Source organism: Hyphomicrobium sp., assembly GCF_003987855.1.
In the GTDB taxonomy this organism is placed as follows: Bacteria; Pseudomonadota; Alphaproteobacteria; order Rhizobiales; family Hyphomicrobiaceae; genus Hyphomicrobium_B.
Genome location: NZ_RXIZ01000004.1, coordinates 261,759 through 318,060 on the forward strand (window position 1 = coordinate 261,759; position 56,302 = coordinate 318,060).

The following is a 56,302-nucleotide window of genomic DNA, read 5'->3' on the forward strand; positions in this document are numbered from 1 at the left end:
CTTTCGCGATCCCAAGCGCATTACGCGTTTTTCCGATTGCGCCTTTTGGCTGCATCTCGTCGCCGCCGCGTTGATCGTTTCGCCGATGATCACGTTCATCAAGGAAACGACGAACGGCCCGATGGCATCCATGGCCATTCTCCTGACCGTTCTCGGCCTGGGGCTCTTCGCGCTCGCGATTGACCGGCGTGCCCTGCTGGTCTCGTCACTGACCTACTTCTGCGCGGCCGTATACAGCCTTCTGAGCGGAAGCGTGGAACTGCCCCATAGCGGCAATCTTCCATCGTCCTTTACGTTGACGCTCGCTCTCGTCGGCGGCTTCGTCCTGATCCTTGGTGTCTTCTGGCACCCGCTGCGCAACCGGCTTTTGCCGGTTCTCAATGCGACACCCCTCGGTCCCTACCTTCCCCAAGCGAGACAATGACCAACTTCTCCCCGCGTGAAATCGTATCCGAACTCGATCGCTATATTGTCGGCCAGGGCGACGCCAAACGCGCCGTCGCCATCGCCTTGCGCAACCGTTGGCGCCGCCAGCAATTGACCGGTGAACTGCGTGACGAAGTCCTGCCGAAAAACATTCTGATGATCGGCCCGACCGGCGTCGGCAAAACCGAAATCTCGCGCCGCCTCGCAAAACTTGCAGGCGCGCCGTTCCTCAAAGTCGAAGCAACGAAGTTTACCGAGGTCGGCTACGTCGGCCGCGACGTCGAAAGCATTATCCGCGATCTCGTTGAGGTCGGCATGGGCCTTGTCAAAGAGTCAAAACGTCAAGGCGTGCGCGCGAAAGCCGAAAAAGCCGCCGAAGAGCGCGTGCTTGATGCACTTGTCGGCTCCAACGCATCTCCATCCACGCGCGACAGTTTCCGCAAGAAGTTGCGCAACAACGAATTGAACGACAAGGAAATCGAGATCCTCGTCGCCGATACGGGCTCCCCCATCCCGACATTCGACATGCCCGGCGGCTCGATGGCAACGATCAACATCGGCGAGATGCTGGGTAAGGCGCTTGGCCAGCGGACGAAGTCGCGGCGCGTCAACGTCAAGGACAGCTTTGAAATTCTCATCGCCGAGGAAAGCGACAAGCTGATTGATAGCGATCAGATCTCCGGCGAAGCGATTGCTGCCGTCGAAAACAATGGCATCGTCTTCCTCGATGAGATCGACAAGATTTCATCACGCGGCGACGGCACGCGCGGCGGCGCCGATGTGTCTCGCGAAGGCGTGCAGCGGGACCTCCTGCCGTTGATCGAAGGCACGACCGTCGCGACGAAATACGGGCCGGTGAAAACCGACCACATTCTCTTCATCGCTTCGGGCGCGTTCCACGTTTCAAAACCCTCCGACTTGCTGCCCGAGCTGCAAGGCCGCTTGCCGATCCGCGTCGAACTCAACGCTTTGACGCGAGATGACATGAAGCGCATTCTGACCGAGCCGCAGGCGAGCCTCATCAAACAATACATCGCGCTGATGGAAACCGAGGGCCTGACGCTCGAATTTCGTCCCGATGCCATCGACGCGCTGGCCGACGCCGCGGTCGAGGTGAACTCGACCGTCGAGAACATCGGCGCGCGGCGCCTACAGACGGTACTGGAGCGCGTGCTCGACGAAGTGTCGTTCGAGGCCTCCGACAAAAGCGGCGCGACCGTCGTGGTCGACGGTTCCTACGTCACCTCCCGGGTCGGCCAGCTCTCCAAGAACGCCGATCTGAGCCGATTTATTCTATAGTTCGCCATTCCGGCATTAGCTGCCGCGACCGGCGCGACGATGCCAGGACAATGGGCCCGCTATCCACGAACCGCGAACGCCTGTAAAAGAGGCCGCTTCCGAAGCTCAAAGCCATTTTTTGATTATGACCGCCGCGCCCTTAGTTAAGATCGACACCGACGCATCCGCCGCGAAGCCCTCGCTCGCGGGACTGACGCGCGACGGCTTGAAGCTTGCGCTCGCTGCCGCCGGCGTCCCCGAAAAGCAATTGCGCATGCGCGTCGGCCAGCTGTGGAGCTGGCTGTACGTTCGCGGCGTCACGAGCTTCGAAGACATGACGGACGTTTCGAAGGATCTGCGCCGTCAGCTAAGCGAGCTCTATTCGCTCGATCGTCCCGAAATCGTGTCCGAGCAGATCTCTATCGATGGCACGCGCAAGTGGCTCCTGCGCTTGCCCAAGCGCAGTCATGAAGCCCGCCCGCCCGAGATCGAGACGGTCTACATTCCCGAAAGCGATCGCGGGACGCTCTGCATTTCGAGTCAGGTCGGCTGCACGCTGAATTGCTCGTTCTGCCACACCGGCACCCAGCGCCTGGTCCGCAACCTCGAAGCCCAAGAGATCGTCGGCCAGATCATGCTGGCGCGCGACCGCATCGGCGACTGGCCCGGAGCCAAGGGACCGGAGGATGGCCGCCTGCTTCCCAACGCCGAGCGCAAGATCACCAACGTCGTCCTCATGGGCATGGGCGAGCCGCTCTACAATTTCGACAACGTCAAAGCCGCGATGGAGGTCGCTTCCGACGGCGACGGCCTGTCGTTATCCAAGCGCCGCATTACGCTTTCGACTTCGGGCGTCGTCCCTGAGATCCCGCGATGGGGCGAGGAAGCCGACACCATGCTTGCGATCTCGCTGCACGCCACGAACGACGCGCTGCGCGACGAGCTGGTGCCGATCAACAAGAAGTACCCGATCGCCGAGCTGATGGAGGCCTGCCGCAACTATCCCGGCCTCTCGAATGCCCGCCGCATCACCTTCGAATACGTGATGCTGAAAGGCGTGAACGACAGCCTTGCCGAGGCACGCGCGCTCGTTCGGCTGCTCGCTGGAATTCCTGCGAAAATCAATCTGATACCATTCAATCCCTGGCCCGGCACACGCTATGAGTGCTCCGATTGGGAAACGATCGAGCGCTTCGCCGACGTCGTGAACCGCGCCGGTTATGCGAGCCCGGTGCGCACCCCGCGCGGCCGGGACATTCTCGCGGCCTGCGGTCAGCTCAGGTCGGAAAGCCAGCGGCTCTCCGCGAAAGAACGCACTACGACGGCAGCCAACTAGCGCTGCCGCCATTGGACCGGTTCGTTATTCCTGTTGAGCCCCAACCCCAGCCCTATATAGACTTCGCGCCGAAGGGTGGACTTGGGGCGTAGATCTCGTGCTTGGCTTCGTTCGCACATTGGCGCGTATCGTCTTTGGCTGGGCAGTTGCGAGCCTCGCTGCCGGACTGGTCACCGTGCTGTTCGTCGACATCGACGTGCTCGCCGGACCCTTGGACCGGCTTCCCAAGACACTCAGCGAAACGTTCGACCTTGCGCTTCTGGCTGCCACGCACATCGCCATCTTCGCCTCGGTGTTCGTTTTGATCACGGCGGTGATCAGCGAATGGTTTTCCATCCGCACGCTGGCGTTCTACCTTCTGGTCGGCATCGCGATCGCTTTCCTGGGCTTTAGCGTGCAGTACGCGAGCGAGGTCGCCGGCCAGCCAACCATTCTCAACAACTACGCCGTCAAGGCCTTCATGACCGTCGGCTTTGCAGGCGGCTTCGTTTACTGGCTCTCCGCCGGACAGTTCGCGGGGCGGGCTCCCCAACCCGAGAATCATTTGCTCGCTGCGTCGGCCTCGGGAACGGCGCGCGAGAATGACGAGGAATCGAGCGAGGTCGTCATCACTCGGCCGCCAAATCCGGATGAGCGTCCGCGGTGGCGGATGCCAGCACTCGAACGGCTGAGATTTGCCAACCGCACCTCCCGCGCCGATCCCGACGCTGCTGATGGCGATGACCCGAGCACCCGGGCCGATTGAACCCGAATACCTTCGCAACCTCTCGATATCGTGATTAACCAAAAAGCCCCGGATGAATGTCCGCTGTTGCTGCGTCGCAACAAACGCGCTATATAATGTCGCAGGACCCCCGAGGGATATCACCGTTGTTCGATTGTGCCCTGCATTTCCGCTTTCTGCAGAAAGCGACGGAAGCGATGTTCGAGATGGGCCAGGCCTCCGTGGCCGCCGCTCTTGCCTGCCAGAAGCGGGCCTTGGAAGACCTCTCGACGCCAACGCCTGAACCCGAGCCGCAGCCAAATCCGATGATGTGGTTCAGCGAATGGTTCGCCCCGGCGCCGCCGAAAGTGGCGCCCCAGCAGCCCGACTTGATGCAGTCGTGGATGGCCATGGCGAGCGCGTGTTCGCAGGCATATTGGCCAAATCCTCAAGCGCGATCGGTGCCGGCTCTGCCGATGAACCCGATGTTTGCCGGCGCCGCGATTCCCTCCTTCTGGGGAATGTCGCCCTGGACGATGTATCAGGGCCCGATGGTGGCGATGATGCTGTCCTACGGCGTGCCCTACGCCGTCGCTGCCCCGACCGCCCGCGCCAGCACATCGGCGATGGACGCGGCGGACGCCGCCTGCTCCCAGTGGCGATTGGTGTTCGGAAGTCCCGAAGGCCAGCGCAGCCTCGCGCGCAACGTAACGGCGCCTGACTACTGGCCGAAATACCTTCACTGAAAACAAGAAAGCCGCCGCTCTCGCGACGGCTTCTGAAAATCAGTCAGCGCCCGACGCGCCTGAGGTGTCAGCTGGCGGTGCTGCGTCGCCCCCGGCCGGAGCAGCCGCAGCTGCTGCTGCCGGAGCTTCTTCAGCCGGAGCAGCCGCCGGTTTCGGTTTCGCCTTCTTCGCTGCAGTCTTGGCTTTCTTGGCTGGCTTTGCGGTTTCCGTGCCGGTCGTCGTGGCTGCAGCCGTGGTTGTGGTACCGGTCGTAGCACCGGCCGCAGGTTTCGCGGCCGCCCCATTGGCTGCCCAAGGCAAAACTTCAGCCCCACCGGCACCCGTGGCACCCTTCGCGTCAGCAGCCTTATTGGCCTTCTGCGCCTTCTCTTCTTCTTTCTTCAGAATAGCGAGAGACCGGCACCGCGCCTTCGTTTCTTTGCCGGCGTCGTTCGTACCGGCCGAAACCCAGATGCAGGCGGTGTTCGTTCCGCATGCCTCTTCCGTCAGATTGAGACAGGATGCCTTGGCCGTTTTCGCTTTCTTCGCTGCAGGCTTGGCTGCCGGAGCACCGGAAGCGGCAGCACCATCTGCAGGCGGCGCCTCCGCAACGGCATTGGCGGGCACGGCAGCCTTCGCTGCCTTCTTCGTTTTCTCGTGCTTCTTGACGGGAGCTGGCGGAGCTTCGGCTGTGGCTGGCGCCGGAGCCGCAGCTTCAGGAGCAGCCGGCGCGGCCGAATCCGTCGGATGCGATGTCGGATCTTCTGACTGCGCCTGCGCTGGCGAATCATCCGGAGGAACGGTGACGGTTAATTCTTCGGCAGCGAGTGGAACCGCCAAAATCCCGCTCAAAAGCCCGAGCCATAAGAACTTTCCGGCAATGCGAATCGATCTGCTCACGACCGTCCCCCCTGCGTTAGCTTCGAAACCCATTAGCAGCTTCCAATTGGCCGAAACACCGCAAACACCGATGTCATGCCTTTTTTATGTTCACGAATCGAGTGCAATGCAGAATTGCGCGTGAAAGACATCCTGCATGTCGGCAAAGCGCCGTAACGCCTTGATCGCGGTCAGTAACAGAACGAAACGAATCTCACGACTTTGATGCTTTGTGCGCGACGGCCCACGCCAGCGCCTGATCCAGTCGATCGTCACCCCAGAAGAGCTCGCCGTCTTCCGTCGTGAAGCTCGGCGCACCGAAAATCCCGCGCGCGATCGCTTCGTCCGTGTTGTCCCGCAGAGCCGTCTTTGTCTCAACGTCAGCAGCGCGTTCGCGCATCGCATCGGGATCGAGCCCGGCGGAAACCAAGCAGTCCGTCAACACGGCGTCATCAAAGACGTCCAAGCCCCTGCCGAAAGCGGCGGCGTAAACAGCGCGCGTGAATGCTGCCGTGCCGCCTTCCGCCTTGGCCGCGATCGCAAGTCGCGCCGCCTTGAGTCCATTGGCCGGAAAAGTTTCCGGCATCTTGAAAGAAAGTCCGCGGCTCTCCGCGATGCGCGCGATATCGCGCTGCATGTAGCGTCCCTTCGCCGGGTAGAGATTGAAGGGCGATGTTGTCCAGCCATGCGCCTTGAAGATCGGGCCAAGCAGAAACGGCCGCCATTCGATATCGACGCCGGCGCGCGCCGCGTCTTCCTCGATGCGCATGGCGCTGAGGTAGGAATAGGTCGAGGCGAACTCGTACCAGAAGTCGATGCGGGGTTTCATGCCCTCTCTCATATTCACCAAACGTCAGCTGTACTTGCGACAAGTCGTGTTCTTGTGTCCACCGCCCTTGCGGCAAACGCCGCCGACCCTATAGTGCCGCGCGTTTTCTCACCTTCGCACAATCCTCAAGAGCCGAAAGAGCCAGACCGCCCATGAGCGCCGCGCCCAAGTCCGTGAAGAAAGTTGTCCTCGCCTATTCGGGCGGCCTCGACACCTCCATCATCCTGAAGTGGCTGCAGGAGACCTATGGCGCCGAGGTTGTGACGTTCACGGCCGATCTCGGCCAGGGCGAAGAGCTCGAGCCCGCCCGCCAGAAGGCGCTGATGCTCGGGATCAAGCCCGAAAACATCTTCGTCGAAGATCTGCGCGAGAAATTCGTCCGCGACTTCGTCTTTCCGATGTTTCGCGCGAACACGGTCTACGAGGGCGTCTATCTTCTCGGCACTTCGATCGCGCGCCCACTGATCGCTCAAAAGCAGATCGAGATCGCCAAGAAAGTCGGTGCCGACGCCGTCTGCCACGGCGCCACGGGCAAGGGCAACGATCAGGTGCGCTTCGAACTCGGCTATTACGCGCTTGAACCCGGAATAAAGATCATCGCGCCTTGGCGTGAGTGGTCCTTCAAAGGCCGCGAGGAACTTTTGAAGTTCGCCCGCGACCATCAGATCCCAGTCGCCAAGGACAAGGAAGGCGAATCGCCGTTCTCGGTCGACGCCAACCTTTTGCATTCTTCTTCAGAAGGCAAAGTGCTGGAAGACCCCGCCAAGAAGCCGCCGGAGGTCGTCTATCAGCGCACCATCTCGCCGATGGCTGCGCCCGATAAGGTCACGACCATCAAGATCGGCTTCAAAAAAGGTGATGCCGTATCGATCGACGGCAAGGCGCTTTCCCCCGCGACCCTTCTAAAGGCTCTGAACGATCTCGGCCGCGACAACGGCATCGGCCGCATCGATCTCGTCGAGAACCGCTTTGTCGGCATGAAATCACGCGGCGTCTACGAAACGCCCGGTGGCACGATCCTGCTCGCCGCCCACCGCGCCATCGAAAGCCTGACGCTCGACCGTGGCGCCGCGCATCTGAAAGATGAGATCATGCCGCGCTACGCCGAGCTGATCTATAATGGCTTCTGGTTCTCGCCCGAGCGTGAGATGCTGCAGGCTCTGATCGACAAGAGCCAGGAAAGCGTCGAAGGCGAAGTGACGCTCGAGCTCTACAAGGGCAACGTCATCCCGGTCGGCCGCGAAAGCGCCAAGTCGCTCTATTCGTCGACCCTCGTGACCTTCGAAGACGACAAGGGCGCCTACGACCAGAAGGATGCGCAAGGCTTCATCAAGCTCAACGCGCTCCGCCTGCGAACACTTGGGCGGCGCAACCAGAGTTGATCAGGATCGGCACCGCGCCGGAATGTGGAGGCCAACATGATCGTCATCACGAGAAACGGCGAGACGACGGTACTCACCGGCTGGCGCGAGTGGCTTTTCAAGATCGTCGTCTTCATGGCGGCGATCTTGCTGTTCGGCGTGATCGCCTTCGTCATGTTCGGTCTTGCCATCACGATCGGCGCGGTTGCGCTGGTCGTCATTCCCGCCGTCATCATCGTGGCATTGATCGGCTCGCTCTTCGGCCGGCGCGTCTGACGCGTCACGATGGTAAATTTCACGCCGGCCGAAGCCCATTTTTCACCCGCGTGGCTGCTTCGGTCTTGACGCAAGGGTCGCCATCCCCGACATCGCGGCTCTTGGCACTGCTCGCTTCACCATTCGATTGACGAGGATTTGAATTATGACAGTTGCGGCGAACGCCTCGCCGGTGGTGACACCTGCCGAATGGGCGCCTCAGAAGGCGATTTGGACCGCATGGCCCGCCGATCCCAACGAATGGAACGGCGATCTCGAAACGCCGCGCCGCGACGTCGCGGCTCTCATCCGCGCTTTGTGCATCGCCGGCAACAACGTCCGCCTGCTCGTCAACGGTGATGAGGCGAAAGCCTCCGCCGCCGCTGCCCTCAGCGACATCGCCGAACTCATTCCGGCAAAATATGGTGACATCTGGTTGCGCGATACTGGGCCGATCTTCGCGTATACCGGCGATGACAAGATCGCGCTGAGGTTCAAGACGAACAGCTGGGGCGGCAAGTACGATCTTCCCGACGATGCCACGGTGGGCGACGAAGTCGCGCGCCTGTCGGATGCGACGGTGCGCCGTTTCGATTTCGTGCTCGAAGGCGGCGCAGTCGACCATGACGGCGAAGGGACGATCCTCGCCACACAGCAGACGCTGCTCAATCCCAACCGCAACGGCTGGAGCAAGGAGGCAGCCGAGGCCGCACTTGCTGAGGCATTCGGCGCCAAGAAGGTCATCTGGATCGACGAAGGCCTCAAGAATGACCACACCGATGGCCACATCGACAACATCGCGCGCTTCGTTGCGCCGGGCCGCGTTGTTTGTCAGGCGCCAGCCGGGGCTGATGACCCCAACGCCGAGATCCTTGATGCCATTGCCGCGTCTCTCGCGAAAGCGACGGATGCCGCCGGCCGCACCATCGAGGTCATCCGTATTCCCGGCGTCGGTCTTTATCGCAACGCCCTTGGGGAAATCTCTCCCGCATCCCACATGAATTTCATCATCGCGAACGATGTTGTCGTCGTTCCGATTTATGGCACTGCTACCGAGGCCGACGCGCTTTCAGCGCTGCAAGCTGTTTTCCCCACCCGCGCAGTTGTCGGCGTCTCTTCCCGAGGCCTGCTGGGCTGCGGTGAAGCCGGCGGCGGATCGTTTCACTGCATCACGCAACAGGAGCCTCTCTAAATGGCGCGACGTTCGATCACCGTCGGGAGCATTCAGACCTCCTACGGTCCCGACCTCGAAACCAATATCGCCAAGACGGAAACTTTCATCCGCGAGGCGGCGGGCCGGGGCGCGGAAGTCATTCTGCCCTCGGAATTGTTCGAAGGCATTTACTTCTGCACCAGGCAGGATCCGAAATGGTTCGAGACCGCGCGCCCCGTGATGGAGCATCCATGCGTCCTCCGCCTGCGTGAACTTGCAAAATCGCTCGGCGTCGTCATCCCCATTTCCTTCTTCGAGAAGGATGGACCGCGCTACTACAACAGCATCGCCATTGCCGACGCTGACGGCGAAATCCTCGGCGTCTACCGCAAGAGCCATATTCCGGATGGCCCGGGCTATCAGGAGAAATATTATTTCCGCCCTGGCGACACGGGCTTCAGAACCTGGAGCACGAAGCACGGCAAGATTGGCGTCGGTATCTGCTGGGATCAATGGTATCCGGAAACCGCCCGCGCCATGGTGCTCCAGGGTGCGGAAGTTCTCTTCTATCCGACCGCCATTGGCTCCGAACCCTACGACGCGAGCCTCGACACGCATCTTCAATGGCAGCGCGCAATGCAGGGCCACGCTGTCTCCAACGCCGTCCCGATCGTCGCTGCCAACCGCATCGGCCTCGAGGACAACGCCGGCGTGAAGCAGAAGTTTTACGGCCACTCCTTTATCAGCGACCATCGCGGCGAGCTGGTGCAAAAATTCGATGCTGAAGACGAGGGCGTGCTCGTCCACACCTTCGATCTCGACCTTATCGAGAGCTATCGCGCCGATTGGGGCTTCTTCCGCGATCGCCGCACCGACCTCTACGCCAAGAGCATCATTTAATTCGTCACGATTGACGCGACGTCTGTGCAGCGCCGGCCTCAGCCGGCGCTACGCATTCGTGCAATGCTCACGTGGTCCAAAATCAACACACCCAGCGATTATCAATAAATCGTAATATTTCCGCTTGTTCTTCGTTATAGCCCAACGAATATATCGCCACAAAAGGCACCGGGGGGTGCCGGAGTGTGGGGGTAAGAAAAGTGCGTAAGCGTTCCGTCGCTGCGATTGCGGTCGTGTGTCTATCGTTCACGGGTTCCAAGTTTTTGCGGGCACAGGAGGCGCCGACGCCAGGAGGCAACGTGACGGCCGACGAGGCGAGCGTTCTGCCGCCAGTGGTCGTGAACTCTCCAAATCAGCCGGTGTCGGCCACGAAGCGAAAGCCTCAAGCACAGACCGTATCTCAACCGACCGGCGGCAATGGACAAGCCGGATCGAGCAAAGCAGCAGGCTCCGGAGGCGCGCCTGCGATCGCGACGGGCGTCTTCACGCTCGGCCAGCTCGACATGATTGGCGGATCGACCATCACCAGCGAGGCTATGTGGACGTTCAATAAGCAGTCGCTCGGCCAAGCCGCAAACTTGCTGCCCGGCGTTTCGTGGTCAAGCACAGGCTCACCACAAGCCAACTCCAGCGGCTCGCGCAATGAAGGCGATATCTTCGTTCGCGGATTCAATCGCTTTCAGGTTCCGCTCTCGATCGACGGCGTCAGGGTTTACCTTCCCGCCGACAACCGGATCGACATGAATCGCGCCGAAGTTCAGGTCGCGAAAGGCTACGTATCCGTCCTGAATGGGCCGGGCGGCGAAGGCGGCGCAATCAATCTTGTCTCGCGCAAGCCGACGAAGGAAATAGAAATCGAGGGTCGTGCCGGCGTTATCGTCAATGGCGACGTCGACGATCTGAATTCCTGGAACGCATATGCGTTCGCCGGCACGCGCCAGAAGGGCTATTACGCACAAATTTCAGGTACGATCGTCGACCAGGACCATTTCAATCTGTCGCACGATTTCACGCCTGCAGGCCCCGGCACCCTCGGCTACAGCAACGGCGTGGCCCAGGGCTTTCCCTACGAAAACGGCGGCGATCGCGACCACTCGGACTTTAGGGATTGGCGCATAAACACCAAGGTCGGCATCACGCCGAACGCCACTGACGAATATAGCATCAACTATACAAATCAGCAGAGCGAGAAGGATGCGCCGCTCCACGTCGACCGCCAGATCGTTCAAGGATACTTCAACGGCAATCAGGTTCGATATTGGCAATGGCCCGATTGGAATACCTCGAGCCTCTCGTGGTTATCGAAAACGAAGCTCGGCGACGCCTCATATATCAAGACAAACATCTATTATAATACGTTCGACAACACGATCTCATTCTATCCCAACGCGACGTACACCAACCAGACCGCCGACAGTCCATATGAAGATTATTCATACGGCGGCTTTGTCGAGATGGGCACCGACTTGATCCCGATGAACACGCTGAAGGGATCAATTCATTACCGCAAGGACGTGCACGCCGAACACAGCGTCAACTACAGCTACGCAACCTCGCCCCCGGCCGTAACGGAGAATGGCTACAAGCGTCAGGCTGAGGACGTATGGTCGTTCGCCGTCGAAAATACCTTTCACGCCACCAGCAGCCTCGACCTCGTTGCCGGCGTCAGCTTCGATACGAACCAAGTCTTGGAAAACGTTGCGAACGGTGTCGAGGCCGGCACGTCAAAGCCCAACGCCAACGCATGGAACTGGCAGACCGCAGCGATCTATCGCTACAGCCCGACAGGATCTGTCCACGCCGACGTCTCAAGCCGAACGCGCTTCCCGACATTGTTCGAGCGTTACAGCACCCGCTTCGACGCCAAGGATCCCGATCCAAACGTCGCCCCCGAGCGTGCCACCAACTACGAAATTGGCATCGGAGATACGGTGTTTCGTAATGTCCGCATGTCCTCTGCCGTCTTCTATTCCGACGTCGAACACAGCATCCAAAACGCTTTCACGGCGGCCAATGCAAAGACCTCTATCGTTGGCGTCAGCCCGGACGGCCACTACTACGGCGTCGAGTTTTCGGCCGATTGGGACGTCACGCGGACGCTGCGATTCGGAGGAAATTATACCTACACCGAGCGAGATCTGGATTTTGTGGGCGCAGCAGCTGATCTGCCCGCTGGAACGTCGGCATCAGTACGAAATGCCGTCGCCGCAACTCAGCTCGAAGGCGTGCCGCGTCACAAAGGGTTTATCTACTTGGCGTGGAAAGTGACCGACAAACTGACGTTCACGCCAAACGTCGAGCTTGCATCCGACCGCGTATCGCTGGTCACGAGCTGCGCCTCGACGCTAGTCCCAAGCGGCGGCGCCAGTGCAACGCCAATCAGCTCATCAAACGGCAACTGCGGCAAAGCGCCGAACCCCGGCGCCAAGCAACTCCCGAGCTACGTTAATCTCGGCGCCTACGCGCTTGTCAATTTTCAGGCCGAATACGCATTCAATGATAATGCATCCATTGCAATTGGAGGCAGCAATCTGCTTGATGAAAATTATTCACTGGCAGACGGCTTTCCCGAGCCAGGGCGCCAATTCTTTGCTAACTTGCGAGCTCGCTTCTGAGAGGAAGGACTAGGAATGAAGATTAGCGCGAGAAACGTGCTCAAAGGAAAAATTGTCGACGTCGTGAAAGGCGCGACGACGGCTCACGTGCGCATCGACGTCGGCGGCACCATCGTGACGGCTTCGATCACCAACGAAGCCGTCGCCGACCTAGGTCTTGAAAAAGGCATGTCGGCGTCCGCCGTCATCAAGGCCTCTGATGTCATGGTTGCGGTGGACTGACATGAATAACGCACGTTGGATTTCCGCGCTGGCATGCGCCGCAGCGCTCGCGATCTCCTCGCAGGCCTTCGCTGCAGAAACGGGCGGCTGCCAGAGTTTCTCTTGGTCGATCGCGACCGAGTTGAAATGGATGAAAGCGGCGGACAGCCAGGCGGCTGCCTCCGGGGCCAAGCTTCCTCAGCCACCTGAAAAGGCCATCACCCTGGCGCTTGAACCCATGAGCGCCGTTTCCTTTCCTGTCGCGCCGACCGGCAAGCGCAAGCTGGAAGGCGAAGCGCATGGCGGCATCGTGACCTTCGACAGCCCGAGCAGCGCGCCGGGCTCCTATCAGGTTTCGATGGATGTTCCGGGCTGGGTCGACGTCGTTCAGGATGGCAAGGCGCTGAAGCCGACAGCCCACAGCGGCAAGTCCGACTGCGACGGCGTCCGCAAGAGCGTTCGCTTCACGCTGGATCCCGGCCCGTTTACGCTTGAATTCAGCAATATCAAAAACGACAAGATGAAGTTCACGGTCAAACAGGCGGACTAGCGCTTGACAGCCTCAGCCCTCGGCCTATTGGCACCCCATGAACTTTTTCGCTGATACGCCGAGGCTGGAGCTGTTCCGGCTCGCCGGCATTCCGATCAAGATCGACATCACCTTTATTCTGGTGCCGATCTTTCTTTTCGACGTCCTGCAGCAATCGCCTAACACCTTCGCCATCCTGACCGCCGGCATTTTTCTTTCGGTTTTGCTGCATGAGATCGGCCATGCAACGCTCGCGCGGCTCTTTCGGGTGCCGGTCGGCGAAATCCTCGTCGGCGGATTTTACGGCTATGCGCGCATGCTCCGGGCCGCGCCCTCCGCCTTCGCCAGCATCGTAATCCTCTTCGCCGGGCCGCTGACGAATGGCCTGATTTTTCTGCTCTGTTGGTACGTGCTTGGCTGGCCGGAAGTCGGCTGGACCGGCCGCTTTGGACCGATCGATCCCTTGCCCGCGATCGCCGGCAGCCCGTGGGGCATCTATGCCATCTTCACGCTCGCCCGCATCAATCTCGCGATGCTGGTTTTCAATTTACTTCCCGCGTTTCCGCTCGACGGTGGCCGCATCTATCGCGACATGCTGGGCGCGATCATCCCGCGCCCCACCGCCGTTCGCGCCATCGCCATACTGGGCGTCGTCATTGGCCTGTGGAGTGCCTACGTCGGGTTCAGGGGCAGCATTGTTCTGCTCCTCATCGGCGCGCAGATCGCGATCATGAACTGGGCGATCTTCAAACAACCCGCTGAAGCCGAAGATCGCTAGCCCGACGATTGCAAATTTGCCGCTTCTCCGTGCATATCTGGCGCCGCCTTACCGACCTTGCCGGGAGCCCCGATGACCCGCGTCTCCGTCAATCGCACGCTTGCGCGCCTTTATTGGCTGCTGTCGCTCGTGCTGCTTCTGTTGCTGGCGTCGAAGTTTGCCAATGACATTCCCGGCATCCCGCCGTTCGTCATCTCCGCCGCCAACAACTTCTATGATTTCATGCGCGACATGTCCCTGCTGATCGCCACCGGCGGCGTCGCCTACATCTCCAACATCTATCAGAAGCGGTCGAACTTCGTCGAAAGCCTGGAAGAGGAATGGCGCAACATCGTGCGCACGAAATCGGTGCTGCTGTCGACCTGCGAGAAACCGTATCTCGCCACCGACGACTATCTTGCCGCCTATTACAGGGTGAGTGAGACGATCGACACCATGCGCATCGTCTATCGCAACGCCGGCGAGACCGATGGCCTCGTCGGGCTCTACCCCTACGCGCCGCTGCATGACATGCGCCGCGCCATCCAGACCTTGGATCCGCGCGTGGCATCCGACGTTACGAAGGAGAAGAAGGCGCTCGTCCGGGACGCCATACTGCAATCGTTCTACGCGCTCCGCGAAACGTTCCTCGAAGAACTGGATCTCGAAGAGCCGCAGCATCCCCTGCTTATTGCTGGCAGCCGCCGTCTAAAAACGCCGGGCGCGGCCGTCTCCGCGCGCGTCATGGAGGAATACCAGCGCAAGAAGCTCGATCGCGACGCTTCTCCACGCCCCGATATCGACGTCTTTCTGACGAAGCTTCGTTCGGCGGAGGAAGGTGAGGCAGGGAAAGCGCCCGTCCCCGGCCGGTAATCGGCACCGCCATGCTGTTTTGAAACAATTTCCGTGCCAGTCTGTGGCTCCAAGGCCTTTTTGACGGTTAAGCCGCACCTTATATGACGCGAGCCGCCTAGCGGGCCGCCGTGCCGTCATGCTACGTGCGAGCCAATATTGCGCCGCGCTGGCCAAGCCCGCGGCGCTTCCCATAACTTTCAGGTTGCAAATGGCACTTCGCAATATCGCGATCATCGCGCACGTCGACCATGGCAAGACGACACTCGTCGACGAGCTTCTGAAGCAGTCCGGCTCCTTCCGCGACAATCAGAAGGTGGCCGAGCGCGCCATGGATTCCAATGATCTCGAGCGCGAACGCGGCATCACCATTCTGGCGAAGTGCACGAGCGTCGAGTGGAAGGGCACCCGCATCAATATCGTCGATACGCCAGGCCACGCCGACTTCGGTGGCGAGGTCGAGCGCATCCTGAACATGGTCGACGGCGTCATCGTCTTGGTCGACGCCTCGGAAGGCCCGCTGCCGCAGACCAAATTCGTCGTATCGAAAGCCTTGAAGCGCGGCCTCCGGCCAATCGTCGCCATCAACAAGATCGATCGCCCCGACGAGCGCCACACCGACGTCTTGAACGAAGTCTTCGATCTCTTCGCCAATCTCGACGCCACCGATGAGCAGCTCGACTTTCCGATCCTATACGGCTCAGGCCGCAATGGTTGGATGGCGCGCGATCCGTCAGGTCCGCAGGAAAATCTCGGACCGATGTTCGATCTGATCCTTGAACACGTACCGCCGCCGGCCGTCGACGATGGTCCGTTCCGCATGCTGGCGACGACGCTCGACGCCGATCCGTTCCTTGGGCGCATTCTGACCGGCCGCGTGACCGCGGGCACCGTCAAGCCGAACCAAGCACTGAAGGCGCTCGATCGCGACGGCAAAGTTCTGGAGAACTTCCGCGTCCAGAAGGTTCTGGCCTTCCACGGCCTCGAACGCGTTCCCGTCGAATCCGCTGGCGCCGGCGACATCATCGCGCTCGCCGGCATGAGCGAAGCCAACGTTGCCGATACGCTCGCAGACCCCTCTGTCGAGGAGCCGCTTCCCGCCCAGCCTGTCGATCCGCCGACCCTGTCGATGACGTTCCGCATCAACGATGGCCCCTTCGCCGGCCAAGAAGGCGACAAGGTTCAAAGCCGCGTCATTCGCGATCGTCTCTTGAAGGAAGCCGAGCGCAACATCGCCATCCGCGTCAGCGAAAACGAGGATCGCGACAGCTTTTCCGTTTCAGGTCGCGGCGAACTTCAGCTCGCGATCCTGATCGAAAATATGCGCCGCGAAGGCTTCGAATTGACGGTTTCACGCCCCAAGGTCGTGTTCGAAACGGACGCGGAAACCGGCCAGCGCATGGAGCCGATCGAAGAAGTCATCATCGACGTCGATGACGGCTACACCGGCGTCGTCGTGCAGAAGCTTTCAGAACGCAAGGGTGATCTCCTCGAGATGCGCCCCTCGGGCGGCGGGCGCACGCGCATGGTGTTCCACGTGCCGACGCGCGGGCTGCTGGGCTACCAGTCGGAGCTTCTCTCCGACACGCGCGGCACCGGCATCATGAACAAGCTGTTCCATTCGTATAAGCCGTTCAAGGGTGAGATCGCGGGCCGCCGCACCGGCGTTCTGATTTCAAACAGCCCAGGCGAAGCCGTTGCCTACGCGATCTTCAATTTGCAGGATCGCGGGCCCTTCATGATCAACCCGCAGGATCGGGTCTACGAAGGCATGATCGTGGGCGAGCATTCGCGCGACAACGATCTTGAGGTCAATGTCATCAAGGGCAAGAAGCTCACCAACGTCCGCGCGTCCGGCAAGGACGACGCCGTGCTGCTGACGCCGCCGATGCGCCTCACGCTAGAAAAAGCCATGAGCTACATAACCGACGAAGAGTTGGTCGAGGTGACGCCGAAATCGATCCGCCTTCGCAAGCGCTATCTCGATCCCAACGAGCGCAAGCGCCAGAGCCGCAAGAGCGAGGCTGAACGCGCCGGCTGAGTAACAACGTTTCATCTCCTTGTGAATTCGGCCCGTCGGGAAAAAATCCCGGGTTGAACCTGACGTTTTCCGTTCACAAATGGTGTGGGTCAAGAACACGTCATAGGAGAGACCTGATGAAACGTTTTGCCGTTGCCGCCTGCGCCGTCTTTGCGATGTCGCTTCCAGCCTTTGCTGATGCGCCATTGAGCGAGGAAGAAATGAAGAGCGCGACGTCTGCAGCATCGGCACTCGGGTGCGAAGGCGGCAAGTGGGAAAAGGAAACCGAAGGCACCGGCGTCTTCGAGCTTGACGATGCAAAATGCAAGAACGGCTCGTATGACCTGAAGTTCGACAAGGACTTCAAGCTGCTCAACATGAGCGCGGACTGACAATCGCGGATTTGACCGATGCGGATGAGCCTTTTGGCTCGTCCGCTTTTTGCTCACTATCCTTCCCTCACTCTCCGGTTTGACTTACGCTCTGGGCTTTGGTTTCTCTTGGCCGGGCCAAATCCATTGCACGTGTATGGCCGCTGGTAGGCCGTCACTGAATGCTCCGACTCTCCCGATCTGTTGCTGAAGACCATAAGTCACGGGGATGCCCGTGATCGCGTGGCCCGACAACATCAAGCCAACGCCCGCGTTCGAGCGCGCGGCAGCCTTCATGAAAGAAGAGTCGGGCAATCTCTTCGTGACCGGCCGGGCCGGAACCGGCAAGTCGACGCTTCTTAAAGCCCTGCGCGATGCCTATGAGGATCGCATGGTGGTCCTCGCCCCCACAGGGCTTGCGGCAATCAACATCGGCGGCCAGACGATCCACTCGTTTTTCGGCTTCCCCCCAAGGCTCATTCAGAGGGACGACATCCGCCGCAGCCGCAATGGCCGCGTGATGCGCAAGCTTGAATTCGTTGTCATTGATGAAGCCTCGATGGTGCGTTCGGATATGATGTGGGCGATCGATCAGTCGCTTCGCGTCAATCGCGGACGCCCGCGCGAACCCTTCGGTGGCGCCCGCCTGCTGCTGTTCGCGGATCTGCATCAACTGCCGCCGGTCATTCAGGAACCGGAGGTCCTGGCCCATCTTACTGAAGAGCACGGCAGCCCCTTCTTTTTCTCGATCGGCGCGCTGCGCGAAGGCTCAGGCACCGCGCTGCTCGAGCTTGAGCAGATATTCCGGCAAACCGACAATGAGCTCATCAACGTGCTCAATGCGGTTCGCGACGGCAACGTCACCGAGGACGACCTCGCGTTCATCAACAAACGCGTCAGTCCCATTCGTACGCTGTCCGAAGGCGAGCCGTACGTCATCCTGACGACGACCAACGCGGCCGCCAAGCGCATCAACACGGCTTATCTCGAAGCGCTTCCTGGCAAAGGCTCTCGCTTTGACGCCAACATAACAGGTGAGTTCACGGCGAACGTCCAACCGGCGGAAAGCGCGCTGGAACTGAAGGCCGGCGCCAAAGTCATGATGCTCAGGAACGACCCGGACCGCCGCTGGGTCAATGGCACCATCGCCCGCGTTTCCCGGCTGACCGAGAAGCAGGTCTTCGTCGAAGTCTCCGGCAAAGAGTACGAGGTTGAGCAGGTCGCCTGGGAACATCGCCGCTACGCCTTCGATCAAGCCCAAGAGAAGATCGTCGAGACCGTCGCGGGCACGTTCAAGCAGTTCCCTCTGCGGCTCGCTTGGGCGCTCACGATCCATAAGGCCCAGGGCCTCACCCTCGACAAGGTGTATATCGACCTGGGTTCCGGCACATTCGCCCACGGGCAAACCTATGTGGCCCTCTCCCGGTGCCGGACCCTGGAGGGATTGGCGCTCGCGCGGCCGCTGACCCGCCGCGACATAATGTTCGATCCGAATGCGGTCGGTTATCGCGATGTTTTCTCAAAACTTTGAGTACTGACGCGTGCAGTGCACACCAAGTCTATTTCGCAAGTGCGAACAATTGGATAGCGAAAGGCCTACCCACCCTAGACCTTGGCCTGTCACATTCGGGGCATAAGGACGCGATGAAAAAACCAATTGTCGCGATCTTGCGCGTGCGCAGCAAAAACTTATTGCAACGCACCATTCAATTGCTTATATTTCACGCACTGGCATTGCCCCATCGGGCACCAGACGCACCATTCGAAATTTCATTTAAGCAGACACTGATAATCCAGGAGTGACCCCCATGACCGACGCCTTTACGCGACAAGTCCAAGACTTCACCAAGCAGGCTCAAGAGATGTTCACGGCCGGCAAGGACGCTAAGGTTCCGGAGAACCTCTCGGCATTCGCAGAAGACGCGATCGCGAAGTCGCGCGACGCTTACCACAAGCTGACGTCCTTCGCGAAGGACAATGCTAAGGTCGCCGAGGAAGTGTTGCTGACGACCCAGGCTGGCGCCAAGTCGATCGGCGAGAAGATCGTTGCCAATACGCTTGCGAACACCGAAGCGGCATTCGAAGCTGCTCAGGCGATGGCTCGCGCCCGCACCTTCCCCGAGATCGCACGCCTCCAGGCGAACTACTGGCAGCAGCAGTTCGCTGTCGCCGGCTCGCAGTCTAAGGAGCTGTTCGAGCTTTCCAGCAAAGTGACGAAGCAGGCTCTTGAAACGGTCGGCTCGGCAACGACCAAGTCGTTCGAGCAGCTGAAGACCGTCGGCTAATATCCAATGACGAATGCAGCGTGTGCATACTGCATGCGTCGAGTGGGGCACGTCACTTGAAGTTCTAGGCGCGGAACGTGTGTTCCGCGCCTTTTTTTATTTTCTCCCGCCGCACCGACTCTGATGCGTTTTCTTCCGCTTCGGGTTAGAGTGAAGTTATGTTGAACCAGAGCCTCAAGGTTTCTGTCCGCAACGCTCGTCCTGCAGACGCCTCCGTCCTCGCCGAGATTTTCCGCGATTCCTGGCGGCAGGCCTACACCGGCATCCTCCCTTCACTCTATCTGGAACGTGAGATCCTGCGTCGCGACGCGAGCTGGTGGCGCCGTGCCGTAGCGGCAGAGCGCAACCTGTTGGTCGTCCTCCATGGCGAGACCATCGCCGGTTACGCCACGTGCGGTCGTGCCCGGGGCGGCGGTCGCGATAGCGGCGAAATTTACGAAATCTATCTCGCGCCGCCCTACCAGGGTCTCGGCATGGGCGAGCATTTGTTCGAGGCGTGCCGTGCGACCTTGGACGCGCTCGACCTTGAGCGTCTGATCGTCTGGGCCCTCGAGGAGAACGAGAAGGCGCACGCCTTCTACCGGCAGTGCGGAGGCCGGGCCACCCGCCGCTCCTGCGTGCGCCTCGGCAAGGGTATGAACTCGCGGATCGCCTTCGAGTGGTGAACTGGGCCGGGGCCCGCCACAGCCCTTGACGGTCCAAATCGTTAACTCTGGATGTGCGACCTAAGATCGGTTGTGCGCTCCCGTCTTTCGCGGCAAGGGTGGCGCCCAAAGCAAAACGATATGACTTGAGGTTGCTCTCCAATGCGTCTCGACGCCATTCTGCCCGGCAAGAACCCGCCTGAAGACATCAATGTCGTGATTGAAGTCCCGGTCGGCGGCGAGCCGATCAAATACGAAATGGATAAGGCTTCGGGCGCTCTCTACGTCGACCGCTTCCTCTACACGCCGATGCGCTATCCGGGGAATTACGGCTTTGTTCCCCATACGCTCTCGACGGACGGCGATCCGATCGACGTTCTCGTCTGCAATACGCGCGCGATCTTTCCCGGCGCGGTTATCAACTGCCGCCCGGTCGGGGTCCTGGTGATGGAAGACGACGGCGGCGGCGACGAAAAGATCATCGCCGTTCCATCGAGCAAGCTCACCAAGCGCTACGAGTCGGTCAAGACCTACACCGACCTGCCCAAGATTTCGGTTGAGCAGATCGAGCACTTTTTTGCCCACTACAAGGATCTCGAGCCGGGCAAGTGGGTGAAGATCGACCACTGGGGCCATGCCGACGAAGCACGCGACTTGATCGTGAAGGCCTTGGCGCGTGCGAAAGCGCCCGCCTGATCGTTGATAGGCATCAGCAAACAGGATCTTTGTCCCGCGCAGCGGCGATTTTCGCCGGCATCCTCTTTACGCTCGTGTGACGGCGTTGCTATATCGGCCCGCCGACTGGCAACGTCGATCCGACCGGAGATGTCATGAAGATCGCCATTATGGGCGCGGCTGGCCGAATGGGCCGCGAACTGATTTGCGCGATCGCGGCCGACCCCGATTGCAGCATCAGTGGCGCGACCGAAACCGCAGGCTCCCCCGTGCTCGGCAAAGACATCGGCACGCTCGCCGGCCTCGACCCGATCGGCATCGCGGTTTCCGATGATGCACCTGCTGTTATCGCTGCCGCCGACGCCATCGTCGATTTCACGGTCCCCAAAGCCAGTATCGAATTCGCCCGGCTGGCGGCGAAATCGGGAACTGCTGCGATCATCGGCACGACCGGTTTTGAGGCTGGCACCGAGGCTGCGATCGCCGAAGCCGCGAAATCAACCGCCATCGTCAAGGCCGGAAACATGAGCCTCGGCGTCAACCTCCTGTTGGCTCTGACGCGCCAGGCTGCGGCCGCATTGGGGAACGACTTCGATATCGAAATCGTTGAAATGCATCACCGCATGAAGGTCGACGCGCCCTCCGGCACGGCTTTGATGCTGGGCGAGGCTGCCGCATCGGGCCGAGGCCTTGCCCTGAAGGATCACGCCGTCCGCGTTCGTGATGGCGTTACCGGGCCCCGCAATCGGGGCGATATCGGTTTCGCAACGTTGCGCGGTGGGACGGTTGTAGGCGACCACACAGTCATTTTTGCGGGAGAGGGCGAACGCATCGAACTGACCCATCGCGCGACCGACCGTGGAATTTTCGCTCGAGGTGCGGTGAAAGCCGCGCTTTGGACAAAAGGCCGTGCACCAGGTCTTTACGATATGACGGATGTATTAGGCATTAGGGTTTAAAGAAGAGCCGCAAAACGGCTGGTGACGTCTAGACGGGAAACATGACCGACGCTCTGACGGACAATATCCTGGTGCTCGTGCGGCACGGCGAGAGTGAGTGGAACAAGCTCAATCTCTTCACCGGTTGGCGCAATCCCGATCTGACCGAAAAAGGCGTCATCGAAGCCCGCGTGGCTGGGCGGATGATACGCGATCATCGCGTGAAATTCGACATCGCCTTCACCAGCGCATTAAAGCGCGCCCAGCGCACGCTGGACATCATCCTATCCGAGCTCGGTCAGCCCGACGTGCCAATCATTCGCGACGCCGCACTCAATGAGCGCGATTACGGCGCGTTGTCGGGCCTGAACAAGGACGAGGCCCGCAAGAAGTGGGGCGAGTCGCAAGTTCAGAAGTGGCGCCGCTCTTACGACATCGCGCCTCCTGAAGGCGAAAGTCTGAAAGATACGCTGGCCCGCGTTCGCCCCTATTACGACAAGGCGATCTGGCCCCAGATTACCGCCAGCAAAAACGTGATCATTGCCGCGCACGGCAATTCCCTTCGCGCGCTCGTCATGATCCTTGAAAACCTCGACAAGGACGAAATCCTCGAGAGAGAGCTTGCCACCGGCGCCCCCATTCTGTACCGCCTCGGCGCGGATGGACGCGCGATCGATCGCAAGGATCTTCTGCCCGCCCGATCGCTCGCCGCGCCGCCCGAAGACCATATCATGTGAACAGCCGCATACGTTCAGTCGGGGGATCATCGCATGGCGCTGGAAGAACTCGCTGCCGATCGCGAGAATATGAAATCGCGCGATAAGCTCATCGGCATTTATGTAGGCATCCTCGCAGTCATCCTGGCGATCTGCAGTTTGGGCGGCAGCAATGCCCAACAGGATGCCCTTCAGCAGAACATCGCGGCATCCAACGACTGGTCGTTCTTCCAGGCCAAGAACGCGCGCCGTCAGTCCTTGCGCCTGCATGCCGAAAACTTCGAAACGATGCTTTTGGCGCAGCCGTCCATGCCGGACGATGTGAAAAAGTCCATCCAGGAAAAAATTGCCGCCTACAAAGCGCAGGACAAGCAGCTGACGAGCGATCCCAAGAGTGGCGAAGGTCTCGACGAGCTTTTCGCGAAGGGCAAGGCGCTCGAAGCCTCACGCGACCAGGCATTGGCGAAAAACCCGTATTTCGATTACGGCCAGGCGCTTTTGCAGATCGCAATCGTTCTCGCTTCGGTTGCCCTGATTTCCGGCGGCAACATGCTGCTCTACGTCAGCTTCGTCTTGGGCGGTCTTGGCACGCTCTCGACCTTCGGCGGTTTTACGCTCGCTTTTCCGCTGCCGGGATTCCTGTCCTAACTTACTTCACATCGGCACTGACGACGTTCGTCGCGATGATCCCACCGTCACGAACGAGCGCGACGCGCCCGTCGTAATGTCCTGTCGGCCAAGGATCGTGGCTGCGTTTCTTGCCGACGAAAGCCACGAACGTTGCCTTGTCCCGATCGACGGGATCGCTCGTTTCGTCGAACAGCTCGCCGCCCGGGCCAAGGGCGGTGAAATTGATGCGGTCGCCCTTCTTGAGATTGATGAACCGACCGTAGAGCACGAAGCCTTCAGACGTCGCGTTGAGAGCGACGATGTCCTGATCATCAGCTTCGAGCGCATTGACGTCCGGCGGCCCGCCCGCGAAGCCCGCACCAATCACCTCTCCATTGCGGTAGGGAAAAGCGGCGGCGACTTCTGGCTCCCAAAGCCCCGGGCCTTTCGCATTCGGGTCGCACGAACCCTGAGGCGCGTCGGGCAGAAACGGATCGACGATCTTGCCATTGTGGCGGACGCTCAGATGCACTTGCGCAAAATCCGCGGTGCCGGAATAGCCTGCTTCACCGAGCTGCGCGCCACGCTTGACCGATTGCCCCTTGCTGACGCGAACGCTGCCTTTACGCAAATGGCAGTATTGCGTTTCCCACCCATCCGCATGCTCCAGGATTACGCCATTGCCGCACTCGCGGCCGGAGACATCCTGCGGCTTCGCCGCCTTGAAGAAAACGTCGGTCACGCCATCACGTACCGCCTTCACCGTTCCATCGGCGGATGCGATGACCGCAAACGGCGTCTTCGTGGCGGCAGCGGCCGACAGCAGACGGAAGTCGACGCCGCTGTGCTTGTCGTAGGTCGCCGTCCCGCACATGTAGTCTTTGGCGCCCCGGCCCGGATCGTCATCGACATAGGTCTGGATGAAGCAGGTCTTGTGCGGCTGGCAGACGAGCGGCATCGAAAGCTGCGGACGCTCTTGCGCAAGCGCATGGGGCGACAGCCATACGCCAAGGCCCAGCACTGAAAGCAAAATTGCCGGCGATGGCCCCCTTGGTTGCATAGAACGCCTCTGCGCTATAGTGCCGTTTTCAGGCGCGGGGTGCTTGCCCGCCGCCGAGCCAAACGCTAGCACTCCCACCGACCGAATTCCCGAACAGTTGAGCAAGGATTGTTAACCGATGACGACGCACACCCTCCTCCTTCTTCCAGGCGATGGCATCGGCGTCGAAACCATCGCGGAGGTCGAGCGGCTTATCGCGTTCTTCAATGCCAAGAGCAACGCGGTCCAGTTCACGACTGAGCGCGATCTCGTCGGCGGCGCTGCCTACGACGCGCATGGCGTCTCCATCACCGAAGAGGCGATGGCGAAGGCTCAGAACGCCGACGCCGTGATCTTCGGCGCGGTCGGCGGACCGAAGTGGGCGGAAGTCCCCTATCAACATCGCCCCGAAGCGGGTCTGCTACGCTTGCGCAAGGATCTTGGCCTCTTTGCCAATCTTCGCCCCGCGATCTGCTATCCGGCCCTTGCCGATGCATCGAGCTTGAAGCGCGAACTTGTCGAGGGCCTCGACATCATGATCGTGCGCGAGCTGACGGGCGGCGTCTACTTCGGCGAACCGAAGGAAATCGTCACGCTCGAAAACGGTGAACGTCGCGCCGTCGATACGCAGGTCTACACCACCCACGAAGTCGAACGGATCACCAAGGTGGCTTTCGACCTCGCGCGCAAGCGTCGAAACCTCGTCCACTCGGCCGAGAAGCACAACGTCATGCGTACCGGCGTGCTCTGGAAGCAGGTGACGACGGAAGTCCACAAAACCTACGCGCCCGACGTAAAGCTCGAGCATATCCTCGCCGACAACTGCGCCATGCAGCTGATCCGCAATCCCAAGCAGTTCGACGTGATCGTCACCGATAACCTGTTCGGCGATGTCCTGTCGGACGAAGCTGCGATGATGACGGGGTCGCTCGGCATGTTGCCGTCCGCCTCTTTGGGTGCTCCTGATCCCAAGACAGGCCGCCGCAAGGCGCTCTACGAGCCGGTGCACGGCTCCGCGCCGGATATTGCCGGCCAGGGCCTTGCCAATCCGATCGCGACGATCGCGTCGTTCGCTATGGCCCTGCGCTATTCCTTCGATCTTGGGAAGGAAGCAGATTTCGTCGAACAGGCGATCGCCAAGGTGCTCGATAAAGGTCTGCGCACCGGCGACATCATGCAACCGGGCATGACGAAGGTCGGCACCGGCGAGATGGGCAAAGCCATCGAAACCGAGCTCAAAACCCTCGCAGCTTAGGGATCGGCATCCTCGAACGAGAACGGCAGCCGCGCTGGCGGCCGGCTCCCCGCAGGGAAGTCGCCAGCGCCATCAGACAGACGGCTCGTCCTTGCAGGCGCTCGGCTGTCCTTGGATGGCGCCGCGCGCCGTCCATCGCGGCTTGCCGCCTTCGGGCCCTGGAACCGCCTGCTCGGTACGTGAGACGAAGTAGAATTCATAGCAGTTCGTATCGACGCGCATGACACGGTAACAGCCGCCGGTTTCGTCGAAGTCATAGATGGTGCACAGGGAGCCCTGCGTGATCGACCAGTGGCCGCCAAGCGTCATTCCCCGCTCGACGTAGCTCAGGCGACCGTTGCTGCCGTAATGCTCGCTAAACGCCTTCCCGCTCGCATAACGCCCTTCGATGGTGGCATTTGAGAAGCGCTGCAACTCCGCATCGTTCAGCCACGCCGATATGGCGGCCGATCGCGGCATAGGGCCCGCCAGGCTGAAAGCGGTCACTGCGGCTGCGAGGATCAGAAGCTTTTGCAAGAAACGCACGTCACCTCAGCCCTTCGCGGCGGTTTCGATCATCGGATTATGCTTCCAATAGTGGGGCGCCTTCGCGGCCGTCTCCAGAACCTTCTGTAACGGGCTGACGCTTAAGATCGGGGTAAGAGCGCGGATCCCTCCAACTCTCGGCACCAGCGGCCTTGACGCGCCTTGAAACTCGCGCCCGAGCCGCGTATGTGAACGCCCAGCGAACAGACGCTGCGTCCAGGCGTGATTCTGGCGCAAAACCCGCAATTTCAAGGACCTGAAAACTCATGGGCTACAAGGTCGCCATTGTCGGCGCCACCGGCAACGTTGGCCGCGAGATGCTGAACGTGCTCGCCGAGCGGAAATTTCCGATCAGCGAGCTTTACGCCCTTGCTTCGCGCCGCTCGATTGGAACCGAAGTTTCGTTCGGTGACTCGGTCATCAAATGCCGCGACCTTGAGAACTTCGACTTCGCGGGCGTCGACTTCTGCTTGATGTCGGCAGGCTCCACCGTTTCGAAAGAGTGGTCGCCGCGGATCGGCGCACAGGGCGCGATCGTGATCGATAACTCGTCCTGCTGGCGCTACGACCAGGACGTGCCGCTCATCGTGCCGGAAGTGAACAGCCACGCAATCCGCGGTTTCACGAAAAAGAACATCATCGCCAACCCGAACTGCTCCACCGCTCAGCTTGTGGTGGCGCTAAAACCTCTGCATGACGCGGCGACGATCACCCGTGTCGTGGTCTCGACCTATCAATCCGTCTCGGGCGCCGGCAAGGACGCCATGGACGAGCTCTGGCAGCAGACCAAAGGTAAGTACGTTCCGGGCCAGGAACTCGAACCGAGGAAGTTCCCGAAGCAGATCGCCTTCAACTGCATTCCTCACATCGACGTCTTCATGGAAGACGGCTACACCAAAGAGGAATGGAAGATGCTGGCCGAGACGAAGAAGATCTTGGATCCCAAGATCAAGCTGACGGCGACGTGCGTCCGCGTGCCCGTCTTCGTCGGTCACTCGGAGGCCGTCAACATCGAGTTCGCCAAGCCGATTACGCCGGAGGAAGCACGCGACATCCTGCGCGCCTCACCAGGCATCATGGTAATCGATAAGCGCGAGCCTGGCGGCTACATCACGCCGGTTGAAGCGGCCGGCGAATACGCGACGTTCGTCTCCCGTATCCGCGAGGACGCGACCGTCGAAAATGGCCTGACGATGTGGATCGTCTCCGACAATCTTCTGAAAGGCGCCGCGCTCAACGCCGTGCAGATCGCCGAGACGATCGTCAATCAGCGGTTGCTGCCGCAAAAGGCGGCGTGATCCGCCCTTTATCGCAAGCTTGAAAAAAAGAAGCGCCGGCAAGTCACTTGCCGGCGTTTTCTTTTTCCCTGATCTTGTTGAGTGTTTGCACGATCGAGCTGAGGTCCTGCAGAAAGCGGTCGCGCTGCTGCGCCGGCAGGCTCGACAGGATGCGCTCATCGACGCGGCGCGCCATCGGATCGTGTGTCTTGAGCACCCTCGCGCCTTCTTCCGTCAACTTGACGGCGTAGGCCCGCGCGTCATCGCGCGTGCGGCGGCGCTGAAGCAAGCCCTTCTTGAGCATCCGCCGGACGACGTCGGCAAGCGTCGACCGATCGATGCCGGTCATCTCGACGAGCTGCGTCTGATTGAGCCCTTCGTTCTGCGCGACGGTCAGGAGAATCGCAAACTGCCGCGGCGTGAGATCGTCAGAACCTAACTCGACCTGGAAGATTTCCGCTGCACATTGCCCCGCCCTGTGCAGCAAATGCAAAGGCGACCGTTCGAGACGGTTGCCTGCAGTTTCTCGTGCCATTCAATGCCCCACCGGTCTTGTCGCGCGGAACGCCAGAGTTGCTCGGCGCGTGAACAAAACCACTCATCTTTCGAATACTGAACAAGAAACACTACGCGTGGCCGCGCGTCCAGCAAAATTGCAGAAGCCATTGCAAATTAGAACGATTCCTAGCGTGCGCCGCAAAAGCCTGCACGCTGCGCGCAGTGTCGATCAGTCGACCCGCGGACCGCTGTCAGCTGCACCGGACGCATCGTATTTTTTTAAAATGCCGATTTGCGCCATCGCAAACACGAACGTCAGCGGCATGATGCCGAAGACTTTGAAAGTTACCCAGGTGTCGGTCGAGAAGGCGCGCCACACCACTTCGTTCAACACGGCCAGCACGAAGAAAAATAGCGCCCAGCGGATCGTCAGCACGCGCCAGCCGTCTTCTGTCAAATGCATGACGTCGCCGAACACGATCTTCAGGAAAAGTTTCCCGAACATCAGACCGGCAAGCAATATCGCTCCGAACAGACCGTTTACGATCGTCGGCTTCAATTTGATGAAATGATCGTCCTGCAGATAGATCGTGAGACCGCCGAACACTAAAACGAATATTCCCGTGACGAGGGGCATGGTCGCGACCCGCCCAAGCAAGAAATGCGACGCGATCAGCGACACCACCGTCGCCGCCATGAACGCCGCCGTACCGGCAAAAATTCCATAGTGGCTGTTGGTGATGAAAAACACGAGCAGCGGTCCAAGCTCGATCATCAACTTTATGATCTGCTTGCGATCGAGGTGCGGACCTTCGCTGGCGTTCGACAGCTTGTTCTGCTCGGACATGGCTTTGGTCCTTATTCGTGCGCAGGATCGGGCAGCCGATACTTTTGCATCAATCGCGTGAGCACCCAGGCATAAAGCCCCGACACCGGAAGCACAATCGCGACCTTGAACAGGATCCAGACATTAACGCCGCTCATTTCATGACCGAAGATCTGATAGAGGTGATCCTCGACGTAAACTCTGCGCACGTATTCGTTGGCAGCAGCCGTCAGAAAGAAGAAAAGCGCAAAGCTCCAGGTGAACTTGTTCCAGCCTTCATCCGTGTAGCGGAAGGTCTTCTCGAAGACGTACTGGAAGAAGTTGTGCTTCACGAACAATCCGCCGATCAGAAAGATGCCGAACAGCGCATTGAAGATCGTCACCTTGATCTGCACCCACATCGGATCGCCGGTGATGATCGTGAGCGTGGCGAATGCCACCGTCACGCTCGATGCGATAAGCGGAAAGATCGGCGGCCGGTGGAACATGTAGAACATCACCCCGATCGCCATCATGGTCGTGATGATCAGCGCCCACGTGCCGGCGTTGATGCCGAGTACGGCATTGACGATGAACATCGTGACGAGCGGTCCGAACTCGCTCAGAATATTGATCGTCTGCTCGGCATTGAAGGGAAACCAGCTCTTTCGGGCTGGCGCGGCAGAAGCATTGCGAATGTTCACGTCTTGCGTCATTAGGCGATTCCGTTCCCCCAAGGCTTATTTTCCGGCGATGGCATGCGCGAACTCTGCGGCCGAAAAAGGCTGCAAGTCGTCCGCGCTTTCACCAACGCCGACGGCGTGAACCGGCAAACCGAATTTGGCTGCGATCGCGACAAGGATGCCGCCACGCGCCGTTCCGTCGAGTTTCGTCATGACCAACCCTGTTACGCCTGCACGGTCGCGAAAGACCTCGACTTGCTGAAGTGCGTTTTGACCCGTCGTCGCATCGAGCACAAGGACAACGTCGTGCGGCGCACTCGGATCGAGTTTCTTTAGAACGCGCGTAACTTTCTCGAGTTCTTCCATCAACACTTGCTTATTTTGAAGACGGCCCGCCGTGTCGAGCAAAAGCACATCCGCGCCCGATGCTTGCGCCTGTTTCAAGGCGTCAAACGCAAGGCCTGCCGAATCGCCTCCGACATCACGCGCGATAACCGGACACCCCGTTCGTTCGCCCCAAACCTTCAACTGGTCGATGGCGGCCGCGCGAAACGTATCGCCGGCGGCCAGCAAAACCGATTTGCCTTCGGATCTGAATTTTGTCGCCAGCTTGCCGATTGTGGTCGTCTTGCCGGTACCGTTGACGCCCACCATCATGATGACGTGCGGCTTATGCGACGCCTTTATGACAAGCGGCTTGGCGACAGGTGTAAGAACCCGCTCCACCTCGGTTGCGAGAACGTCGCGCACCTCGTCACCGGAGATGCCCTTTTCGAAGCGACCTTTGCCGATTGCCGCAGTGATGCGGCTCGTCGTTTCCAAGCCGAGGTCGGATTGGATCAGAAGATCCTCAAGATCATCGATCGTCTCGGCGTCGAGTTTTCGCTTCGAGAAAAGATCGGTAATTCCCGTTGTCAGCTTGGATGAGGTTTTGCCAAGCCCCGATTTCAGCCGCTGAAACCAGTTCGCCTTCGCTGGAATGGGTTCGGCCACGGCCTTCGGGTTTTCATCGGGCAGCAGGACTTCAACCTTGGCCTCTGGCTGCGCCTCGGTTGCAACCTCTTCCGGCTGCGGCTGCGATCCACCCTTGAAGAACCGGCCGAACAGTCCCTTGCCTTTGTCTTTCTGCTCGCTCACGCCGAGGCCTCACCGACGAGATGCTGCTGATCGGCGCCGGTGATCCGGGTCCGGATGATGGCTCCGGCCGCACCGGGCTTGTCGCCTTGGAAGACCACTTCGGCAAAATGCGGCGTGCGTCCTTTGCCGGCGCCTTCGATGAGCACGTCGACGACGCGGCCCGGCTGAGACTGAAGGTAAGAAGAGAGCACTGAACTTCCTTTTTCACGCAGCCTTGCCGCGCGTTCCTTGATGGTCGTGCCGGAGAGTTGCGGCATCCGCGCAGCCGGTGTCCCGCGCCGCGCCGAAAATGGAAAAACGTGCAGATACGTCAGGCCGCACTCATCGACGATACGATAAGAATTCTCGAACATCGCCTCGGTTTCCGTCGGAAATCCTGCGATGAGGTCAGCGCCGAAGACGACATCCGGGCGGATCTTTCGGGTTTGCTCGCAAAAGGAGATGGCGTCGGCGCGCAAGTGACGGCGTTTCATGCGCTTCAACGTCAAGTCGTCGCCCGCCTGCAACGACAGATGCAGATGCGGCATCAGGCGTTCCTCGTCACGAAGCGCAACCATCAGATCCTGGTCGGCTTCAACCTGATCGATCGACGAAAGACGCAGGCGTTTGAGCTCTGGCACGTGCTTCAGCACTTGGCGGACGAGCTTCCCAAGCGTTGCGGCTCCTGGAAGATCGCGGCCATACGACGTTATGTCGACGCCGGTCAAAACGATCTCGGCATAACCTTTTTCGACGAGCGCTCTGACTTGCGTGACGATCTCGCCGGCAGCAACCGATCGCGAAGGGCCACGCCCGAAGGGGATGATGCAAAACGTGCAACGATGATCGCAGCCATTCTGAATTTGCACATAAGCGCGGGTGCGCGATCCGAAACCGTCGATCAAATGCAGCGCCGATTCCCGCACGCTCATGATGTCGTTGACCTGAACGCGCGCGCCGGTTTCGAGAGACAATCCCGCGAACGTTTCCGCCTTGGTCTTTTCATCGTTTCCTACGACGTGATCGACTTCCGGCATCTCGGCGAAGCGCTCGGGCTCGATCTGCGCCGCGCATCCCGTCACGATGATCCTCGCTTCGGGCTGCTCGCGACGAAGCCGGCGAACGGTTTGCGCGGCCTGCCGCACGGCTTCGTTTGTTACGGCGCACGTGTTGACGATGATCGCATTGTCGAGCCCAGCCGCGCGCGCGTGACGGCGCATGACCTCGGACTCATACGTATTGAGCCGGCAGCCGAGCGTGATCACTTGGGGTTCGGACATGAAACGCAATCGTCTCTTTTCTGAAAACGTCCGGATGGCCGCACGTCGTGTTCGGCCTGCGCGACTAGACGGACACCTTGGTCAACTTGGAAAAATCGATGGCCCCTTCGTACTCGAACTCCACAGGGCCCGTCATGAGGATGCGATTGTTCTCCGCCCATTGGATATCGAGAGCGCCGCCGGGCAGCGTGACCGCCACTTGGCGACCGGTGAGCTTCTTGCGTGCCGCGCAAACGGCTGCCGCGCACGCTGCCGAGCCGCAGGCGAGCGTCAGGCCTGCGCCGCGCTCCCAGGTACGAAGCAGGATCGATGCGTCCGACGTCACCTGCGCCAGCGAGATGTTCGCGCGCTCCGGAAAGATCGGATGATTTTCAAGCAACGGCCCGAATCGGCCAAGGTCGTAGGCCTCCACGTCGTCGACCCAAAACACGGCATGGGGATTGCCGACATTGACGACGGATGGCGAATGCAAGACGGGATTATCGATCGGTCCGACTTGCAGCTCGATCGCACGAGTGTCGCGGAATTCCTCCGCCAGCGGAATTTCCTGCCAGCCGAACTTTGGTTCGCCCATGTCGACCGTGATCGAAGCCTGATCCCGGACGATGGTTCCGAGAACACCAGCACGCGTTTCAACGAGGAACCGGTCTTTGGCGCCGCCCTCCGACAGGAACCACCCGACGCACCGCATACCGTTGCCGCACGCGCCGGCTTCCGATCCGTCCGCGTTGTAAATGCGCACATAGGACAGGGTCCCGCTCGTGCGCGGCGCGTGAAGAACCATCATCTGATCGAACCGCGAAATCCGGTCCGCGGCGACAGCTGCAACCTCCTCCGGGGTGAACGTCTTGGCGCTGTTACGCAAATCGACGACAACGATCTCGTTGCCGAGGCCGTTCATCTTAAGAAAAGGGAGGGTCGCCGCCGTGTTCATGGTGGCCTATATGGCGAGATCCGGTGCAAATGACAATTCCGAACGCTAATACTGGGGCGGACCTCGCGGCACAGGGGGCAGAAACATTTCACCCCTTGTCCTCCCGCGGGAACAAACTTTCTTTCCCGGCCGTTAGGAAGCTTCGAAAACCACCAAGTTGTTCTCTCCCCGCGTCGTTTTCTTTCCCGAGATCCCGATGACGCACTCCGACTACAACGCCCTCCTCTTCCGCATTGCTCTCGCCCGTGCCCGCCCCTGCTATTGCTATGGGTGCATCTGCCTGACCCCAGATGAGCGCGCCTATGAACGCCGCGTCTTCCGATTGGCGAGGGCCTGGAGCAAGGCTCTGAAGCGCGCGGAGAAAAAAGCGAACCATCCGACCGCCCGCTAGCCCGGCCTCGGGTGTGTGTCGGCCGAGCACTGCCCGTCCAAATTCCCGCGCCCGATCTTGCGACGCCGGCGAAATCGGCGCACAGGTTGCTCGTGGTTAGGGTGTTGGGGGCATCTTTCCGAATGATGAGGATCCTGCGCGGCGCTGCAGCGGCTTGCCTTGGCGGCCTGATCGCGCTTGCCGCCGCAAGCTCCGGCGCCGCCGCCGGGGATATGCTCTACGCCTTGAAGATCGGCGCCCTCGCGCATGACGTTCCCGGACTTTGGAGCGGCTTCCAAGTCGAGAAGAACGCCGTCGACATCAATATCGAAGCTCAATTCAACGCCGCGCTCGCTTTGCCGTGGGGCGCGATCCGGCCCGTGATCGGCGGCTCGATCAATACGCGCGGCCAAACGAGCGACGGTTATATCGACGCGCGTTGGCAGGGCGATTGCCCATCGGGGCTGTTCTTCGGCATCGGTCTCGGCGCCGCCATTCACGATGGCGAAATCGGCGGCCCCGGATCCGATCCCGATCGCAAATGGCTGGGCTCCCGCGTGCTCTTCCACATCCCGATGGAAGTGGGCTACCACCTCGATGCCCACAACGACATCTCGGTCTATTTCGAGCACATGTCGAACGCCTACACCCAGACGTACAACGAGGGAATGGACCGCATCGGCGTCAGATACGGCTACCGGTTCTGAGAGCGGCGGTCCGCGGCGCCCACGCTCTACTCGGCCGCGATCGGTTCCTCGTCGTCCACCCGCTGATCTTCGATACCTGGTAGATCGAAGCCATCGATCTCTTTCAGCGCTTTGCCGGCGATGCCCTGAAGGTCGCCGATCATCCCTGCGGTTGCGTCGAGTACGATCGTGATCTGCGCCTCACGCTTGGCCCAGATCTTCATCATGGCTTTGCGTTCTTTGTCGAGGTCCGCGCGCATTTCGGTGAATTTTTCGACGATCGCGCCGACGCGCCGGCGAAAATGCGGACCCGTCAGATACTCGTAGACGAGCTCCATTTTGGTCTGTTGACCTTCGCCCGCGACGCGTACAGTCGCGACTTCGATGAGGAACTGACGCAAGGCCAGCGCGACCGGGATGGCGCAACGAAATTCCGAAACCCAAACGCCATCGACACTATCGAATGTGTGGACGCCTTTCGGTAGCGCGGTCGAGACGATGATCGACACGTCGGCCTTCGCACGTCTCTGGTCTTCCTTGAGTTTCGCGATCCAATCTCCGCCCCAGGCTTTCGTTCTTTTGCTCTCCCACAGGATCGTTCCGCACGACGCCCCCGACGGGCCGACGACCCGTTGAATGAGATCGCCACCGAATTCGCCTTTCCCGACGGGCTCGAACGCGTCGAACGGGAACTTGGCCCGCAGCATGTTCTCAAGCTCCAGTTCCAGCACCTCACCCTGGAGCTGTTGCGAACCCTGCTCGGCCTTGCGCTTCAACTCCTCGATTTGCCGCTGCATGCCGGCGATCTGCTCTTCCTTCTCCTTGACGCGCAGACCCAGCGCTTCCTCGGCTTCCTGCTTGGCCTTGACACGTTCGCCATCGAGGCCCGCGGTAATGCGCGTTTGAATCGTCAATTCCATCGCGCGCCGCTCGTCGTCGAGCTTTCTCTCTTTCTCCACGAACTCGGCTTGCGCCTTCTGCGCGTCTGCGAGCTTCTGATTGCGCTCTTGCAGAATCTCCTGAAGCTCGGACAGCTCTTTGGACTTTGCGTTGATCTCGTCTGCCGCGCGAAGCTTCGCCTTCGCGGCCTCTTCGCCGGCAATGCGTTGGCGCTCGGCGGCAAGCTTCTGGGCGACAATATCTTCAAGTGAAGACCGCGCTTTCTCCAAAGCGCTTGCCTGCTCCCGGATCGCGGCTTCCTTCGCTGCGATCTCACGGTCCTTCTGTACCGCAGCTGCCTCGAACTGGCGCTTGGTCTGCGCGATAAGCGGCGCCGCCAGCGACTCCGTAAGAGGAATGCGCGTCTGGCAGCTGGGGCAAGTGATTGTTGGCTCGGTCAAAACTCAAATCCCTCTGAACGCATCAGATAAGTCTATGTTCTCTTTTTGTTCTCGTCAAGCCCGCGTTTGAGCGTGATCCTTGTGCGAGTCGCGGATCGAGCTGAAGCGCCGAAACGCATCCAGGCCGATTCTGCCGTTGACAGCAGGGACCTGCTCCCCCATACCCACCCCATTCCGACGGCCTGATCTCAGAGCCGCCGCCCTGCACATGGCCTTTTCTCGCGAATGGGTCCGGGAGGCAGGGGGGTTAACATCCGGCAGCGCGTAGCGCCCCCGGGTGCGTTTTGTGTTTTGCACTTGCAGGAGACGAGCGGCGACATCACTTCGACGAGCGCAGCGAGGCGAACGGCCAAGGGCCGCCAACACGTTGCGCCGCCCCCGCGTAGGCGGGAGCGAAGCGACCTAACCGCGACCGCAACATATGTTTCAATCGCTCACAGAACGCCTCTCCGGCGTCCTCGATAAGCTCACCCGCCGCGGCGCTCTGACCGAGAGCGACGTCAGCGAGGCGATGCGCGAGGTCCGCCGCGCCCTTCTCGAAGCCGACGTCGCCCTCGACGTCGTGAAAGACTTCACCGAGAAGGTGAAGGCGAAGGCCATTGGTGCTGAGGTGCTGCGCTCGGTCACTCCCGGGCAGATGGTCGTCAAGATCGTCAACGATGAACTCGTCTCGACGCTGGGATCGACCGCCGAGCCGATCGATCTTCATGCGGCCCCTCCCGTCGGCATCCTGATGGTCGGCCTGCAGGGCTCGGGCAAAACGACGACGACGGCCAAGATTGCGTATCGGCTCACGAACCGCGAGCGCAAGAAGGTCCTGATGGCCTCGCTCGACACGCGCCGTCCCGCTGCGCAAGAACAGCTGCGCGTGCTTGGCGAGCAAACCGGCGTTGCAACACTTCCGATCATCGCCGGACAGAACCCGCTTCAGATCGCACGTCGCGCCGAAGACGCAGCCAAACTCGGCGGCTTCGATGTCGTGATCTACGATACCGCTGGCCGCGTCACCGTCGACGAAGAGTTGATGGACGAGGTCCGCGATGTCAAAGCCGCGATCCATCCGCACGAAGTTCTGCTCGTTGCCGACGCGCTCACCGGCCAGGACGCCGTCAACACCGCGAAAGCCTTTGATGGCCGCATAGGCGTCACCGGCATCGTATTGACGCGCGCGGACGGTGATGGCCGCGGCGGCGCGGCGCTGTCGATGCGTGCCGTCACCGGCAAGCCGATCAAGCTCATCGGCGTCGGCGAAAAGTGGGACGCGCTGGAGGATTTCCATCCCGGCCGTATCGCTTCGCGCATTCTTGGCATGGGCGACGTCGTCTCGCTCGTCGAGAAGGCCGCGCAAACGATCGACGTCGAAAAGGCGACCAAGATCGCCGAGAAGATGAAGAAGGGGTCGTTCGACCTCGAAGACTTGTCCGACCAGCTTGCGCAAATGCAGAAGCTCGGCGGCATGGGCGGCGTGCTCGGCATGCTTCCCGGCGTCGCCAAGATCAAAGGCCAGATCAACGAGGCCGGTCTCGACAAGAGCCTTGTCCATCAGCGCGCGATCATCTCGTCGATGACGCCAAAAGAGCGCCGCAACCCGAAGATCCTCGATGCCAAGAGGAAGCGCCGCATCGCTGCGGGCTCCGGCACGAAACCCGAGGACATCAACAAGCTGATCAAAATGCACCGCCAGATGGCGGACATGATGAAGTCCATGGGCCGCAATGGCGGGCTGATGAACAAGTTCCTCGGCCGCACGGGCGCCGGTCCTTCGGAAGCTGAATTGCAGTCGATGCAGGCTGAGCTCGCGAAGCTTGATCCCAAGGCGCTCGAACAGCTTCCGGCCGAACTCAAGGAACAACTCGCCAGCGGCGTCCAGCCATCAACGCCCGGATCTGGCGGAATGCCCAATCTGCCACCCGGGTTCGGGCGCGGCTTGCCCGGTTTGGGCGGCGGGCTTCCAAAAGGATTGCCGGGCCTTGGCGGCGGAATGCCGAAGTTCCCGGGTATCCCCGGAAAGAAACGATAATCTTCAACCAAGTTCACACGATTTGATCAGGAGAAGAAAAGCATGTCGGTGAAAATTCGTTTGTCGCGCGGTGGCGCGAAGAAGCGTCCCTACTACTACGTCGTCGTCGCTCACGGCACCAGCCCGCGCGATGGCCGCTATATCGAGCAGATCGGCACCTTTGACCCGATGCTGAAGAAGGACGATCCGAACCGCGTGAAGCTCGTCGAAGACCGCGTCAAGCATTGGCTCGGCGTAGGCGCCCAGCCCACCGATCGTGTTCTCCGCCTGCTCGACGGCAAGGGGCTTGCGAAGCGCACGGCTCAGAACAACCCGGAGAAGGCAAAGCCGAAGAAGAAGGCTCAGGAGCGCGCCGCCGCCGCCGCCGAAAAAGCCGCCAAGGCTGCCGAAGCCGCCCAGGGCGAGCAGGCCTGATACTCGCGAACTTCGCGGTTTCAAAAGCCTTCCGGGCGATGCCCGGAAGGCTTTTTTGTTGCAGATCCGACTGGCCCGACTTTTGGACGTATTCGACTTTCGATAGTTAATCGGATCTTTAGGTGCGAAAGTGAACCAAAGAATATGTTCAGAAGGTCTCTTCGAGGTCGTGCGCGTGCACTCGACCCGGATCGCGCCTGCAACCAGTCGACTCATTTTGGCATGCCGCGGCGACCGCCTGCTGGGAGCAGACCAAACGGGCCGGGTCTACATGGGGCGGCTGCTGCCGCAACGCCTACCCACCACCCGCAAGCTTGTCTTGCAGGGGACCTACGACATCCCGCTGCGCTGCCGGCCCCTTCGCGACATCCGCAACCGCGCGAGCTTCCGCCTGCCGATCAGCGGCGAAATTGATCCTTTGGCACGCTTTCAACACACCAGCGTCTGGGTCGGCAGCCGAAGGATCGATATCGAGATTAGTTATCTCGGCCCCTTGCCCGCCTGACCGTTGCACGGCATCAAGGCCGCCATGTCGACTGAAAACAAACCACGCCGGATCCTCGTCGGGGAGTTCGCAGGCGCCCACGGCATTCGTGGCGACGTCCTGGTCAGAAGCTATACCGAAACACCGGACGCCATCGCGAGCTATGGACCGCTCACCGATGCGTCGGGACAGAAAAGCTTCACGCTGCGCGTCGTCCGCGTCACCAGCAAGGGCATCGTCGCGCGCGTCGCCGGCATCACCGATCGCAACGGCGCCGAACCTCTCCGCGGCACGAAGCTGTACGTGGATCGAGCCAAGCTTCCCTCGACCGGCGCAGCTGAATTCTATTACGCCGATCTGATCGGTCTGCGGGCCATAGCCGAAGACGGCAGTCCGATTGGCGAGATTGTCTCGGTGCAGAATTTCGGCGCGGGCGATCTTCTCGAACTGAAACCCCTCGAAGGCGAGACCGAATTCATCCCCTTCGAAAATCGCTGGGTACCAACGGTTGATCTCGACCAGCGCCAAGTCGTGATCGTCCGGCCGAAAGCCGCCGAAGAAGACGATGACGAAGATGCTCCGGATAGCGAAGCAGCAGGCTCCTAAACGGCTTCGCCGCGCGCGAGCTTCGGTAAATCGCCGGTAACACCAGCGGCTTCCGATATGATCATATCTTTCAGGCTGGGTATGCGATCGAGCACGCCCAGCGCCGCTCCGCGGCCAGCGCGCAACACCATGCTGTCGGCCGAGAACGCACGATTGAGGCCATCGTAGAGCGACGCTGACATCGTGGAATCAAAACGCCGCCAGCGTTGGTAACGCTCCAGATGCGTGCCGTTGCCGAGATCGAGCCCGATGCGTCCTGCATCCGCCAATACTTCGACCATGGCAGCCGCATCCCGGAAGGCGAGATTGACGCCTTGTCCCGCGATGGGGTGTACGCCGTGAGCAGCGTCGCCCACGAGCGCGAAGCGAGGCGAGATCAGCCGCCGCGGCACGCGTAGGTCGAGCGGCCATGACTGTCGCGGCCCATCGAGCGCAATGGCGCCGAAACGGCCGCCGATCCGAAGATCGAGTTCGCTGAGAAACCCGGCATCGTCCAGTGCCGCCATACGGGCGGCTTCTTCCTTGCCGGCGCTCCACGTGATGCACGCGCAATTAGCCGTGAGCGGCAGAATGGCGAATGGCCCACCCGGCAAAAAATGTTGGATGGCGACGCCGTTGTGGGGCTCTTCGAATTTCACTCGGGCGACAATGCCCGTTTGCGGGTAGCCCCAGCCGATGGTTCGAATTCCGGCCGCATCGCGCAGCTTTGATTGCCGTCCATCGGCGGCGATGGTGAGCGCCGCGCTGACGATCGTTCCATCGCGGAGCGTCAGTTCGCTCGCATTGTCGTCCCAATGCGCATGTTCGATTTCGCCCGGCGTGAACCAAGTCACGGCAGGGTCCGTCGCCACGGATTGATAAAGCGCGCTGGCGAGCACCGACGCCGGCACGATGTAGGCCGCAGGCCATCCATCCGGAGTTCTGGCATCGTAGGTGACGAGAGCCGGGCGAAAGGCATCGTTGACGCGCGAGTCGGAGATCTCGATCGACGTGACGGTCTCCGCATCATCGCGAATTCGATCCCAGACGCCGAGGCCGGCGAGGATCTTTTGAGTTCCCGCCCAAATCGCGAAAGCGCGGCTATCGTCGCTGTGTTCTGTTGCCGGCTGCGCTTTATCGACGATCGCAATGCGCACGTCGGGGCCCAAAGCCTGCGCCAATCCGCGCGCGACCGCCAGTCCCGCGAAACTGCCGCCGACAATAGCGACGTCAAAATTCAGTTTTGCCATGTCCGCTCGCTATCCGCCGCTACGCGATATGCTTCACCTGCTCGTCATTGCAACATACAACGTCGTCACGAGCGGGCCTCTCGGCGCGCTGCTTAGCATAGACGCGAAAGTCCGCCATGACAGCTTCCCTCCAATCTTACCCGGCCCTTGAAGGCCTTCTCCGGACGCTGACGCTGGAGCGGTTGGAGGACAACCTTTTCCGCGGGCCGCGTGCAAGCGAGGGCTGGCAGCGTGTATATGGCGGGCTTGTCTTGGGTCAGGCCCTCGTTGCCGCAGCATCAACGGTTGACGCCGCCCATCCGATCCACTCGCTTCATGGTTACTTTTTGCTGGCTGGCGATCCCGAACGCGAGATCGTCTACGACGTCGAGCGCATCCGCGATGGCGGCAGCTTCACGACCCGGCGCGTTCGCGCGGTCCAGCACGGACGCGCCATTTTCTCGATGAGCGCCTCGTTTCACAAGCAGGAGGAGGGCTTCGAGCACCAAGACCCGATGCCCGACGTCCCGGAACCGGAATCGCTGCCGACGGCCCGGGAGGTTCTAGATGCCGCTACCGCAGAACTACCCGAAAGCATGCGCGCCTATTGGCGCCGCGAGCGGCCGATCGATGTCCGGATTGTTGACCCCACGAGATATGTGAGCCGCGAGCCCAAGCTTGCCCGCCAGTCGATCTGGCTGCGGTCGAATGGCCCTCTCGACAGTGAGAGCCCCTACATCCACCAGGCCGTTCTCGCCTACGCCTCGGATTTCACGCTGTTGGACACAGCGCTCGTAGCCCACGGCAAGCTTTTGTTCGACTCCGACATCCAGCTGGCGAGCCTCGACCACGCCATGTGGTTTCACCGCCCGTTCCGCGCCGACGATTGGCTGCTCTACACCCAAGACAGCCCGAGCGCGTCCGGAGCACGCGCCTACTGTCGAGGTGCCGTCTATGACCGGCATGGCCGCCTTGTAGCATCCACCGTTCAGGAAGGTCTGATGCGTCCGCGCGAAACCGCATTCCTGCTCAAGTAATAAGCATTTTCTCCGAAATGCACAATTTTCATGCTTATTTTGTAGGCTAGCGCCGCATAAATTTCATTCAACCGTAAACTTTTCGTTGCCTTTTCAACGCGTTGAGCACGCGTTTCCAAACTGGCACGCGTCTTGACTCCTATGACGCGAAGTTTGTGTCCCGGCGTGGGGTCGCAAGCTGTTTGTCGAGCACCCGGTTCAGCCGGTCCAAATAGAAAAGGGGGCCCTATGAAGCTCATTACCGCGGTAATCAAGCCTTTCAAGCTCGAGGAGGTTCGCTCCGCGCTGACCGACCTCGGCCTTCAGGGCATGACCGTCACTGAAGTGAAAGGCTATGGCCGTCAGAAGGGCCATACCGAAATCTACCGCGGCGCAGAATACGCCGTGAGCTTTCTGCCCAAGATCAAGATCGAAGTCGTCGTTCCTGGAGCTCAGGTCGATAAGGCGCTCGCTGCGATCCAGCGCGCAGCCAAAACCGGTCAGATCGGCGACGGAAAAATCTTCGTTTCGCCCATCGAGCACACGGTCCGCATCCGCACCGGCGAGTCGGACGACGACGCGCTCTAGGCTCACAAGCATCGCATTTTTAAATTTATCAGGGAGCACTCACATGGAGTTTAGAAAAGTAGCGCGATACGCAGGGGTCTTGGGGGCCCTCGGCGCGATTGCGCTTTTCGTTGAACCGGCGCTCGCCCAGCAGGCAGCAACAGCTCCTGCCGCGCCTCCGCCGCCGGTTCCTAACAAAGGCGACTCCGCCTTCATGTACATCGCCTCGGTCCTCGTGCTTATGATGACCGTTCCTGGCCTAGCGCTGTTCTACGGCGGCCTTGTCCGCACCAAGAACATGCTGTCGATGTTCATGCAGGTGTTCGCAACGCTCTGCCTCGTCGCGATCCTTTGGGTTCTCTACGGCTACTCGATGGCATTCACCAACGGTGGCTCTCTCAATGATTTCGTCGGTGGCTTCTCGAAGGCCTTTCTCAAGGGTGTCGACTCGACCACGCTGGCCGCAACGTTCTCCAACGGCGTGTACATCCCTGAATACACCTACATCATCTTCCAGATGACGTTCGCGTGCATCACGCCGGCGCTTATCCTTGGCGCCGTCGCCGAGCGACTGAAGTTCTCGGCTATGCTTGTGTTCATGGCTCTCTGGGCTACGTTCATCTACTTCCCGATCGCGCATATGGTCTGGTACTGGGGCGGTCCGGATGCATTCGGCAACGCTGCGAAGGCGCTCGCTGCCGCAACGGGCGATGCCAAGGCACAGGCTCAGGCCGCATACGACGCGGTGATGGCTGACGCCGGCATCTCGTTCAAGTGGGGCGCGCTCGACTTCGCCGGTGGCACCGTCGTTCACATCAACGCTGGTATCGCAGGTCTTGTCGGTGCGCTGATCCTCGGACCGCGCATTGGCTACGGCAAAGAGCCGATGCCTCCGCACTCGCTCGTCAACTGCATGATCGGCGCTGCTCTCCTGTGGGTAGGCTGGTTTGGCTTCAACGTTGGCTCCAACCTTGAGGTCAACCAGTTTGCCGGCGTTCCCTTCATCAACACCTTCATTGCGACCTGCGCCGCCGGTCTCTCGTGGGTGATCGTTGAATGGATCATCAAGGGCAAGCCTTCCGCGCTCGGCATGGCATCCGGTGTTGTCGCCGGTCTCGTCGCGATCACGCCTGCCTGCGGTTTCGCAGGTGTTATGGGCTCGATCGTGCTCGGCCTCGTCGTCAGCCCGATCTGCTTCTTCTTCTGCTCGGCAATCAAGGGTGCTCTGGGCTACGACGACAGCCTCGATGTCTTCGGTGTCCACTGCGTCGGCGGTATCGTCGGAGCTCTGGGTACTGGTCTCCTGGTCAATCCCGCATGGGGTGGCGCCGGTATCGCCGACTACACGTCGAAGCCGGGCGAGTTGGTTGCTGGCACCTACGACATGGCCACGCAGATGATCTCGCAGGCCAAGGCCGTCGGCATGACGCTTGTCTGGAGCGGCATCGGCTCTGCAATTCTCTTCAAGCTGGTGGATATCATCATTGGTCTCCGTCCGTCGGAAGAGAAAGAGCGTGAAGGCCTCGACATCACCGACCACGGCGAAAGCGCCTATCACTACTAAGACGAATTTCCCGCGGCTCACTTTCGAGGCCGCGGGATCTCACTTCATCTCCCGAGCACGCGTCTCCACCTAGACGTGCTCCACTTGGGCCCGGCGCATCCGTCGGGCCCTTTTTATTTTCCTAGAGAACGACGAGTTCGCAGCGCTTCGGCAGCAGCGCGATCAGACGGCGCAGGTCGCGTTCGCGCAGAGCGATGCAGCCTTCAGTCGGAGCGAAGTCGGGACGCGCAATGTGCATGAAGATGGCGCTACCGCGATTGCGGACACGCGGCACGTCGTTATAGGCGAGCACCACGACGACGTCGTAAAGCCCGTCGCCTCGCCAGAGACGCTCCGCGCTCGCCGGATACGGCAGTTTGACAGGCCGGTTGTAGTTGCGATCACACGGACTATCGCACCATCCGTCATTGCGCCGAATGGCGCGCGTCTTGAGTACGCTAAGCGGCGGCTTCACACCGGAGCGGACCATGATTTGCCGCACGGGAAAGCGCCCCAGCGGCGTCGCGCCGTCGCCCTCGCGCTTCAAAGCCCGCATCCCCGACCGCCCGAGCGCACATGGCAGCCGAAGGGCTCCCATTTGGACATGCCCCCGGCGCGCGGCCCGCGACAGCGCTTTAACGACGATCTGCGCGCTGGATGCCTGGCCTCCCCTCGATCCGGTCCTCAAAGGAACAGCCCTTCCCATCACCCGTTTACGCCCAGAGCCTTTGTTCGCGGCGCGCACGATGCTACTGTCCCGGGCTAAAACAAGGCAAGAAACTGGAGCTCCGTTAATGAGCACGGCCCGGAAGGTCCTTCTCGTCGATGACGATGAGGATTTGCGATCATCATTGAAAGATCAGTTGGTCCTGCACGACGAATTCGAGGTTTCCGAAGCCGGAACGGCAAGCAAGGGGATCGAAGCCGCCAAGACGGGCCGGTTCGACCTCGTCGTCTTCGACGTTGGCCTGCCCGATATGGACGGTCGCGAAGCCGTGAAGCTGTTGCGAAAGTCCGGCTTCAAGACGCCGATCGTCATGCTGACCGGCAATACATCCGACGCCGATCAGATCTTGGGGCTCGATGCCGGCGCCAACGATTACGTTCTCAAGCCGTTCAAGTTTGCTGTTTTGCTGGCCCGCATTCGCGCTCAACTCCGCCAGCATGAGCAAAGCGAAGATGCCGTGTTCGCTATCGGCAACTACACCTTCAAACCGGCCTCGAAGCTGTTGATCGACGAAGCCGGAAGCAAGATCCGCCTCACCGAGAAGGAAACTTCGATTCTAAAATACCTCTATCGCTCCGGCGATAAGGTCGTCTCCCGAGACGTCCTGCTGCACGAGGTCTGGGGCTACAATGCCGGCGTCACCACTCACACGCTCGAAACGCACATCTACCGGTTGCGACAAAAGATCGAGAAAGACCCCTCCAATGCCGAGCTGCTGATCACCGAGAGCGGCGGCTACAAGCTCGCGCCCTGAGGCATCCGGGCGTTTTCACGTGAATCTCTCGTTTGAGAGTTGTTCACCAGCGATCCACAGCGGGTTGCCGGGCGGGGGCAAAGGCATGTTCCTGATTCTCCAGCGAGTCAGATATCTAAACTCCGTTCGCCCATTCGTGCGAGTTCACGGCGAACCAGTGCCTCGCGTGCGTAGAACACCTGGAGTTTCGAATTGGCGATTGATGCTCTGGTCAGACCGCTACTGGCTTTGCCACTGTTCCGCGGACTGTCCCCGCTTCAGCTGACCGAGATCGTCCGCCGCGCCGAACGCATTATTTTTCGGCCGGGCGATGCACTCGTGGTTGAAAACGAGGAGGCTGATGCGGCCGTGGTCATCATCTCCGGCCCGTGCGTTCGCATCGACGATGTCGGCGATCGCACCACGAGATCGCGTGGAGAGGTCGTCCCAGAAGGTTCGATGCTCGCCGAACTTGCGATGCTGATCGACTTCGTCCACACGACCACAGTCATCGCACAGGGGCCGGTGAAAGCTCTGCGACTGACGCGCGAAAGAATGCGCGAGCTAATGGACGAGGATCCGGCTCTTGCTGAGCATTTCAGCGCCTGTATTTTCAACAGACTAAAACTGTTGGCGGATGAGCTAAAAAGTATTGATAGCCTGATCGGTGACGCTAGGATCCCGGCTCAAATTTCGGCGCCTGTCGGCAACACGTCAGCGGCGCAGACGATCTGAATTTCGCCTTGAGCGCGTTCCAACTTTCGAAGCTTTGGGTACCCCCAGAAACAAGGGCGCCCAGTTCCGGGGGGAGGAACTGGGCGCTATGCGCTTGTCGCGCTCGGCACCGGGAGGGAAGCCGGTACCAGAGGCGGCGTCTTCGGCTAGACGGGGGGCACTACCGAATACAGGGTGACGCCACCTGCATGCAGATGACTTAAGCCCAAGATGCTAAAATTCAATAGGGCTTCCGCGACTACTTCACGAAAATGTGAACATTTACCCAAACTTATCCACAGGATGGGTATTGCATCGCGTCAAAAGGGCAACAGACTGATTTGCCGAGCAAAACGCCTCTACGGAGAGGCGTTTTTGGGCCAAAGTGGTTGAATTTTAAACAAATTTCCGTCGAGGTCATCCGATTTGATGAGTTGTGAAAGCTCGATTCGGGTGTCCTGGCCCTGGGCGTCGGTGGTCACCCATTCTTTCAGTTCGAGCGCCGGCTTGGTCGAGAGGAACAGCTTGATGCGGCCGGGCGAATTGGGATCTTTGTCCTCAAGCGTCAGCACGATCAGGTCCTCGGACTGCTGGACCTCCATGATCTTGGCATCGCGAATGAGATTAACGTCGTTGCGCAGAAGCAGCCGGAACGGCGTCTGATCGAGCGAAACGCGATCCTCATTGTTGAGGTCGTGATCCTGAATCGCGAGGTTCTGCCCGTCGGAGACGATGACCTGCTTTGACGGCAGGGCGTAGTCGAAGCGGAACCGGCCCGGTCGCTTGACCATGAATTTGCCCTTCATCTTCTTGTTGTCGGCGTCGATCTGCACGAACGACCCCTTCAGACTTTGAAGAGATTGGAAATAGGCGCTGACCTGATCGACGAGCTTTGTCTGACGCGCATCGAGCGTGATGCCGTCTGGGCTATTTGCCGGCGCGACTTCACTGCTCCAGCCGTTGACCGCTGCCTTCTTGGCAGGCTGTGGATTGACGAGGGTATTCGTCGGACCGTCCGGATCTTGCGCCGCGGCCACTCCACAAAACGCTGCGGAAAGCGCCGTCGCAACGGCAGCCCCGCGCAAAAAATCTTTCATGCTTTGTCCCATTCGTGGCCCCCCACAGCCCCGAAGCCCCATCTCAAGGGGGCTCTGCACGCGAATTACGGTTTCAACAAAGATTGCGTCCAGAACTAGGCGACGAACCGTGAATACGCCTGTGTGGGTAGAGCGAACGCAACCTCACTGGCAAGCGGCGCAACGGCCCGCTCCACGATTTTCTGAATTATCGCCGATCAAACAGCGCCATCAGGCCGCAGCATCCGAGCCGCCGCTACGCCCCATCAGGATTTCACGCTTCCCGACCGAGTTGGCAGCCGAAATCAAGCCTTCTCGTTCCATGCGCTCGATCAGATCCGCCGCGCGATTGTAGCCGATCGACAGACGGCGCTGAATGTAGCTTGTCGACGCCTTTCCATCGCGAAGAACGATAGCAACGGCGCGATCATAAAGATCATCATCGCTCGCTTCGCGAATCCCGGTCGCAACCTCGCCGTATTGCGGACCATCGGTAATGCCGTCGACATACTTGGGAGCAGCTTCGCGACGCAAAGCGTCGGCGAAGGCGACGACCTCTTCATCTGACACGAACGCACCATGGACGCGCACGAGCTGCCCGGCGCCCGTCGAATAGAGCATGTCGCCTTGACCGAGCAATTGTTCCGCGCCCTGCTCATTCAAGATCGTCCGGCTATCGATCTTCGATGTCACCTTGAACGAAATGCGCGTCGGGAAATTCGCCTTGATGGTGCCCGTGATGATATCGACCGACGGCCGTTGCGTCGCCATGATGAGATGGATGCCCGCTGCCCGCGCCATCTGCGCCAGACGTTGCACGGATGCTTCGACCTCGCGGCCGGCGACGATCATGAGATCGGCGAACTCGTCAACGATGATGACGATGCGCGGCAACGGCTCAAGATCCATCTGCTGCGTTTCGAAACGCGCCGCGCCGGCCTTGTCGAAGCCAGTTTGCACCGTCCGGGACAGCATTTCGCCCCGCTTCTTGGCGTTGCGCACCCGGTTGTTGAAGACGTCGATATTGCGCACCGACAGCGCGGCCATGCGCTTGTAGCGCTCTTCCATCTCGCGCACCGCCCAGTTGAGAGCGGCGACCGCCTTGTGCGGATCGGTGATGACAGGCGTGAGCAGATGCGGAATGTCATTGTAAACTGACAACTCCAGCATCTTCGGATCAATCATCAGCACGCGACAGTCGTCGGGCGAATGACGATAGAGCAGCGACAGCACCATTGCATTGATGCCAACCGACTTGCCCGAGCCGGTCGTGCCGGCAACGAGCAGATGCGGCATGCGCGCAAGATCGGCAACCACGGGATCGCCGCTGATCGACTTGCCGAGGCCGAGGGGCAGCCCGGTCGCATCCGACTTGAAGGCATCGGCTTCGAGAATCTCGCGCAACAAGACGGTTTCGCGCCGCGCGTTGGGAAGTTCGAGGCCAATAGCGTTACGCCCCGGAACCACCGCAGCGCGCACACTGGCGACGCTCATCGAGCGCGCGATGTCTTCGGCCAGGCCAATCACGCGCGAAGACTTCGTCCCGCGAGACGGTTCGAGTTCGTAAAGCGTGACGACCGGGCCGGGCCGGATATCTTTCACTTCGCCCTTGATGCCGAAATCGGCCAGCACATCTTCGAGCAGCCGCGCATTGCCGCGCATGACCGTCTGCGAGAGTTCGGGCCGCGGCTTCTGCGTGCTCGGCCGCTTGAGCATGTTGAGCGACGGACGCTTCCAAACCGGCACCGCGCGCGTCCGCGCCATGCTTGCGAGCAAGCCGTTACTCGTAATGGGCTTTACGTCTATCGGCTCTTCCGCGTCCTCTTGCACGACGGGTCTCTGCCTCGGCGCTGGCATCGGCATCTCAAGATCAGCGTCATCATCGCGCAACTGAGCAGCGAGACCGGAGGCGGGCGCAAATCGTTTGGCGATCGCCCGGCTCGATTCGGTCGTTTCATCGAGATCGAGTTCATGCTCGATGCCGTCCAGATCGTCATGCTCAAGGGAACGGGGAGTGCGCGTTTCTGGAGCTTTAAGCGATTGTTTGTCAGCCACCGCCGCGGCTTCGTCCGTACCTTGAGGACGCGATCGCGCCATCCGCTCGGGATTGAGGTCCAGCGTCGGCGTTGTGTCGCCAGCAAAAGCGTCCAGGGAACGATAGGTTTGAGCCTCGGACGCCTCGCCGGTATTTCGCTTGAACCAGCCTCTGCGCATGCGTTCCGCGCCGTCGGCAAGCGATGAGCGCAATGTCGCCGCGTCTTCGAGACGCCGCTTGCTGGACGCATAGCGAAGCCCCGAACTCAGCGAGCGCAGAAATCCCATCATCACCGTCTCGGCCTCGAAGCCGATGGCCTTGCCGCACGTCTGCACCGCCGCTGCCAGCAGCACGACACCTGCCGCAACGGGTGCGCGTTCCTCGTTCAGCATCGAAAAGAGCTTCAGCGCCAGGTGATAGACGCCGTCGCCAAGCAACCCGCCATACCCGTGGCGCAGAGGCCAGCCTCCGAGCACCGGGAGCGCCGAAATGGCGCCAGTCAGCGCTAAGACCGACAGGGGATAAAAACCAAGCTTCAAGCGGCCATTGGGAACACGCTCCGAGCGGAGCATGTCGATACCCCAGACTACCGGCGCGATAAGCGCGAGCACGGCACCGAAGCCCAGCATCTGAAAGAGAAGATCCGAGACGATTGCGCCGACTGGGCCAGCGTAGTTATGCGTGGGAGCTGTCGTCGTGTGCGTCAGGCTCGGGTCGAGAGCCGACCAGGAAACGAGACTGATCCAGAGGAACGCGGTTGAGCCAAGCAGAAGGGCTCCGCCAAAGCGGCCCATCCAGCTTAAAAGCCTATCCTCCAAAGATTGCGGCAGCAGCCGCTGAGGATCGATTCCTCGCGTATCCAGCGACATCGGAGCGAACGTACTCTTTAACGCAGCACGGAACTCGTGCGTTCGAGCGCTTCCTGAATCGTCTGGGCGTCCTGCACCATGGCGACGCGAACATAGTCCGCGCCGGGATTGGTCCCGTCTCGTCCCGTCTGAGCCAAAAAGCTACCGGGAATAACCTTGACGCCTGCGCGTTGCCATAAGGTTACCGCCGCCTGAGCACCCCCGCCGAATTGACTCATATCGAGCCAGAGACAGAACCCCCCCGCGGGCCGGATATAGCCGTAGCGGTCACCTAAAACTCTGTCTGCAATAAGAAATTTTTCGCGGTAGGCCTCTCGCGAGCGTTCGACGTGACCTTCGTCTCGCCAAATCGCGGCCGAGGCATGTTGCACAGGCAACGGCACAGTCGGCGCGCACATGTTGCGAACTTCACCATAGGCTTCGATGAAGCTGGCGTCACCCGCACAAAATCCAGACCGCAACCCCGGAAGGTTCGACCGCTTCGACAGCGAGTTGAAGACGATGAGATTGCGGAACCGGTCCGGCGTTGCTGCGGCGACCTCCAGCCCCCCGATCGGCGCCGCCTCCGTGTAAATCTCCGAGTAACACTCGTCGAGGAACAGCATGAAGTCGTGCGCCCGCGCGAGCTCCAGCGCTCTCAGAATATAATTGCGATCCGCCACCGTGCCCTGTGGGTTCGACGGCGAGTTGATGAACAGGGCGACCGTTCGCGCCAGCAGCGCTTGGTCTTGTGCGATCTCATCGAGATCGGGAAGAAAACCTGTAGCCCTCGTCGCGTTCAGATAGACCGGCTCGGCACCAACCGCGATCGCGCCGGCCACATACGCCGAGTAATAGGGGTTGCACATGAGAATTGCGGGCTGGCCTTGAACCTCTTTTCGGCCCACGGCAGGCAAGCACGCGAAGAACAAGCCCTCGCGCGACCCGCTCAGCATCAAGACTTCGCGTTCCGCGTCGACGCTCGCCCGAGGCAACGAATACCGCCGCGTCAACCATTCAGCGATCGCGTTTCGCGCATCTTCGGCGCCACGGATCGGCGGGTACTTGCCATAGAGCGCCGTGGCCTGGTTGAGCTTCTCTTGTATGAAGTCCGGCATCGCCTCGCGCGGCTCACCGATCGTCAACTCGATCGGCCGCTCATGCCCAGGCGGGACACCGGCAAGAAGCTTGCGGAGCTGAGTGAAGGGAGACGAAATCGCGCCGGACGTTAGCGAAGAAAGTGGGTGAGCCATCAGCGGACAATCGATTCTTGGTCTGCGCGGCTATCGCATGCCCTGGCCGCTGAGGGAAGGGCGGAAAAGTGCCGTCACGACCTCACGTTTGACAGGCTCTTTGAAGCCGGGGCACCGAAAATTCGGTGGAACTCCCGCGAAAAGTGAGGCTGATCGTAGTAACCGGCCGCGTGTGCGGCAGCCGTAAGATTTGTCCCTCGCACCACCTCCGCGACAGCCGTCCTCATCCGTCGCCACGCTGAATAGCGATTGTAGGACACGCCGACATGCTCCCTGAAGAGATGCTGGAAACGAGACACGGATAGCTCTGATGCGATCGCTGCCGACGAAACCCTAGGCGGCAAGGCACTCGTGCCCTCGTATTCGGCCCCGTGACCGGCAGTCATGCCCTGGAGCGCCGCGCGAATTCGGCGATCGAGGACGCGGCTGCATTGCCTTTGCGCAAAGCGAACGAGATCGGTCACGGCCTCGCCAGCCCAGCATGCGCTTGCGGAATCTTCATAGATCGCCCGGATCGATCGGCGTTCCAGAAAGGCGCCGACAACCGCGCCACTCAATTCCGATGTATCGCGAAGAAGCGATCCGAGACCTTCCGCCCCGATCTCATCCGGCTCGACATAAATGACGGACAACGGCTGCCCGCGCGCATCGAACTCATACGCCGTTCCCGCGCGAATGATCGCCGCTCGGCAGGAAAGCCAATCGCTGTCCTTCAGGCGGAGAGAGAACTCGTCATAGACACCGGCAAGAAGCACAGTCGCACTGTGCGTGTGAAGAGCATTGCGGCCGAGACAACCTGCAAACAGCATTCGCTTATCGCCGACATGCCACAACGGCCTGAGCTGCCGATCGTGTACCGCAGCAGAATCGTACAAGCCTGTTTCTCCCATAACGCCTAGCGTTCGGCATTCCGATAGTCTTGCCTAGGATGCCGCCATGCTCAAGATAGCAAAACCAGAATTCGAATCTCGCGGACAGATCTCCGCCGTATCGATAGACCGGCGGAATCTCCTCGCGACCAGCCTCGCGCTGACGCTTCTGCCCGCCATGACATTGACCGCGGCTTCGCCGGTCAACGCGTCCGCGCCGCAGCTTGGCGGCTGGCAGCCAAAATTCTACCGCTTCAAGCTCGGTGGTTTCGAAATCACGACGATCTCCGATTCCGAAGCCTTCATAGACGGCCCGTTTCCCATCATCGGCCAGAACGCAAGCGAATCCGACGTGCGCGGCCTGATGCGCGACAATCTCCTACCGGAGACCAGATATCAGCCGGGATTCTCGCCGACCCTCGTCAACACCGGCAAGGAAATCGTGTTGTTCGACACTGGCAACGGCGAAAGCGGGTTCATTCCGCGGCCGAACGGCGGCTGGCTCGCCGCCCAGCTCGGCCCTGCTGGCTTCAAGCCGGAAGATATCGACATTGTTGTGCTATCGCACGGGCACCCTGACCATGTCGCTGGCATCATCGAACGCGGGAAGCCTCTCTTCCCAAATGCGCGATATGTCATCAGCGGCATCGAGCATGACTACTGGTCACCCGAAGGCAAATTCACCGGCGATGTCGAAAAGCTCGCGAGCGTTTACCGCGCCAACACGAAACCCGTCATCGCGAAGTTCTCGTTCATCAAACCTGGCGATGACGTTGTGACGGGAATACGCGCCATCGAAGCCTATGGGCACACCCCGGGCCACCTTGCGTTCAATATCGAGAGCCAGGGCAAATCGATTTTATTCTGGGGCGATTGCGCCCATCATCAAGTCGCATCTCTTGCGCACCCGGAATGGCATTGCATCTTCGACATCGACAAGCCAAAGGGCGTCGAAACACGCCGCCGCGTCTACGACATGACCGCAACGGATCGCATGCCCGTGATCGGTTATCACATGCCGTTTCCCTCGATCGGATACGTCGAAAGAAATGGTCCTGGCAGTTACCGCTGGCTCCCGCACTCCTACCAGCTCAACCTATGACGAATGCCGGTTGCCGTTATTCCGGCAGATGCGTCACGGCTTCGATGTTGTGACCGTCCGGATCGAGGACGAATCCGCCGTAGTAGTTCTCGTGATAGTGCGGGCGAAGCCCTGGTGGCCCGTTATCCTTGCCGCCCGCTGCCAGCGCCGCATCGTAAAACGCCTTTACCTCGTCGCGGTTCTGCGCAGCGAACGCCACGTGCAGGCGGCCTTTCAGCGCCGAACCGGTGCCGATCCAGAACTGTGGCCTCTGCCTCCCGAACCCGGCATAGCCGTCGCTATCTTCTTCCGAGAACTTCACTTCCTTGAGCAGCTTGATGCCGAGGGGCGCCAGTGCCTTCGTGTAGAACTCAAGCGACCGCACATAATCTGTGACGGGAAAACCTATGTGATCGAGAATATCCAGCACGGTCGCTCCTGCTTTTCTGATGCGATCGAACCGGCTGCCTCAGACCCGGCGTTCGACCATGAGTTTCTTGAGTTCGGCGATGGCTTTGGCGGGCGACAGCCCCTTCGGACATGCCTTCGCGCAGTTCATGATCGTATGGCAGCGGTAGAGACGAAACGGATCTTCGAGATTGTCGAGACGTTCACCCGTTGCTTCGTCACGGCTGTCGTTCACCCAGCGGTAGGCCTGCAGCAGAATCGCAGGGCCGAGATAACGATCAGAATTCCACCAGTAGCTCGGGCACGATGCCGAGCAGCAAGCACACAGAATGCATTCGTAAAGCCCATCGAGCTTTTCGCGGTCTTCGCGCGACTGGCGCCATTCTTTCGGCGGCGTCGGCGTATCGGTCTTGAGCCACGGTTCGATCGAGCGGTGCTGCGCGTAAAAGTTCGTCAAATCCGGCACGAGATCCTTGACGACCTCCATGTGCGGCAGCGGATAGATCTTGACCGGCCCGCTCACCTCTTCGATGCCCTTCAAGCACGCGAGCGTATTCGTGCCGTCGATGTTCATCGAACAGGAACCGCAAATGCCTTCCCGGCACGAACGGCGAAAGGTCAGCGTCGGGTCGATCTCGTTCTTGATCTTGATCAGGGCGTCCAGAACCATCGGTCCGCACTGCTTCTGATCGATATGGTACGTGTCGATGCGAGGATTGCGACCGTCGTCAGGATTCCAGCGATAGACGCGGAATTCTTTCCAGTCCCCATCGCGCCCTGGCTGATTCCAGGTCTTGCCCTCGGAGATCTTCGAGTTCTTCGGAAGTGTGAGCTGAACCATGAAAGTGCGGGGCCCCGCCATCGAAAATGCTGCGGGCATGACAGAAGCTTGAACATGCCCGCGTGTCAACGAAATGCGGGCCAAAACTATGCGGTTCTTTGGCCCTAACCGGCCTTCTGATGCCTCTTCAGCTCCCGGACGAGTGCGACGAGCTTATCGGCTATTTCGCCGCCGGTATCGACGGCGACCCTAAGCGGCACCCGCGATTGGATGATCTCGTTCAGCCTTTCCTGCTGCTCGCCGAAACCGAAGAAGATCTCTTCCGGCGCCTCGATATCGCCGTCCTCGACCGCCGTCATGACATCGAACGCGTTCTGCGTTGCCAGCACCAGCATCGAAGCGATGTCGTTCATGAGTTGCAGGTAGAGCTTCTGCGCATCCGCGCGGATGCGCTGCCCGTGCACCCCGAACTTGAGCGGCGCTGCGGCCTGTCCGCCGCCTCCAGCGAACACGCGCGGGTGCTTTTGAAAGCGCTTGAAGATCTCGGCGAGGCCCATGCAGCACGTTTCGAGGTCGCGCAGCGCCGCCCCGGTCTTGCGCTTCGTACGCGTTCGCGCCGCCAACTTCTCCTGCCCCGACCAATTGATGGCCGCAATTGACGCAATGGCGCCGAGCGCCGCAAGCGCAGGCAGCACGGCCGCGAATGGATCCGGCGGCATGCGCGTGTCGGTATCGTCGCTGTCGTCGGTGCCGATCTTGGTCACGGATTGGTGCGCCTTCGCCGATGAAGGCCGCACCTTAGGCGAGTTCGCATGACGGCGCTATTTCTACTCGCGATGGCGAGAACGCCTCAATAGACGCGCGCCTTGGGCTCGATGTACTTGACCTCGTTGGTCATCGTTTTCGTATGCACGGGACGATCGTCGAGCGTCACCGACTTGGTGCCATAGTCGGCCCACGCAAGCGTATGCTTCATCCAATTGACATCATCTCGCTTAGGAAAATCTTCGCGTGCATGCGCGCCGCGGCTTTCCTGACGATTTTCTGCGCCGACCACCGTCACGGCGGCCTGTGCGATCAAGTTGTCGAACTCGAGTGTCTCGACAAGATCGGAATTCCAGACGAGCGAGCGATCTGTGACCGAAATATCCGCAGCATCGCGCCAGACCTGTTTGATCTTATCGACGCCTTCCTTCAGCACTGGACCGTCACGAAACACCGCGCAGTTGGATTGCATGATCTTCTGCATGCGCAGACGCAGCGCGGCGGTCGGCGTCGATCCCTTGGCGTAGCGGAAACGATCGAGTCGCGCGACAGCCGATTCGTGAGCGTCTTTGGGTAAATCTGGTTGCGAGCCGCCCTGCTCGATCGTCTCGGCGCAGCGCAAGCCAGCCGCGCGTCCGAACACCACGAGATCGATGAGCGAGTTTGACCCTAGTCGATTGGCGCCGTGGACTGAAACGCAGGCCGCTTCGCCAATGGCCATCAGGCCCGGAACGACATGATCGGGATCGCCATTCTTCTTGGTCAGCACTTCGCCATGATAGTTCGTCGGAATGCCGCCCATGTTGTAGTGAACCGTCGGCAGCACCGGAATTGGTTGGCGGCGCAGATCGACACCGGCAAACACCTTCGCGTTCTCGGTGATGCCCGGCAGCCGTTCCGCCAGGATCTTCGGATCGAGATGATCGAGATGGAGATAGATGTGGTCGGCGTCCGGGCCGACACCGCGACCTTCCCGGATTTCGATCGTCATCGAACGCGACACGACATCGCGCGAGGCAAGATCCTTCGCATGCGGCGCGTAGCGTTCCATGAAGCGCTCGCCCTTCGAGTTGGTCAGGTATCCGCCTTCGCCGCGTGCACCTTCGGTAATCAGCACACCCGCGCCGTAGATCCCGGTGGGGTGAAACTGCACGAACTCCATATCCTGCAGCGGCAGCCCGGCGCGCAGAACCATGGCATTGCCGTCGCCAGTGCAGGTGTGGGCCGATGTGCATGAGAAATAGGTGCGGCCGTATCCACCTGTCGCCAGAATGGTCTTCTTGGCGCGGAACCGATGCAAGGTGCCGTCATCAAGATTGAGCGCAATGATGCCGCGGCACGCGCCATCCTGGTCCATGATCAAATCGAGCGCGAAGTATTCGATGAAGAATTCCGCCGAGTGGCGCAGCGATTGACCATACAGCGTGTGGAGCATGGCGTGCCCCGTGCGATCGGCCGCCGCGCATGTCCGTTGCGCCGGAGGACCTTCGCCGTAGTCCGTCGTCATGCCGCCGAACGGACGCTGATAGATCTTGCCGTCCTCCGTTCGCGAAAACGGCACGCCGTAATGTTCGAGCTCGTACACCGCCGCCGGCGCATTGCGACAAAGATATTCGATAGCATCTTGATCGCCGAGCCAGTCCGAACCTTTGACGGTGTCGTACATGTGCCAGCGCCAGTCGTCGCGACCCATATTGCCCAGCGCAGCCGCAACGCCACCCTGCGCCGCTACGGTATGTGAGCGCGTCGGAAAGACCTTCGTCACGCACGCGGTCTTAAGGCCCGCTTCCGCGCAGCCGAGTGTGGCGCGAAGCCCCGCTCCGCCTGCTCCGACGACGACGACATCATAGACATGGTCATGCAGTGGGTAGGCTTTTCCGACCTGCGAGGGCGCCACGTTGATGCCGTTGGCCTTGCCGTTCACTTGTGACATGGGGCTCAGGCTCCAAAACCCAATTTCAATATCGAGAACACGCTCGCGAGCGCGACGGCGATGGCAAAGAAGGTGTTGAGGATCAGCAGCCCGAACTTCAGCCCTTCGCCATGCACGTAGTCTTCAATGATGACCTGCATGCCGATCCGCATATGGATCGTCGCTGACACCATCAGCGCCAACAGCGGCAATGCGATCAACGGATGCGCGAGTTTCTGTTTCACGGCCGTGTAGTCCGCGCCGACCAGAGACGCGATCAGCCAAACCAGGAAGATCACGAGAAACGCATTGGCGATCGCAGTCAGACGTTGCCGCCAGAAATGGTCGGCGCCTTCCTTGGCCGATCCGAGGTACCG

The 56,302-nt window shown here is 60.4% G+C and carries 58 protein-coding genes and 1 pseudogene (1 of these 59 running past the window's edge); 37 read left to right on the top strand and 22 right to left on the bottom strand.

Features of this window, described 5'->3' with window-relative positions:
• The 5 genes and pseudogenes from EKK30_RS03525 to EKK30_RS03545 all read left to right on the top strand — a co-directional run.
• Positions 1-424 (top strand): annotated as a pseudogene (locus EKK30_RS03525) (hypothetical protein); the annotation flags it as partial.
• Positions 421-1,725 carry an ATP-dependent protease ATPase subunit HslU gene (hslU, locus tag EKK30_RS03530; RefSeq protein ID WP_290980305.1) on the top strand — a complete coding sequence of 435 codons (1,305 nt, stop codon included), beginning with the start codon at positions 421-423 and terminating at the stop codon, positions 1,723-1,725. The pseudogene EKK30_RS03525 and the gene hslU, both read left to right, overlap by 4 nt.
• A gap of 124 nt (positions 1,726-1,849) precedes the next feature.
• Positions 1,850-3,040, top strand: coding sequence for a 23S rRNA (adenine(2503)-C(2))-methyltransferase RlmN (rlmN, locus tag EKK30_RS03535; RefSeq protein WP_290980308.1), 1,191 nt, complete (start codon positions 1,850-1,852; stop codon positions 3,038-3,040).
• Positions 3,041-3,137: 97 nt separating this feature from the next.
• The gene (locus EKK30_RS03540) at positions 3,138-3,785 is read left to right on the top strand and encodes a hypothetical protein (protein ID WP_290980310.1); all 648 of its coding nucleotides are present in this window, start codon (positions 3,138-3,140) and stop codon (positions 3,783-3,785) included.
• A gap of 125 nt (positions 3,786-3,910) precedes the next feature.
• Positions 3,911-4,489, top strand: a complete 579-nt coding sequence (locus EKK30_RS03545; protein ID WP_290980313.1) for a hypothetical protein — start codon at positions 3,911-3,913, stop codon at positions 4,487-4,489.
• 39 nt (positions 4,490-4,528) lie between these two features.
• Here EKK30_RS03545 and EKK30_RS03550 read toward each other — a convergent pair whose 3' ends face one another.
• Together EKK30_RS03550 and EKK30_RS03555 are read right to left on the bottom strand one after the other, a co-directional pair.
• Positions 4,529-5,368 carry a hypothetical protein gene (locus tag EKK30_RS03550; protein WP_290980315.1) on the bottom strand — a complete coding sequence of 280 codons (840 nt, stop codon included), beginning with the start codon at positions 5,366-5,368 and terminating at the stop codon, positions 4,529-4,531.
• Between the two features lie 193 nt (positions 5,369-5,561).
• Complete coding sequence (locus EKK30_RS03555) at positions 5,562-6,176, bottom strand: 2-hydroxychromene-2-carboxylate isomerase (RefSeq protein WP_290980318.1); 615 nt, start codon at positions 6,174-6,176, stop codon at positions 5,562-5,564.
• Positions 6,177-6,328: 152 nt separating this feature from the next.
• Here EKK30_RS03555 and EKK30_RS03560 point away from each other — a divergent pair, with 152 nt between their 5' ends.
• From EKK30_RS03560 to EKK30_RS03645, 18 genes are all read left to right on the top strand, one after another.
• On the top strand, positions 6,329-7,558 hold the full coding sequence (locus tag EKK30_RS03560) for an argininosuccinate synthase (RefSeq protein ID WP_290980320.1): 1,230 nt from the start codon (positions 6,329-6,331) through the stop codon (positions 7,556-7,558).
• A gap of 36 nt (positions 7,559-7,594) precedes the next feature.
• Positions 7,595-7,813, top strand: coding sequence for a hypothetical protein (locus tag EKK30_RS03565; protein WP_290980323.1), 219 nt, complete (start codon positions 7,595-7,597; stop codon positions 7,811-7,813).
• 145 nt (positions 7,814-7,958) lie between these two features.
• Positions 7,959-8,984 (top strand): agmatine deiminase family protein, encoded by a 1,026-nt coding sequence (locus EKK30_RS03570; protein ID WP_290980325.1) that lies wholly within the window; start codon positions 7,959-7,961, stop codon positions 8,982-8,984.
• Entirely contained in the window at positions 8,985-9,845 is an 861-nt protein-coding gene (gene aguB / locus EKK30_RS03575; RefSeq protein ID WP_290980327.1) for an N-carbamoylputrescine amidase, read from the top strand. It abuts the gene before it with no gap.
• 200 nt (positions 9,846-10,045) lie between these two features.
• Positions 10,046-12,460, top strand: a complete 2,415-nt coding sequence (locus tag EKK30_RS03580; RefSeq protein WP_290980330.1) for a TonB-dependent siderophore receptor — start codon at positions 10,046-10,048, stop codon at positions 12,458-12,460.
• Positions 12,461-12,475: 15 nt separating this feature from the next.
• Complete coding sequence (locus EKK30_RS03585) at positions 12,476-12,682, top strand: TOBE domain-containing protein (RefSeq protein WP_290980333.1); 207 nt, start codon at positions 12,476-12,478, stop codon at positions 12,680-12,682.
• A gap of 1 nt (position 12,683) precedes the next feature.
• A complete protein-coding gene (locus EKK30_RS03590) occupies positions 12,684-13,211 on the top strand; it encodes a hypothetical protein (protein WP_290980336.1) in 528 nt (175 codons plus the stop codon).
• 37 nt (positions 13,212-13,248) lie between these two features.
• On the top strand, positions 13,249-13,968 hold the full coding sequence (locus EKK30_RS03595; protein ID WP_290980339.1) for a site-2 protease family protein: 720 nt from the start codon (positions 13,249-13,251) through the stop codon (positions 13,966-13,968).
• A 72-nt stretch (positions 13,969-14,040) separates the two neighbouring features.
• The gene (locus tag EKK30_RS03600; RefSeq protein WP_290980342.1) at positions 14,041-14,820 is read left to right on the top strand and encodes a hypothetical protein; all 780 of its coding nucleotides are present in this window, start codon (positions 14,041-14,043) and stop codon (positions 14,818-14,820) included.
• Between the two features lie 190 nt (positions 14,821-15,010).
• Positions 15,011-16,840, top strand: coding sequence for a translational GTPase TypA (gene typA, locus EKK30_RS03605; RefSeq protein ID WP_290980345.1), 1,830 nt, complete (start codon positions 15,011-15,013; stop codon positions 16,838-16,840).
• A gap of 116 nt (positions 16,841-16,956) precedes the next feature.
• On the top strand, positions 16,957-17,211 hold the full coding sequence (locus EKK30_RS03610) for a hypothetical protein (RefSeq protein WP_290980349.1): 255 nt from the start codon (positions 16,957-16,959) through the stop codon (positions 17,209-17,211).
• Between the two features lie 208 nt (positions 17,212-17,419).
• The gene (locus tag EKK30_RS03615; RefSeq protein WP_290980352.1) at positions 17,420-18,721 is read left to right on the top strand and encodes an AAA family ATPase; all 1,302 of its coding nucleotides are present in this window, start codon (positions 17,420-17,422) and stop codon (positions 18,719-18,721) included.
• A gap of 277 nt (positions 18,722-18,998) precedes the next feature.
• On the top strand, positions 18,999-19,475 hold the full coding sequence (locus tag EKK30_RS03620; RefSeq protein ID WP_290980355.1) for a phasin family protein: 477 nt from the start codon (positions 18,999-19,001) through the stop codon (positions 19,473-19,475).
• Positions 19,476-19,633: 158 nt separating this feature from the next.
• On the top strand, positions 19,634-20,140 hold the full coding sequence (locus EKK30_RS03625; protein ID WP_290980358.1) for a GNAT family N-acetyltransferase: 507 nt from the start codon (positions 19,634-19,636) through the stop codon (positions 20,138-20,140).
• A 141-nt stretch (positions 20,141-20,281) separates the two neighbouring features.
• Positions 20,282-20,815: an inorganic diphosphatase gene (ppa, locus tag EKK30_RS03630; protein ID WP_290980361.1), complete on the top strand. Its 534-nt coding sequence runs from the start codon at positions 20,282-20,284 to the stop codon at positions 20,813-20,815.
• A 134-nt stretch (positions 20,816-20,949) separates the two neighbouring features.
• A complete protein-coding gene (dapB, locus tag EKK30_RS03635) occupies positions 20,950-21,753 on the top strand; it encodes a 4-hydroxy-tetrahydrodipicolinate reductase (protein WP_290980364.1) in 804 nt (267 codons plus the stop codon).
• A gap of 41 nt (positions 21,754-21,794) precedes the next feature.
• The gene (locus tag EKK30_RS03640; RefSeq protein ID WP_290980367.1) at positions 21,795-22,469 is read left to right on the top strand and encodes a 2,3-bisphosphoglycerate-dependent phosphoglycerate mutase; all 675 of its coding nucleotides are present in this window, start codon (positions 21,795-21,797) and stop codon (positions 22,467-22,469) included.
• 33 nt (positions 22,470-22,502) lie between these two features.
• Complete coding sequence (locus EKK30_RS03645) at positions 22,503-23,096, top strand: DUF4337 domain-containing protein (RefSeq protein ID WP_290980370.1); 594 nt, start codon at positions 22,503-22,505, stop codon at positions 23,094-23,096.
• Position 23,097: 1 nt separating this feature from the next.
• On the opposite strand, the gene EKK30_RS03650 is transcribed toward EKK30_RS03645, so the two are convergent.
• A complete protein-coding gene (locus EKK30_RS03650; RefSeq protein ID WP_290980373.1) occupies positions 23,098-24,117 on the bottom strand; it encodes a M23 family metallopeptidase in 1,020 nt (339 codons plus the stop codon).
• 118 nt (positions 24,118-24,235) lie between these two features.
• On the opposite strand from EKK30_RS03650, the gene leuB reads away from it, so the two are divergent.
• Positions 24,236-25,351: a 3-isopropylmalate dehydrogenase gene (leuB, locus tag EKK30_RS03655; protein ID WP_290980376.1), complete on the top strand. Its 1,116-nt coding sequence runs from the start codon at positions 24,236-24,238 to the stop codon at positions 25,349-25,351.
• A gap of 72 nt (positions 25,352-25,423) precedes the next feature.
• Here leuB and EKK30_RS03660 read toward each other — a convergent pair whose 3' ends face one another.
• Positions 25,424-25,876 carry a hypothetical protein gene (locus tag EKK30_RS03660; protein WP_290980379.1) on the bottom strand — a complete coding sequence of 151 codons (453 nt, stop codon included), beginning with the start codon at positions 25,874-25,876 and terminating at the stop codon, positions 25,424-25,426.
• Between the two features lie 266 nt (positions 25,877-26,142).
• Between EKK30_RS03660 and EKK30_RS03665 the strand changes: the two genes are divergently transcribed.
• Positions 26,143-27,174, top strand: a complete 1,032-nt coding sequence (locus tag EKK30_RS03665; protein ID WP_290980382.1) for an aspartate-semialdehyde dehydrogenase — start codon at positions 26,143-26,145, stop codon at positions 27,172-27,174.
• A gap of 43 nt (positions 27,175-27,217) precedes the next feature.
• On the opposite strand, the gene EKK30_RS03670 is transcribed toward EKK30_RS03665, so the two are convergent.
• The 6 genes from EKK30_RS03670 to dapF form a co-directional block, all read right to left on the bottom strand.
• A complete protein-coding gene (locus EKK30_RS03670) occupies positions 27,218-27,688 on the bottom strand; it encodes a MarR family transcriptional regulator (protein ID WP_290980385.1) in 471 nt (156 codons plus the stop codon).
• 192 nt (positions 27,689-27,880) lie between these two features.
• Entirely contained in the window at positions 27,881-28,498 is a 618-nt protein-coding gene (locus EKK30_RS03675) for a septation protein A (protein WP_290980387.1), read from the bottom strand.
• 11 nt (positions 28,499-28,509) lie between these two features.
• On the bottom strand, positions 28,510-29,172 hold the full coding sequence (locus EKK30_RS03680) for a septation protein IspZ (RefSeq protein WP_290980391.1): 663 nt from the start codon (positions 29,170-29,172) through the stop codon (positions 28,510-28,512).
• 24 nt (positions 29,173-29,196) lie between these two features.
• Positions 29,197-30,276: a signal recognition particle-docking protein FtsY gene (gene ftsY, locus EKK30_RS03685; protein ID WP_290980394.1), complete on the bottom strand. Its 1,080-nt coding sequence runs from the start codon at positions 30,274-30,276 to the stop codon at positions 29,197-29,199.
• A complete protein-coding gene (mtaB, locus tag EKK30_RS03690; protein ID WP_290980397.1) occupies positions 30,273-31,535 on the bottom strand; it encodes a tRNA (N(6)-L-threonylcarbamoyladenosine(37)-C(2))-methylthiotransferase MtaB in 1,263 nt (420 codons plus the stop codon). The genes ftsY and mtaB overlap by 4 nt, the downstream gene beginning before the upstream one ends.
• A gap of 64 nt (positions 31,536-31,599) precedes the next feature.
• Positions 31,600-32,469, bottom strand: a complete 870-nt coding sequence (gene dapF / locus EKK30_RS03695; protein ID WP_290980400.1) for a diaminopimelate epimerase — start codon at positions 32,467-32,469, stop codon at positions 31,600-31,602.
• A 196-nt stretch (positions 32,470-32,665) separates the two neighbouring features.
• Here dapF and EKK30_RS03700 point away from each other — a divergent pair, with 196 nt between their 5' ends.
• Positions 32,666-32,860, top strand: coding sequence for a hypothetical protein (locus EKK30_RS03700; protein ID WP_290980403.1), 195 nt, complete (start codon positions 32,666-32,668; stop codon positions 32,858-32,860).
• Positions 32,861-32,982: 122 nt separating this feature from the next.
• A complete protein-coding gene (locus EKK30_RS03705; RefSeq protein ID WP_290980406.1) occupies positions 32,983-33,546 on the top strand; it encodes an acyloxyacyl hydrolase in 564 nt (187 codons plus the stop codon).
• A gap of 26 nt (positions 33,547-33,572) precedes the next feature.
• On the opposite strand, the gene EKK30_RS03710 is transcribed toward EKK30_RS03705, so the two are convergent.
• Positions 33,573-34,865, bottom strand: coding sequence for a DUF2130 domain-containing protein (locus tag EKK30_RS03710; protein WP_290980409.1), 1,293 nt, complete (start codon positions 34,863-34,865; stop codon positions 33,573-33,575).
• Between the two features lie 421 nt (positions 34,866-35,286).
• On the opposite strand from EKK30_RS03710, the gene ffh reads away from it, so the two are divergent.
• The 4 genes from ffh to rimM all read left to right on the top strand — a co-directional run bounded on the left by ffh (position 35,287) and on the right by rimM (position 38,389).
• Complete coding sequence (gene ffh / locus EKK30_RS03715; protein WP_290980412.1) at positions 35,287-36,885, top strand: signal recognition particle protein; 1,599 nt, start codon at positions 35,287-35,289, stop codon at positions 36,883-36,885.
• A gap of 42 nt (positions 36,886-36,927) precedes the next feature.
• Complete coding sequence (gene rpsP, locus EKK30_RS03720) at positions 36,928-37,299, top strand: 30S ribosomal protein S16 (RefSeq protein WP_290980414.1); 372 nt, start codon at positions 36,928-36,930, stop codon at positions 37,297-37,299.
• 130 nt (positions 37,300-37,429) lie between these two features.
• Entirely contained in the window at positions 37,430-37,804 is a 375-nt protein-coding gene (locus EKK30_RS03725; protein WP_290980416.1) for a hypothetical protein, read from the top strand.
• Between the two features lie 24 nt (positions 37,805-37,828).
• Positions 37,829-38,389 (top strand): ribosome maturation factor RimM, encoded by a 561-nt coding sequence (rimM, locus tag EKK30_RS03730; RefSeq protein WP_290980419.1) that lies wholly within the window; start codon positions 37,829-37,831, stop codon positions 38,387-38,389.
• Here the strand turns inward: rimM and EKK30_RS03735 are convergent.
• Positions 38,386-39,618 (bottom strand): FAD-dependent monooxygenase, encoded by a 1,233-nt coding sequence (locus EKK30_RS03735; protein WP_290980422.1) that lies wholly within the window; start codon positions 39,616-39,618, stop codon positions 38,386-38,388. The genes rimM and EKK30_RS03735 overlap by 4 nt on opposite strands.
• A 116-nt stretch (positions 39,619-39,734) precedes the next feature.
• Here EKK30_RS03735 and tesB point away from each other — a divergent pair, with 116 nt between their 5' ends.
• The 3 genes from tesB to EKK30_RS03750 all read left to right on the top strand — a co-directional run bounded on the left by tesB (position 39,735) and on the right by EKK30_RS03750 (position 42,744).
• On the top strand, positions 39,735-40,634 hold the full coding sequence (gene tesB, locus EKK30_RS03740; RefSeq protein ID WP_290980425.1) for an acyl-CoA thioesterase II: 900 nt from the start codon (positions 39,735-39,737) through the stop codon (positions 40,632-40,634).
• A 228-nt stretch (positions 40,635-40,862) separates the two neighbouring features.
• Positions 40,863-41,201, top strand: coding sequence for a P-II family nitrogen regulator (locus EKK30_RS03745; RefSeq protein WP_013950212.1), 339 nt, complete (start codon positions 40,863-40,865; stop codon positions 41,199-41,201).
• A 43-nt stretch (positions 41,202-41,244) separates the two neighbouring features.
• A complete protein-coding gene (locus tag EKK30_RS03750) occupies positions 41,245-42,744 on the top strand; it encodes an ammonium transporter (protein WP_290980437.1) in 1,500 nt (499 codons plus the stop codon).
• A gap of 121 nt (positions 42,745-42,865) precedes the next feature.
• On the opposite strand, the gene EKK30_RS03755 is transcribed toward EKK30_RS03750, so the two are convergent.
• Complete coding sequence (locus tag EKK30_RS03755) at positions 42,866-43,321, bottom strand: L,D-transpeptidase family protein (protein ID WP_290980440.1); 456 nt, start codon at positions 43,319-43,321, stop codon at positions 42,866-42,868.
• A gap of 196 nt (positions 43,322-43,517) precedes the next feature.
• Between EKK30_RS03755 and EKK30_RS03760 the strand changes: the two genes are divergently transcribed.
• Together EKK30_RS03760 and EKK30_RS03765 are read left to right on the top strand one after the other, a co-directional pair.
• The gene (locus tag EKK30_RS03760) at positions 43,518-44,204 is read left to right on the top strand and encodes a response regulator transcription factor (RefSeq protein WP_290980444.1); all 687 of its coding nucleotides are present in this window, start codon (positions 43,518-43,520) and stop codon (positions 44,202-44,204) included.
• Between the two features lie 192 nt (positions 44,205-44,396).
• Positions 44,397-44,918: a cyclic nucleotide-binding domain-containing protein gene (locus EKK30_RS03765; RefSeq protein WP_290980447.1), complete on the top strand. Its 522-nt coding sequence runs from the start codon at positions 44,397-44,399 to the stop codon at positions 44,916-44,918.
• A 338-nt stretch (positions 44,919-45,256) separates the two neighbouring features.
• Here EKK30_RS03765 and EKK30_RS03770 read toward each other — a convergent pair whose 3' ends face one another.
• The 4 genes from EKK30_RS03770 to EKK30_RS03785 all read right to left on the bottom strand — a co-directional run bounded on the left by EKK30_RS03770 (position 45,257) and on the right by EKK30_RS03785 (position 50,984).
• The gene (locus EKK30_RS03770; protein WP_290980450.1) at positions 45,257-45,994 is read right to left on the bottom strand and encodes an outer-membrane lipoprotein carrier protein LolA; all 738 of its coding nucleotides are present in this window, start codon (positions 45,992-45,994) and stop codon (positions 45,257-45,259) included.
• A 210-nt stretch (positions 45,995-46,204) separates the two neighbouring features.
• Positions 46,205-48,877, bottom strand: a complete 2,673-nt coding sequence (locus EKK30_RS03775) for a DNA translocase FtsK (RefSeq protein WP_290980453.1) — start codon at positions 48,875-48,877, stop codon at positions 46,205-46,207.
• Between the two features lie 17 nt (positions 48,878-48,894).
• On the bottom strand, positions 48,895-50,109 hold the full coding sequence (locus EKK30_RS03780; RefSeq protein ID WP_290980456.1) for an aminotransferase class I/II-fold pyridoxal phosphate-dependent enzyme: 1,215 nt from the start codon (positions 50,107-50,109) through the stop codon (positions 48,895-48,897).
• Between the two features lie 74 nt (positions 50,110-50,183).
• Positions 50,184-50,984: a helix-turn-helix transcriptional regulator gene (locus EKK30_RS03785; protein WP_290980459.1), complete on the bottom strand. Its 801-nt coding sequence runs from the start codon at positions 50,982-50,984 to the stop codon at positions 50,184-50,186.
• A 61-nt stretch (positions 50,985-51,045) separates the two neighbouring features.
• Between EKK30_RS03785 and EKK30_RS03790 the strand changes: the two genes are divergently transcribed.
• Positions 51,046-52,080, top strand: a complete 1,035-nt coding sequence (locus EKK30_RS03790) for an MBL fold metallo-hydrolase (protein ID WP_290980462.1) — start codon at positions 51,046-51,048, stop codon at positions 52,078-52,080.
• 16 nt (positions 52,081-52,096) lie between these two features.
• On the opposite strand, the gene EKK30_RS03795 is transcribed toward EKK30_RS03790, so the two are convergent.
• From EKK30_RS03795 to sdhD, 5 genes are all read right to left on the bottom strand, one after another.
• Complete coding sequence (locus EKK30_RS03795) at positions 52,097-52,480, bottom strand: VOC family protein (protein ID WP_290980636.1); 384 nt, start codon at positions 52,478-52,480, stop codon at positions 52,097-52,099.
• A 48-nt stretch (positions 52,481-52,528) separates the two neighbouring features.
• Complete coding sequence (locus tag EKK30_RS03800) at positions 52,529-53,308, bottom strand: succinate dehydrogenase iron-sulfur subunit (RefSeq protein ID WP_290980465.1); 780 nt, start codon at positions 53,306-53,308, stop codon at positions 52,529-52,531.
• Positions 53,309-53,412: 104 nt separating this feature from the next.
• Entirely contained in the window at positions 53,413-54,012 is a 600-nt protein-coding gene (locus EKK30_RS03805; RefSeq protein ID WP_290980468.1) for a hypothetical protein, read from the bottom strand.
• Between the two features lie 86 nt (positions 54,013-54,098).
• Positions 54,099-55,946 (bottom strand): succinate dehydrogenase flavoprotein subunit, encoded by a 1,848-nt coding sequence (gene sdhA, locus EKK30_RS03810; RefSeq protein WP_290980472.1) that lies wholly within the window; start codon positions 55,944-55,946, stop codon positions 54,099-54,101.
• A 5-nt stretch (positions 55,947-55,951) separates the two neighbouring features.
• Positions 55,952-56,302, bottom strand: the 3' portion of a protein-coding gene (gene sdhD / locus EKK30_RS03815; protein WP_290980475.1) for a succinate dehydrogenase, hydrophobic membrane anchor protein. Its footprint extends 33 nt past the window's final position; only the last 351 of its 384 coding nucleotides appear in the window; its start codon lies beyond the right edge, outside the window; its stop codon occupies positions 55,952-55,954.

Bases quoted from the DNA above. Each gene is read 5' to 3' on its own strand.
- rpsP (WP_290980414.1), top strand. From the start codon at position 36,928: ATGTCGGTGAAAATTCGTTTGTCGCGCGGTGGCGCGAAGAAGCGTCCC.
- mtaB (WP_290980397.1), bottom strand. From the start codon at position 31,535: ATGTCCGAACCCCAAGTGATCACGCTCGGCTGCCGGCTCAATACGTAT.
- EKK30_RS03670 (WP_290980385.1), bottom strand. From the start codon at position 27,688: ATGGCACGAGAAACTGCAGGCAACCGTCTCGAACGGTCGCCTTTGCAT.
- rlmN (WP_290980308.1), top strand. From the start codon at position 1,850: ATGACCGCCGCGCCCTTAGTTAAGATCGACACCGACGCATCCGCCGCG.
- hslU (WP_290980305.1), top strand. From the start codon at position 421: ATGACCAACTTCTCCCCGCGTGAAATCGTATCCGAACTCGATCGCTAT.
- EKK30_RS03565 (WP_290980323.1), top strand. From the start codon at position 7,595: ATGATCGTCATCACGAGAAACGGCGAGACGACGGTACTCACCGGCTGG.
- ffh (WP_290980412.1), top strand. From the start codon at position 35,287: ATGTTTCAATCGCTCACAGAACGCCTCTCCGGCGTCCTCGATAAGCTC.
- EKK30_RS03615 (WP_290980352.1), top strand. From the start codon at position 17,420: ATGCCCGTGATCGCGTGGCCCGACAACATCAAGCCAACGCCCGCGTTC.
- aguB (WP_290980327.1), top strand. From the start codon at position 8,985: ATGGCGCGACGTTCGATCACCGTCGGGAGCATTCAGACCTCCTACGGT.
- EKK30_RS03800 (WP_290980465.1), bottom strand. From the start codon at position 53,308: ATGGTTCAGCTCACACTTCCGAAGAACTCGAAGATCTCCGAGGGCAAG.
- EKK30_RS03625 (WP_290980358.1), top strand. From the start codon at position 19,634: ATGTTGAACCAGAGCCTCAAGGTTTCTGTCCGCAACGCTCGTCCTGCA.
- EKK30_RS03750 (WP_290980437.1), top strand. From the start codon at position 41,245: ATGGAGTTTAGAAAAGTAGCGCGATACGCAGGGGTCTTGGGGGCCCTC.
- rimM (WP_290980419.1), top strand. From the start codon at position 37,829: ATGTCGACTGAAAACAAACCACGCCGGATCCTCGTCGGGGAGTTCGCA.
- EKK30_RS03755 (WP_290980440.1), bottom strand. From the start codon at position 43,321: ATGGGAGCCCTTCGGCTGCCATGTGCGCTCGGGCGGTCGGGGATGCGG.
- EKK30_RS03700 (WP_290980403.1), top strand. From the start codon at position 32,666: ATGACGCACTCCGACTACAACGCCCTCCTCTTCCGCATTGCTCTCGCC.
- EKK30_RS03590 (WP_290980336.1), top strand. From the start codon at position 12,684: ATGAATAACGCACGTTGGATTTCCGCGCTGGCATGCGCCGCAGCGCTC.
- EKK30_RS03780 (WP_290980456.1), bottom strand. From the start codon at position 50,109: ATGGCTCACCCACTTTCTTCGCTAACGTCCGGCGCGATTTCGTCTCCC.
- leuB (WP_290980376.1), top strand. From the start codon at position 24,236: ATGACGACGCACACCCTCCTCCTTCTTCCAGGCGATGGCATCGGCGTC.
- EKK30_RS03585 (WP_290980333.1), top strand. From the start codon at position 12,476: ATGAAGATTAGCGCGAGAAACGTGCTCAAAGGAAAAATTGTCGACGTC.
- EKK30_RS03650 (WP_290980373.1), bottom strand. From the start codon at position 24,117: ATGCAACCAAGGGGGCCATCGCCGGCAATTTTGCTTTCAGTGCTGGGC.
- EKK30_RS03640 (WP_290980367.1), top strand. From the start codon at position 21,795: ATGACCGACGCTCTGACGGACAATATCCTGGTGCTCGTGCGGCACGGC.
- EKK30_RS03705 (WP_290980406.1), top strand. From the start codon at position 32,983: ATGATGAGGATCCTGCGCGGCGCTGCAGCGGCTTGCCTTGGCGGCCTG.
- tesB (WP_290980425.1), top strand. From the start codon at position 39,735: ATGACAGCTTCCCTCCAATCTTACCCGGCCCTTGAAGGCCTTCTCCGG.
- EKK30_RS03770 (WP_290980450.1), bottom strand. From the start codon at position 45,994: ATGAAAGATTTTTTGCGCGGGGCTGCCGTTGCGACGGCGCTTTCCGCA.
- EKK30_RS03610 (WP_290980349.1), top strand. From the start codon at position 16,957: ATGAAACGTTTTGCCGTTGCCGCCTGCGCCGTCTTTGCGATGTCGCTT.
- dapF (WP_290980400.1), bottom strand. From the start codon at position 32,469: ATGAACACGGCGGCGACCCTCCCTTTTCTTAAGATGAACGGCCTCGGC.
- ppa (WP_290980361.1), top strand. From the start codon at position 20,282: ATGCGTCTCGACGCCATTCTGCCCGGCAAGAACCCGCCTGAAGACATC.
- EKK30_RS03595 (WP_290980339.1), top strand. From the start codon at position 13,249: ATGAACTTTTTCGCTGATACGCCGAGGCTGGAGCTGTTCCGGCTCGCC.
- EKK30_RS03745 (WP_013950212.1), top strand. From the start codon at position 40,863: ATGAAGCTCATTACCGCGGTAATCAAGCCTTTCAAGCTCGAGGAGGTT.
- EKK30_RS03560 (WP_290980320.1), top strand. From the start codon at position 6,329: ATGAGCGCCGCGCCCAAGTCCGTGAAGAAAGTTGTCCTCGCCTATTCG.
- EKK30_RS03675 (WP_290980387.1), bottom strand. From the start codon at position 28,498: ATGTCCGAGCAGAACAAGCTGTCGAACGCCAGCGAAGGTCCGCACCTC.
- dapB (WP_290980364.1), top strand. From the start codon at position 20,950: ATGAAGATCGCCATTATGGGCGCGGCTGGCCGAATGGGCCGCGAACTG.
- EKK30_RS03735 (WP_290980422.1), bottom strand. From the start codon at position 39,618: ATGGCAAAACTGAATTTTGACGTCGCTATTGTCGGCGGCAGTTTCGCG.
- sdhA (WP_290980472.1), bottom strand. From the start codon at position 55,946: ATGTCACAAGTGAACGGCAAGGCCAACGGCATCAACGTGGCGCCCTCG.
- EKK30_RS03790 (WP_290980462.1), top strand. From the start codon at position 51,046: ATGCTCAAGATAGCAAAACCAGAATTCGAATCTCGCGGACAGATCTCC.
- typA (WP_290980345.1), top strand. From the start codon at position 15,011: ATGGCACTTCGCAATATCGCGATCATCGCGCACGTCGACCATGGCAAG.
- EKK30_RS03775 (WP_290980453.1), bottom strand. From the start codon at position 48,877: ATGTCGCTGGATACGCGAGGAATCGATCCTCAGCGGCTGCTGCCGCAA.
- EKK30_RS03555 (WP_290980318.1), bottom strand. From the start codon at position 6,176: ATGAAACCCCGCATCGACTTCTGGTACGAGTTCGCCTCGACCTATTCC.
- EKK30_RS03645 (WP_290980370.1), top strand. From the start codon at position 22,503: ATGGCGCTGGAAGAACTCGCTGCCGATCGCGAGAATATGAAATCGCGC.
- EKK30_RS03680 (WP_290980391.1), bottom strand. From the start codon at position 29,172: ATGACGCAAGACGTGAACATTCGCAATGCTTCTGCCGCGCCAGCCCGA.
- EKK30_RS03620 (WP_290980355.1), top strand. From the start codon at position 18,999: ATGACCGACGCCTTTACGCGACAAGTCCAAGACTTCACCAAGCAGGCT.
- EKK30_RS03570 (WP_290980325.1), top strand. From the start codon at position 7,959: ATGACAGTTGCGGCGAACGCCTCGCCGGTGGTGACACCTGCCGAATGG.
- EKK30_RS03665 (WP_290980382.1), top strand. From the start codon at position 26,143: ATGGGCTACAAGGTCGCCATTGTCGGCGCCACCGGCAACGTTGGCCGC.
- EKK30_RS03760 (WP_290980444.1), top strand. From the start codon at position 43,518: ATGAGCACGGCCCGGAAGGTCCTTCTCGTCGATGACGATGAGGATTTG.
- EKK30_RS03600 (WP_290980342.1), top strand. From the start codon at position 14,041: ATGACCCGCGTCTCCGTCAATCGCACGCTTGCGCGCCTTTATTGGCTG.